This window comes from Pseudomonas kairouanensis, assembly GCF_004682055.1.
GTDB lineage: Bacteria > Pseudomonadota > Gammaproteobacteria > Pseudomonadales > Pseudomonadaceae > Aquipseudomonas > Aquipseudomonas kairouanensis.
The window spans coordinates 1-57,444 of the sequence record NZ_QUZU01000006.1; the positions used below are offsets into that span (position 1 = coordinate 1).

General features: G+C 60.7%; 49 protein-coding genes (1 of these 49 only partly in view). 26 read left to right on the plus strand and 23 right to left on the minus strand.

Going from position 1 to position 57,444, the window contains the following annotated elements; translation table 11 throughout:
• Window positions 1-413 (plus strand): HAD-IA family hydrolase (locus tag DYL59_RS07030; RefSeq protein WP_135288517.1); only part of this gene is annotated, 413 nt, incomplete at its 5' end.
• Between the two features lie 134 nt (window positions 414-547).
• Here the strand turns inward: DYL59_RS07030 and DYL59_RS07040 are convergent.
• Complete coding sequence (locus DYL59_RS07040) at window positions 548-1,294, minus strand: 3-oxoacyl-ACP reductase family protein (protein ID WP_135288519.1); 747 nt, start codon at window positions 1,292-1,294, stop codon at window positions 548-550.
• A gap of 126 nt (window positions 1,295-1,420) precedes the next feature.
• On the opposite strand from DYL59_RS07040, the gene DYL59_RS07045 reads away from it, so the two are divergent.
• Entirely contained in the window at window positions 1,421-2,344 is a 924-nt protein-coding gene (locus tag DYL59_RS07045; protein WP_135288520.1) for a LysR family transcriptional regulator, read from the plus strand.
• Between the two features lie 55 nt (window positions 2,345-2,399).
• Here DYL59_RS07045 and DYL59_RS07050 read toward each other — a convergent pair whose 3' ends face one another.
• The 3 genes from DYL59_RS07050 to DYL59_RS07060 all read right to left on the minus strand — a co-directional run bounded on the left by DYL59_RS07050 (window position 2,400) and on the right by DYL59_RS07060 (window position 5,878).
• A complete protein-coding gene (locus tag DYL59_RS07050) occupies window positions 2,400-3,128 on the minus strand; it encodes an aspartate/glutamate racemase family protein (protein WP_135288521.1) in 729 nt (242 codons plus the stop codon).
• 12 nt (window positions 3,129-3,140) lie between these two features.
• On the minus strand, window positions 3,141-4,661 hold the full coding sequence (locus DYL59_RS07055; RefSeq protein WP_135288522.1) for an NCS1 family nucleobase:cation symporter-1: 1,521 nt from the start codon (window positions 4,659-4,661) through the stop codon (window positions 3,141-3,143).
• Between the two features lie 482 nt (window positions 4,662-5,143).
• Window positions 5,144-5,878, minus strand: coding sequence for a phosphoadenylyl-sulfate reductase (locus tag DYL59_RS07060; protein ID WP_135288523.1), 735 nt, complete (start codon window positions 5,876-5,878; stop codon window positions 5,144-5,146).
• Window positions 5,879-6,031: 153 nt separating this feature from the next.
• On the opposite strand from DYL59_RS07060, the gene thrH reads away from it, so the two are divergent.
• On the plus strand, window positions 6,032-6,649 hold the full coding sequence (gene thrH / locus DYL59_RS07065) for a bifunctional phosphoserine phosphatase/homoserine phosphotransferase ThrH (protein ID WP_135288524.1): 618 nt from the start codon (window positions 6,032-6,034) through the stop codon (window positions 6,647-6,649).
• A gap of 123 nt (window positions 6,650-6,772) precedes the next feature.
• On the opposite strand, the gene pabB is transcribed toward thrH, so the two are convergent.
• The 4 genes from pabB to rloA form a co-directional block, all read right to left on the minus strand.
• A complete protein-coding gene (gene pabB, locus DYL59_RS07070) occupies window positions 6,773-8,116 on the minus strand; it encodes an aminodeoxychorismate synthase component I (protein ID WP_135288525.1) in 1,344 nt (447 codons plus the stop codon).
• Window positions 8,117-8,298: 182 nt separating this feature from the next.
• Entirely contained in the window at window positions 8,299-9,285 is a 987-nt protein-coding gene (locus DYL59_RS07075) for an alpha-L-glutamate ligase-like protein (protein ID WP_135288526.1), read from the minus strand.
• Window positions 9,285-10,817 carry an osmotic stress tolerance membrane protein RloB gene (gene rloB / locus DYL59_RS07080; RefSeq protein WP_135288527.1) on the minus strand — a complete coding sequence of 511 codons (1,533 nt, stop codon included), beginning with the start codon at window positions 10,815-10,817 and terminating at the stop codon, window positions 9,285-9,287. The genes DYL59_RS07075 and rloB overlap by 1 nt, the downstream gene beginning before the upstream one ends.
• A 5-nt stretch (window positions 10,818-10,822) precedes the next feature.
• On the minus strand, window positions 10,823-11,359 hold the full coding sequence (gene rloA, locus DYL59_RS07085) for a retropepsin-like aspartic peptidase RloA (protein ID WP_135288528.1): 537 nt from the start codon (window positions 11,357-11,359) through the stop codon (window positions 10,823-10,825).
• A gap of 272 nt (window positions 11,360-11,631) precedes the next feature.
• On the opposite strand from rloA, the gene DYL59_RS07090 reads away from it, so the two are divergent.
• From DYL59_RS07090 to prpD, 6 genes are all read left to right on the plus strand, one after another.
• Window positions 11,632-12,342, plus strand: coding sequence for a GntR family transcriptional regulator (locus tag DYL59_RS07090; RefSeq protein WP_135288529.1), 711 nt, complete (start codon window positions 11,632-11,634; stop codon window positions 12,340-12,342).
• Entirely contained in the window at window positions 12,339-13,232 is an 894-nt protein-coding gene (gene prpB, locus DYL59_RS07095; RefSeq protein ID WP_135288530.1) for a methylisocitrate lyase, read from the plus strand. The genes DYL59_RS07090 and prpB overlap by 4 nt, the downstream gene beginning before the upstream one ends.
• A gap of 40 nt (window positions 13,233-13,272) precedes the next feature.
• Window positions 13,273-14,400 (plus strand): bifunctional 2-methylcitrate synthase/citrate synthase, encoded by a 1,128-nt coding sequence (gene prpC, locus DYL59_RS07100; protein WP_135288531.1) that lies wholly within the window; start codon window positions 13,273-13,275, stop codon window positions 14,398-14,400.
• Between the two features lie 201 nt (window positions 14,401-14,601).
• Entirely contained in the window at window positions 14,602-17,196 is a 2,595-nt protein-coding gene (gene acnD / locus DYL59_RS07105) for a Fe/S-dependent 2-methylisocitrate dehydratase AcnD (protein ID WP_135288532.1), read from the plus strand.
• 11 nt (window positions 17,197-17,207) lie between these two features.
• Complete coding sequence (gene prpF, locus DYL59_RS07110) at window positions 17,208-18,398, plus strand: 2-methylaconitate cis-trans isomerase PrpF (RefSeq protein ID WP_135288533.1); 1,191 nt, start codon at window positions 17,208-17,210, stop codon at window positions 18,396-18,398.
• A gap of 200 nt (window positions 18,399-18,598) precedes the next feature.
• Window positions 18,599-20,083: a 2-methylcitrate dehydratase gene (gene prpD / locus DYL59_RS07115; protein WP_135288534.1), complete on the plus strand. Its 1,485-nt coding sequence runs from the start codon at window positions 18,599-18,601 to the stop codon at window positions 20,081-20,083.
• A 150-nt stretch (window positions 20,084-20,233) separates the two neighbouring features.
• Here the strand turns inward: prpD and DYL59_RS07120 are convergent, their stop codons facing one another.
• From DYL59_RS07120 to DYL59_RS07140, 5 genes are read right to left on the minus strand one after another with little or no spacing between them, the layout of a single operon-like run.
• Complete coding sequence (locus DYL59_RS07120) at window positions 20,234-20,962, minus strand: alanyl-tRNA editing protein (protein ID WP_135288535.1); 729 nt, start codon at window positions 20,960-20,962, stop codon at window positions 20,234-20,236.
• A 2-nt stretch (window positions 20,963-20,964) separates the two neighbouring features.
• On the minus strand, window positions 20,965-21,957 hold the full coding sequence (locus DYL59_RS07125) for a serine O-acetyltransferase (RefSeq protein ID WP_135288536.1): 993 nt from the start codon (window positions 21,955-21,957) through the stop codon (window positions 20,965-20,967).
• Window positions 21,958-21,994: 37 nt separating this feature from the next.
• Window positions 21,995-22,909: a PLP-dependent cysteine synthase family protein gene (locus tag DYL59_RS07130; RefSeq protein ID WP_135288537.1), complete on the minus strand. Its 915-nt coding sequence runs from the start codon at window positions 22,907-22,909 to the stop codon at window positions 21,995-21,997.
• A gap of 15 nt (window positions 22,910-22,924) precedes the next feature.
• Window positions 22,925-24,787 (minus strand): molybdopterin-synthase adenylyltransferase MoeB, encoded by a 1,863-nt coding sequence (gene moeB, locus DYL59_RS07135; RefSeq protein WP_135288538.1) that lies wholly within the window; start codon window positions 24,785-24,787, stop codon window positions 22,925-22,927.
• A gap of 23 nt (window positions 24,788-24,810) precedes the next feature.
• Complete coding sequence (locus DYL59_RS07140) at window positions 24,811-25,704, minus strand: DMT family transporter (protein WP_167496665.1); 894 nt, start codon at window positions 25,702-25,704, stop codon at window positions 24,811-24,813.
• Window positions 25,705-25,864: 160 nt separating this feature from the next.
• Here DYL59_RS07140 and DYL59_RS07145 point away from each other — a divergent pair, with 160 nt between their 5' ends.
• The gene (locus DYL59_RS07145) at window positions 25,865-27,289 is read left to right on the plus strand and encodes an aminotransferase-like domain-containing protein (RefSeq protein WP_135288540.1); all 1,425 of its coding nucleotides are present in this window, start codon (window positions 25,865-25,867) and stop codon (window positions 27,287-27,289) included.
• Between the two features lie 143 nt (window positions 27,290-27,432).
• Here DYL59_RS07145 and ppsR read toward each other — a convergent pair whose 3' ends face one another.
• Entirely contained in the window at window positions 27,433-28,251 is an 819-nt protein-coding gene (ppsR, locus tag DYL59_RS07150) for a posphoenolpyruvate synthetase regulatory kinase/phosphorylase PpsR (RefSeq protein ID WP_003193298.1), read from the minus strand.
• 178 nt (window positions 28,252-28,429) lie between these two features.
• Here ppsR and ppsA point away from each other — a divergent pair, with 178 nt between their 5' ends.
• The 8 genes from ppsA to DYL59_RS07190 all read left to right on the plus strand — a co-directional run bounded on the left by ppsA (window position 28,430) and on the right by DYL59_RS07190 (window position 36,520).
• Window positions 28,430-30,805, plus strand: a complete 2,376-nt coding sequence (gene ppsA, locus DYL59_RS07155; RefSeq protein WP_135288541.1) for a phosphoenolpyruvate synthase — start codon at window positions 28,430-28,432, stop codon at window positions 30,803-30,805.
• Window positions 30,806-30,911: 106 nt separating this feature from the next.
• Window positions 30,912-31,895, plus strand: a complete 984-nt coding sequence (locus DYL59_RS07160) for an alpha/beta fold hydrolase (RefSeq protein ID WP_135288542.1) — start codon at window positions 30,912-30,914, stop codon at window positions 31,893-31,895.
• Window positions 31,896-32,082: 187 nt separating this feature from the next.
• Window positions 32,083-32,574 (plus strand): ribonuclease E activity regulator RraA, encoded by a 492-nt coding sequence (gene rraA / locus DYL59_RS07165; RefSeq protein WP_032887592.1) that lies wholly within the window; start codon window positions 32,083-32,085, stop codon window positions 32,572-32,574.
• 25 nt (window positions 32,575-32,599) lie between these two features.
• Complete coding sequence (locus tag DYL59_RS07170; protein ID WP_135288543.1) at window positions 32,600-33,595, plus strand: zinc transporter ZntB; 996 nt, start codon at window positions 32,600-32,602, stop codon at window positions 33,593-33,595.
• An 86-nt stretch (window positions 33,596-33,681) separates the two neighbouring features.
• Window positions 33,682-33,927, plus strand: a complete 246-nt coding sequence (locus DYL59_RS07175) for a hypothetical protein (RefSeq protein ID WP_005790375.1) — start codon at window positions 33,682-33,684, stop codon at window positions 33,925-33,927.
• A 2-nt stretch (window positions 33,928-33,929) separates the two neighbouring features.
• Window positions 33,930-34,754: a mechanosensitive ion channel family protein gene (locus tag DYL59_RS07180; protein ID WP_003175519.1), complete on the plus strand. Its 825-nt coding sequence runs from the start codon at window positions 33,930-33,932 to the stop codon at window positions 34,752-34,754.
• Window positions 34,755-34,841: 87 nt separating this feature from the next.
• Window positions 34,842-35,432 (plus strand): RNA polymerase sigma factor SigX, encoded by a 591-nt coding sequence (gene sigX / locus DYL59_RS07185; protein WP_122485727.1) that lies wholly within the window; start codon window positions 34,842-34,844, stop codon window positions 35,430-35,432.
• A gap of 107 nt (window positions 35,433-35,539) precedes the next feature.
• On the plus strand, window positions 35,540-36,520 hold the full coding sequence (locus tag DYL59_RS07190; RefSeq protein ID WP_135288544.1) for an OmpA family protein: 981 nt from the start codon (window positions 35,540-35,542) through the stop codon (window positions 36,518-36,520).
• 60 nt (window positions 36,521-36,580) lie between these two features.
• Here the strand turns inward: DYL59_RS07190 and cobA are convergent, their stop codons facing one another.
• The 5 genes from cobA to DYL59_RS07215 all read right to left on the minus strand — a co-directional run bounded on the left by cobA (window position 36,581) and on the right by DYL59_RS07215 (window position 42,260).
• The gene (gene cobA, locus DYL59_RS07195) at window positions 36,581-37,324 is read right to left on the minus strand and encodes a uroporphyrinogen-III C-methyltransferase (protein ID WP_135288545.1); all 744 of its coding nucleotides are present in this window, start codon (window positions 37,322-37,324) and stop codon (window positions 36,581-36,583) included.
• A gap of 26 nt (window positions 37,325-37,350) precedes the next feature.
• Window positions 37,351-39,021, minus strand: coding sequence for a bifunctional protein-serine/threonine kinase/phosphatase (locus tag DYL59_RS07200; protein ID WP_135288546.1), 1,671 nt, complete (start codon window positions 39,019-39,021; stop codon window positions 37,351-37,353).
• On the minus strand, window positions 39,021-40,232 hold the full coding sequence (locus DYL59_RS07205; protein ID WP_135288547.1) for a nitrate/nitrite transporter: 1,212 nt from the start codon (window positions 40,230-40,232) through the stop codon (window positions 39,021-39,023). Before DYL59_RS07205 ends, DYL59_RS07200 begins: the two co-directional genes overlap by 1 nt.
• 212 nt (window positions 40,233-40,444) lie before the next feature.
• The gene (locus tag DYL59_RS07210; RefSeq protein WP_135288548.1) at window positions 40,445-41,020 is read right to left on the minus strand and encodes an ANTAR domain-containing response regulator; all 576 of its coding nucleotides are present in this window, start codon (window positions 41,018-41,020) and stop codon (window positions 40,445-40,447) included.
• Between the two features lie 13 nt (window positions 41,021-41,033).
• Window positions 41,034-42,260, minus strand: a complete 1,227-nt coding sequence (locus DYL59_RS07215) for a CmpA/NrtA family ABC transporter substrate-binding protein (RefSeq protein ID WP_135288549.1) — start codon at window positions 42,258-42,260, stop codon at window positions 41,034-41,036.
• Between the two features lie 273 nt (window positions 42,261-42,533).
• Between DYL59_RS07215 and sctC the strand changes: the two genes are divergently transcribed.
• From sctC to DYL59_RS07235, 4 genes are all read left to right on the plus strand, one after another.
• Window positions 42,534-43,952: a type III secretion system outer membrane ring subunit SctC gene (gene sctC, locus DYL59_RS07220; RefSeq protein ID WP_135288677.1), complete on the plus strand. Its 1,419-nt coding sequence runs from the start codon at window positions 42,534-42,536 to the stop codon at window positions 43,950-43,952.
• 227 nt (window positions 43,953-44,179) lie between these two features.
• Window positions 44,180-44,578 carry a winged helix-turn-helix domain-containing protein gene (locus DYL59_RS07225; RefSeq protein WP_135288550.1) on the plus strand — a complete coding sequence of 133 codons (399 nt, stop codon included), beginning with the start codon at window positions 44,180-44,182 and terminating at the stop codon, window positions 44,576-44,578.
• The gene (locus DYL59_RS07230; RefSeq protein WP_135288551.1) at window positions 44,571-45,032 is read left to right on the plus strand and encodes a transglycosylase SLT domain-containing protein; all 462 of its coding nucleotides are present in this window, start codon (window positions 44,571-44,573) and stop codon (window positions 45,030-45,032) included. Before DYL59_RS07225 ends, DYL59_RS07230 begins: the two co-directional genes overlap by 8 nt.
• A gap of 86 nt (window positions 45,033-45,118) precedes the next feature.
• Window positions 45,119-46,138, plus strand: a complete 1,020-nt coding sequence (locus DYL59_RS07235; protein ID WP_135288552.1) for a quinone-dependent dihydroorotate dehydrogenase — start codon at window positions 45,119-45,121, stop codon at window positions 46,136-46,138.
• Between the two features lie 150 nt (window positions 46,139-46,288).
• Here the strand turns inward: DYL59_RS07235 and rmf are convergent, their stop codons facing one another.
• On the minus strand, window positions 46,289-46,504 hold the full coding sequence (rmf, locus tag DYL59_RS07240) for a ribosome modulation factor (RefSeq protein ID WP_002553055.1): 216 nt from the start codon (window positions 46,502-46,504) through the stop codon (window positions 46,289-46,291).
• A gap of 532 nt (window positions 46,505-47,036) precedes the next feature.
• On the opposite strand from rmf, the gene rlmKL reads away from it, so the two are divergent.
• The gene (gene rlmKL / locus DYL59_RS07245) at window positions 47,037-49,301 is read left to right on the plus strand and encodes a bifunctional 23S rRNA (guanine(2069)-N(7))-methyltransferase RlmK/23S rRNA (guanine(2445)-N(2))-methyltransferase RlmL (protein WP_135288553.1); all 2,265 of its coding nucleotides are present in this window, start codon (window positions 47,037-47,039) and stop codon (window positions 49,299-49,301) included.
• A 205-nt stretch (window positions 49,302-49,506) separates the two neighbouring features.
• Window positions 49,507-51,906: a sensor domain-containing diguanylate cyclase gene (locus tag DYL59_RS07250; RefSeq protein ID WP_135288554.1), complete on the plus strand. Its 2,400-nt coding sequence runs from the start codon at window positions 49,507-49,509 to the stop codon at window positions 51,904-51,906.
• A gap of 124 nt (window positions 51,907-52,030) precedes the next feature.
• Here the strand turns inward: DYL59_RS07250 and dacB are convergent, their stop codons facing one another.
• A complete protein-coding gene (gene dacB, locus DYL59_RS07255; RefSeq protein WP_135288555.1) occupies window positions 52,031-53,491 on the minus strand; it encodes a D-alanyl-D-alanine carboxypeptidase/D-alanyl-D-alanine endopeptidase in 1,461 nt (486 codons plus the stop codon).
• Window positions 53,492-53,728: 237 nt separating this feature from the next.
• Here dacB and DYL59_RS07260 point away from each other — a divergent pair, with 237 nt between their 5' ends.
• Window positions 53,729-54,073, plus strand: coding sequence for a YggL family protein (locus DYL59_RS07260; RefSeq protein WP_017134776.1), 345 nt, complete (start codon window positions 53,729-53,731; stop codon window positions 54,071-54,073).
• Between the two features lie 36 nt (window positions 54,074-54,109).
• Here the strand turns inward: DYL59_RS07260 and DYL59_RS07265 are convergent, their stop codons facing one another.
• Window positions 54,110-55,300, minus strand: coding sequence for a benzoate/H(+) symporter BenE family transporter (locus DYL59_RS07265; RefSeq protein ID WP_135288556.1), 1,191 nt, complete (start codon window positions 55,298-55,300; stop codon window positions 54,110-54,112).
• Between the two features lie 318 nt (window positions 55,301-55,618).
• Between DYL59_RS07265 and DYL59_RS07270 the strand changes: the two genes are divergently transcribed.
• Window positions 55,619-56,383, plus strand: coding sequence for a GntR family transcriptional regulator (locus DYL59_RS07270; RefSeq protein WP_135288557.1), 765 nt, complete (start codon window positions 55,619-55,621; stop codon window positions 56,381-56,383).
• Between the two features lie 157 nt (window positions 56,384-56,540).
• Here the strand turns inward: DYL59_RS07270 and guaD are convergent, their stop codons facing one another.
• Window positions 56,541-57,444: the 3' portion of a guanine deaminase gene (gene guaD / locus DYL59_RS07275; RefSeq protein ID WP_135288558.1), read on the minus strand. 401 nt of this gene lie beyond the right edge of the window; only the last 904 of its 1,305 coding nucleotides appear in the window; its start codon lies off the right edge, out of view — the gene reads right to left on this strand; the stop codon is at window positions 56,541-56,543.

A 57,444-nucleotide genomic window follows, 5' to 3' on the forward strand; every position in this document is an offset into this window, starting at 1 on the left:
GGGGCATGCCCGGCGCCGAAGCCTTGGTGCGGCACTTGAAGGCGCACAATATCCCGATTGCTGTGGGCACCAGTTCGTCGCGCAATTCGTTTGGCCACAAGACCACCTTGCACCGCGAGTGGTTTGGCTTGTTCGACACCATCGTCACCGCTGACGACCCGGAAGTGGGCGCGGCCAAGCCTGCACCGGATATCTTCCTCACTGCTGCGCGCCGCCTGGGTGTGGCGCCTGAGGACTGCCTGGTGTTCGAGGATTCGCCGTTTGGTGTGACGGCGGCGAAGGCTGCCAACATGACGGCCATCGCTGTGCCTGATGAGGCCATGGCGGACAGCAAGTATCACCATGCTGACCAGATCATTCGCAAACTCGCAGAGTTTGATTTGGCGGCGTATGGCTTACCACCAATGCGCTGAATAAAACGCGGTAAAAAGTGTGGGAGCGGGCTTGCTCGCGAAAGCGGAGTGTCAGTCGACAGATTAATCGACTGATCCACTGCATTCGCGAGCAAGCCCGCTCCCACATTTGGTTTTGCAGTGTTCCTGGCAGCTTAGGCGCTGAAACCACCATCGATGGTCAAGCTCGCACCCGTGATGTAACCGGCCTCTGGGCCTGCAAGATAAGCCACGAAGCTGGCAATCTCTTCAACATGGCCATACCGGCCCACCGCCATCAACCCAATCAAGCTCTCGGCAAAATCACTGTTTGCCGGGTTCATATCGGTGTCCACCGGCCCAGGTTGCACATTGTTGATGGTGATGCCCTTAGGCCCCAGGTCGCGCGCCAAGCCTTTGGTCAAGCCCACCAGCGCTGCTTTGCTCATCGCATAGGGGCCGCCACCGCCAAAGGGCATGCGCTCGGCGTTGGTGCTGCCGATATTGATCACCCGGCCGCCGTCACCCATGTGCCTGGCCGCTTCCTGGGTGGCGATAAACACGCTGCGCACGTTGATTGCCAGGGTCTGGTCAAAGTCTTCCAGCTTGAAGTCTTCCAGCGGTGCGATGGCCAGTACACCGGCGTTGTTCACCAGGATGTCCAGGCGCCCAAAGGCTTCGACGGTGGCGTTGACGGCGTTGCGGATTGCTTCGGCACTGGCGCTGTCGGCGTGGATCGCCAGGGCCTTGCCGCCTTCGCTGATCACGCTGTTTTGCAGTTCTTCAGCCTTGGCGGCCGAACTCACGTAGGTAAAGGCAACTGCTGCACCCTGCGCGGCGAGGCGCTTGACGATGGCGGCGCCGATGCCGCGGGAACCGCCTTGAATCAAGGCGACTTTGCCGCTGAGGTTTTGTGTGGTCATGTCGATCTCCTAGCTGTTCAAGGCGGAATGCCTTGTTGTTGGAGCCGAGTATCGACCTCACCGACCCACCCCGGTAGACCGTGATTGCTATAGTCTGTGTAAACCAAAAGTTTAGAGTGGGGTGAGATGGAAAGCTTTGGCAGTATCGAATGCTTTGTGCGCAGCGCTGAGGGTGGCAGTTTTGCCGAGGCAGCGCGGCACTTGAGCCTCACCCCGGCAGCGGTCGGCAAGAGCGTCGCCAAGCTGGAGGCGCGCTTGGGGGTGCGCCTGTTCCAGCGCAGCACCCGGCGCCTTACCCTGACCGAAGCGGGCAAGCTGTTCCTCGACGAAGTCAGTGGCAGCCTCACCACCATCCAGAATGCCGTGGCCAACCTGGCCAGCGCCGAAGGGCGGCCGGTGGGCACGCTCAAGGTCAGCATGGGCACGGTGTTTGGCAATCGCTATGTGGTGCCGCTGTTGGGGGCGTTCATGCAACGTTTCCCGGATATCAGCCCGGACTGGCATTTTGATAACCGCCAGGTGGACTTGATCGGCCAGGGCTTTGATGCGGCCATCGGCGGTGGATTCGAGCTGCCTCAGGGCGTGGTGGCGCGCAAGCTCACGCCTGCACACCGCGTGTTGGTGGCCTCGCCGGATTACCTCGCGCGGTGCACGTCGGTGCGAACGCCCGAAGACCTGTCCCACTGCCACGGCATCCTTATCCGTTCGCCGCAGACCGGGCGTATCCGCTCATGGCAACTGACCAGCCGCGAACGTGAACACCGCCCATTGGTGCTCAAACCCAGCATGACCATGAGCGACTCCGAAGCCGCCTGCTGCGCCAGCGCCCAGGGTTTGGGGATTGCGTTGGTGAGCATGCCGATGGCCGTGCCGTTTCTGGACAGTGGCGCGGTGGTGCGGGTGTTGCCGGATTGGTATGTGGATGACGGCAACATTTCCATCTACTACGCCGAGCACAAATTGCTGCCGGGCAAGACGCGGGCGTTTGTGGATTTCATCATCGAGCAGTTTACCGAGCAGCGGTTAGGTCAGCGGTTCAGCGCAATCTAAAACTGTACACGGCTCAAAATGTGGGAGGGAGCAAGCCCCCTCCCACATTGGATCTTCAGCGGCCGAACTCGCCCGGCCAGCCAATCACCTTCTTCGGCCTCGGCGTCGCATAAGTCCTGATCTTCGACGTCGACAACCCCAACCGCACCAGCGACTCGGCAATCGTCACCGCCGCCGTTACCCCATCCACCACCGGTACACCGGTACGCTGGCGGATCTGCTCATCCAGCCCAGCCATGCCGCCGCAGCCAAGGCAGATCACCTCGGCCTTGTCTTCGCTGATCGCCAACTCGGCCTGACGTACGATGGCCTCCATGGCGGCCAGCGGGTCTTCTTCCAGCTCCAGCACCGCCATGCCGCTGGCCCGCACCGAGGCGCAACGCTGGTAGAGCCCGGCGAGTTTCAGGCGGTCTTCGATCAGCGGCACGGTACGGTCCAGGGTGGTCACCACCGAATAGGCGTGGCCCAGGAACATTGCAGTGCTGGCGGCGGCTTCGGTGATGTCCACCACTGGCACGTTCAACAACTCCTGCAAGCCTTCACGGCCATGTTCGCCATAGCCGGCCTGGATCACCGCATCGAATGGCTGGTCGTAGGCCATCACCCGGTCCATCACCGCTATAGCCGCCAGGTAGCTTTCAAAATTGCCCTCCACCGACTCCGCGCCGAAGTAAGGCGTGAGCCCGACAATCTCAGTACCCGGTGCCGCCACGGCTCGTGCCTGCTGGGCAATGGTGTCGGTGATGGATTCGGTGGTGTTGACGTTGACCACAAGGATACGCATGGGAGGTCCTTATTAATGACTGACGTTATCGACGGCAATGCTTTCGCCACTGACATCGGCGTAGAACGGCTGGCGCTTGGCGATCAGCAGGTACAGCAACCCTGCAATCCCGGCGCCAAACATCCAGGAAAACGGTGAGACGCTGGCAAAACCAGGCAGCAGGGCTAGCAGAATGGCGATGACCGCTGCAGGAATAAATGCCGCCACGGCGCGCAAATTCACCCCGCGGCTGTAGTAATAAGCCCCGTTCGGGTCTTCGCTATACAGCTGCAACACATCTACCCGGCTTTTACGGATCAACCAGTAATCGACCATGATCACCCCGTACAACGGCCCCAGCAGCGCGCCCAGGCCGGAGAGGAAGTACACGATCACCAGCGGGCTGTTGTAGAGGTTCCACGGCAGGATCAGCACCGCCACCATGGCGCTGATCAACCCGGCGCGACGGAAGTTCAGGTACTTGGGCGCCAGGTTGCTCAGCACAAACGCCGGTGCGACAAAGTTGGCCATGATGTTCACCGCCACGGTGACGATCAGGAACGCCAGGCAACCCAGCACCAGGAAGAAGGTATTCGGGATAGCGGCGATGATTTCGGTGGGGCTTTCGATCACTCGGCCATTGAGCTGGAACTGCCCGCCGCACAGCAGCACGGTGATGGCGGCAAACACCAGGATGTTCACTGGCAGGCCCCAGAAGTTACCCACCTGGATGGTCTTGCGGCACGGCGAGGAGCGGGCGAAATCGCAGAAGTTGAGGATCAGCGTGCCGTAGATCGCCAGCCACAACGCGCCACCGGCAAAGATATTGCGCCACATCTCGCCGCCGCTCAGCGGCTCGCGGATCGACCAGGCAATGTTGCCGCCGGTCTGGAAATACATCCAGCCGGCCAGCGAAGCCACCGTCAGCAGGATCACCGGCCCGGCGAAGCCTTCATAACGGCGCACCATCTCCATGCCGTAAGCCAGGATCACCAGTTGTACCAGCCAGATCGCCACGAAACAGGCCCAGCCCAGGGACGACAGGCCGAGGATCGAGTCGTGGTCGTATTCGGCAAAGCCTGGATGAATGGCCGTCAGCAACACGCGGAAAACCACCGAGGCCAGGTAGGTCTGAATACCAAACCAGGCGATCGCGATCACTGCACGGATCAACGCCGGAATCTGTGCGCCGTGGATACCAAAACTAATGCGGCTGATCACCGGGAACGGCACACCGGTTTTCTGGCCCATATAGCCCGACAGGTTCATGAAGAAGTACACCAGCGCCGCCCCGATGCCGAGGGACAACAGAATCTGCCAGCCGCCCAGGCCCAATGCATACAGGCCAATGGCGAAGGAATAGTTGGCGATGTTGTGCACGTCGTTGGTCCACAACGCAAAGATGCTGTAGCGGCCCCAGCGCCGACCTTCGACCTTGGTAGGCGCCAGGTCCTTGTTGTGCAGGCGCGGGCTTAGGACCAACGGGCCGGGGGCCGTGGTGTTCAGGGAGGAGGGCAGATCCAGTGCGATGTTATTCGAGAGGCTTGTACGCATTCCGGCAGGCTCCAGCTCATCAGCGAGCGAGCCGCAGATGGCAAAGTGTATGTAGGTTTTGTATTTATTGTATACAAAGCTCTTTTCACCTTAAGCCACATGCGTGCCAGTTTTCGATCTATGAAAGCCTTGGGTAATTTCGTTTTTATAGGTTGTTTTAGTAACTTGCTGAATTAGAAGAAATATAAATTGACCGTTTGAACAGGTATTTATTTTTCGGTGGGAACAAGGCGATTCGCGAAGGTGAAACAGAGGAGGGCAGAGGTGTTACGCAATGGTGCAAGCCAAGAGAAATTGCACACATAAATGGCACCGATGGTTACAGGTATGTGTACATATTGAATTGGCAATGCGAAACAAATGTGGGAGCGGGCTTGCTCGCGAAAGCTATGTGCCAGTGATGAATACATCAACTGATACACCGCTTTCGCGAGCAAGCCCGCTCCCACACAAACCGCGCCGACCTGTTTATCGCATCAGCTTCACGCCTTGCTGATGATATTCCCCGCATGCAGCCCGCATTCCTTCTGCGTGGCCTCTTCCCACCACCAGCGCCCCTCGCGCTCATGCTGGTTCGGCAGCACCGGGCGCGTGCACGGCTCGCAGCCAATGCTGATAAACCCGCGCTCATGCAGGCTGTTGTATGGCAGCTCCAACATGCGGATGTAGCCCCAGACTTCCTCGCTGGTCATCTGCGCCAGCGGGTTGAACTTGTAGAGCGTGCGCTCCGGCGTGGAGAACGCCGAATCGATCTCCAGCGCCGCCACCTGGCTGCGGGTGCCGGGGCTCTGGTCGCGGCGCTGGCCGGTGGCCCAGGCGCTCACGCCAGACAGCTTGCGGCGCAGCGGCTCGATCTTGCGCACGCCGCAGCATTCGCCATGGCCGTCCTTGTAGAAGCTGAACAGGCCCTTTTCCTTGACGAAGGGTTCCAGCTTGCTCTGGTCTGGCGAGATCAGTTCGATGTCGATGTTGTAGAACTCACGCACCTGCTCGATAAACCGGTAAGTCTCCGGGTGCAGGCGACCGGTGTCGAGGCTGAACACCTTGACGTTCTTGTTCAGCTTCCAGGCCATGTCCACCAGCACCACATCCTCGGCGCCGCTGAAGGAAATCCACAGGTCATCACCAAACTGGCTGAAAGCCAGCTTGAGAATGTCCTGGGCAGACTTGTTGGCATAGGTCGCGGCGAGTTCGGCGACGTCGAAAGCTTGGTTCATCAGGACGGTTCCTACAAGGTCAGTGGCGCTGAGCGCTCTATAGGGAAGCGATGGTATCAAAATCCGCTCTGCGTTGCGGCGGCGAGCTTGAATCGCTAGAGTTCGGCAGTCCTTTTGCTCGCTCAACCAACAACATCTAAATGGGAGTGTCTTGTGGAAATTGCCTGTCTCGACCTGGAAGGGGTACTGGTTCCGGAAATCTGGATCGCCTTCGCCGAAAAAACCGGTATTGAATCCCTGCGGGCCACCACGCGGGACATTCCCGACTACGACGTGCTGATGAAGCAACGCCTGCGCATCCTCGACGAACATGGGCTCAAGCTCGCCGACATCCAGGAAGTGATCGCTACCCTCAAGCCGCTGGACGGCGCCATCGAGTTCGTCAACTGGCTGCGCGAGCGCTTCCAGGTGGTGATCCTGTCCGACACCTTCTACGAATTTTCCCAGCCTTTGATGCGCCAACTCGGTTTCCCGACCTTGCTGTGCCACCGCCTGATCACCGACGAAACCGACCGGGTGGTGAGTTACCAACTGCGCCAGAAAGACCCCAAGCGCCAGTCGGTGCTGGCTTTCAAGAGTCTGTACTACCGCGTGATCGCAGCGGGCGATTCCTACAACGACACCACCATGCTGGGCGAAGCCGACCGTGGGATTTTGTTCCATGCGCCAGAGAATGTGATCCGCGAGTTCCCGCAGTTCCCGGCGGTGCATACGTTTGAGGATTTGAAGCAGGAATTTATCAAGGCATCGAATCGGCAGTTGAGCCTGTAGGTTATGCGGCGTGGCTGATGGCCTTATCGGGGGCAAGCCCCCTCTCACATTTGACCGAGTACATCCTTTGGAATGCGATCGAGTGTGGGAGGGGGCTTGCTCCCGATGAGGCCAGCCCAGTCACTACAAACCTTCCAGTGTCTGCAACAACACCCGCACCTTCGTCAGCGACTCCTGATACTCCGCCTCCCACTCAGAGTCCGCGACAATCCCGCCGCCGCCCCAGCAGCACACTTGCCCGTCTTTAACCAACAAGCTGCGGATGGCGATGGAGCTGTCCATCTCGCCGCGCACGTCCAGGTACACCAGTGAGCCGCAATAGAGCCCGCGTCGAGTCGGCTCCAACTCATCGATGATCTGCATCGCGCGGATCTTCGGCGCGCCGGTGATGGAGCCGCCGGGGAAGCTGCCGGCGATCAGGTCGAGGGCGTCTTTGTCGTCGGCCAATGTGCCGATGACGCTGCTCACCAGGTGGTGCACGTTGGGGTAGCTTTCCAGGCTGAACAGCTCTGGCACGCTCACCGAGCCGGTGCGGCAGGTGCGACCGAGGTCGTTGCGCAACAGGTCGACGATCATCAGGTTTTCGGCGCGGTCCTTCGGGCTGGCCAGCAGTTCGGCGGCGTTGGCGGCGTCTTCCTCGGGCGTTAAGCCTCGGGGGCGGGTGCCTTTGATCGGGCGGGTTTCGACTTGTCGCTCGCTGATGCGCACGAAGCGCTCTGGCGACAGGCTCAACACTGCGCCGTCATCCGGCAGGCTCTGGAACCCGGAGAACGGAGTAGGGCAAGCCTCGCGCAAGGCGCAATAAGCCGCCCACGGATCACCGCTGCACGGCGCACGAAAGCGTTGGGCAAAGTTGACCTGGTAACAGTCGCCGGCCTGGATGTAGTCCTGGATGCGCACAATGGCCTGGCGATAAGCCTCGGCGGTGAGGTCCGGGGCCATGGGGCCTTGGAGTTTGAAGGTAGCCGGGGTATCGAGGGTCTGTGCGCTGAACAACCCAATCAGGCGTTGGCGCTCGCTATCGACACATGCCGGATGGAAGACAAGCTGGCTGGTCTGCGCCTGGTGATCGCTGATCAGCGCCCAGGCGTATAGCCCAAAGCGTGCATCCGGCAGGTGCAGGTCGTCGGTGGCCAAGGTGGGCATCTGCTCCAGATGGCGGCCGAAGTCGTAGCTCAAATAGCCGATCAAACCGCCGGCAAAGGGCAGTTCGTACCCGGCGGGTAAATTCGCCTCACCCAGTTGCGTGAGGTTTTGCCGAAGACGTTGCAGGAAATCGCTGCCGCTTTCGTTGGGCGATACGGTCAAGGTTTCCACAGGCCATGCGCTGAGCAGGTCGTAACGCCCGCGCTCGGCAGCGGGCCGGCCGCTGTCCAGCAGCACAGAGCCTGGTGCATGGCGAATGGCCGCAAAATACTCGGCGGGGTTGGCTCGATAGGGCAGTGGGTGTACGGAGCAGGTCGACATGCGTGGGATGGATCAGCCGTTGGCTTGGGGGAGGAGATTGTAGTCTGCCGAAGGGTTTGGTCCTAGAGCGCGGTTTCAAATGTGGGAGGGGGCTTGCCCCCGATAACGGTGTGTCAGCGAGCATATTTGTTACTGAACTACCGCTATCGGGGGCAAGCCCCCTCCCACATTGGATTGGGTGTTTAGCCTTCAACCGGCGGAATATGCCCAAACATTTGCTGCACGAACTTCACCCGTTCTTCCGGGGTTTCCGTCACGCCAGCGGCCTTCAATTCTTCCAGGCGCGCTTCCACCGCATGGGTGCGCAAGGTCAGCCCGCAATCATTGGCAATCTGGATATTCAGCCCCGGTCGCGCATTCAGCTCCAGGATCAGCGGGCCTTTCTCCTGGTCCAGCACCATGTCCACGCCGATATAACCCAGCCCACACAACTCATAGCAACCTGCCGCGAGTTTCATGAAGCCGTCCCAGTTGGGCAGTTGTACGCCATCCACCGCGTTGGTGGTATCAGGGTGCTTGGTGATGATGTTGTTCAGCCAGGTGCCCCGCAGCGTCAGGCCGGTGGCCAGGTCTACGCCCACGCCAATGGCGCCCTGGTGGAGGTTGGCCTTGCCGCCGGACTGGCGCGTCGGCAAGCGCAGCATGGCCATCACCGGGTAGCCCATCAGCACGATGATGCGGATATCCGGCACGCCTTCGTAGCTGATGCTCTTGAAGATCTGGTCGGGCACCACGCGGTATTCGATCAGCGCGCGGTCGCGGTGGCCGCCCAGGGAATACAGGCCGGTGAGGATGCTGGAGATCTGATGCTCGATCTCTTCATGGCTGATGATCTTGCCGGACACCGTGCGATAGCGCCCTTCAAACCGGTCTGCCACCACCAGGATGCCGTCACCGCCGGCGCCCTGGGCGGGTTTGATCACGAAGTCGCTGCGCCCGCCAATGATCTCGTCGAGCTTGTCGATTTCCTTTTCGGTGGAGATCACCCCGTACATTTCTGGCACATGGATACCAGCGGCGATGGCCCGTTCCTTGGTGATGATCTTGTCATCCACGATCGGGTACAGGCTGCGCTTGTTGTACTTGAGCACGTAGTCGGCGTTACGCCGGTTGATGCCCATGATTCCCCGCGCTTCCAGGGCCTTCCAGGTCTTCCAGAAACCGAACATTACTTATCAGCCTTCAAGAACGCCTTGAAACGCACCAGTTCCGTCAGGCGGTAGCCGCGATAACGTCCCATGGCCAGCATGAAGCCCACCAGGATCAGCAGGATCGCCGGGAAGGTGAACACGAAGTACACCAACTCCGGCACGCTCATGATCAGGTGCGCCAGGGACGCGGCGAACAGCGTACCAATCGCCACTTTCAGCGCATGGTTGGCGCCGCGTTCTTCCCAAGTGATCGACAGGCGTTCGATGGTCATGGTCAAAATCACCATCGGGAACAGCGCCACCGACAAGCCGCGCTCCAGGCCCAGCTTATGGCTGAACAGGCTGATGGCCGCGATCAGCACCACCACGAATGTGAGCACCACCGACAGCCTTGGCAGCATCTGCAGCTTCAAATGTTCCAGGTATGAGCGCAACGACAGCCCCAACGCCGTAATAATCGTAAACAACACAATCCCAAAGCCCAGCTGCGTCTCGCGGAATGCCAGGGCAATCAGCACCGGGGTGAACGTGCCCAGCGTTTGCAGGCCGATCAGGTTGCGCAGGATCAGAATCACCAGCACGCCAATCGGGATCATCACCATGATCATGAAGGTCTGCTGGGTTTGCAGCGGCAGGCCGTACAGCGAGTATTCGAGGAAGTTGGCGTCGGTGTTCTCGTCCGTCAGCTTGGCCAGGCGAATCGCGTTCATTTCGCTGTTGTTCAGGCTGAACGTCACCATGGCTTTCTTGCCGCCATCGACGGTGATCAGGTTTTCATCACCGGTCCACCACAGCAGGCGGTCGGAAGGCAGGCCTTGTTCGCCGGTTTCCGGGTTGAAGTACAGCCAGTCATTGCCGTTGAAGCTGCGCAGCCACAGTTCCGGGGTTTGCGGCTGGTCGGCCACCAGGCGGATGGTGTGGACTTTTTCCACCGGTACGTGGGCGATGGACAGCAGCAATTCGACGATCTTGGCCTTGTGCGGCGTGGACGGGTCGCCCGCCAGCAGCAGCTTCACATTGTCGTCGTTGAGGTTGTTGGTGCGCTTGATGGCTTCGGTGATAAAGGTCTCGACGTCGGCCGAGTGCTGGCGGATCGGCGCCAGCAGGGCTTCGGCGGCGATTTTCTCGGGGCCTTCCACGGCGATGCTGTCGCGGAACGTCGGGCCTTTGACCTTGACCTTTTCGCCGCTGTAGCGCTTGGTCAGCACCAGGCGGTAATACAGGGTCTGGTTGCCCTTGGCGCGGCGTGCCGACCAGGTGACCTTGCGGTTGCCATCGGTGCGGTTGACGCTCACCCCGTAGTTGTTCGAGATAAAACTCTCATTGAGGCTCACGAAGTCGCGGCTCAGCGGCGGCACGAACATCTGGATCTTCACCGGGTCCTTGGGGTTGGCGACGAACTCGACCTTGGCGTCGATGTTCCACAAGTCGTCGGTGGCGTCCTCGGTGACGGGGATCCCCAGCACGAAAATCTGATAGGCGGTGACCGAAATACCCAGCACCACCAGGATGGCGATCAGGATTTTCAGGTGCAGGGTAAGAGAGCGCATTCGGTTTACTCGGCGGTATGAGCGTCGGCGGCGCAGGCAGGTTTGCCTGCTGCATATTTAAGACTGGGGTCGACCAGCGCATCAAAGCGTTTGAGCGCTTCGGAGCCGATCAGCAGCGGATATTGGAATGCGCTGCGGTCAGTCAAGTTCACTTCGATGCTGCGTAGAGCAGTGCCCATGCAGATATCCAGCGCAATCACTGGGCGGGCGGTGTAGTTCTTGTCCTCATCGGGGTCGTAGTCACCGGCGCGGCGCTTGATCTTGCTGACGCGGGCCAGCGGGCGTTCGATGGGGTGGGAATGGGCGGTGTCGATGGCCAGGTAGAAGCGCACCCAGGATTCGCCATTGCGCTTGAAGCGCTTGATATCGCGGGCACTGAGGGAGGCGGTCTTGGCGCCGGTGTCCAGTTTGGCGGCGACTTCCAGGTCGATGCCGGCCAGTTGGGCGTATTCATTGAGGCCGTACACGGTCTTCTCGGCGGCAACGCCAAGGCCTGGTGTCAGCAGCAGGCAGAACAATAGAAGGAAGGGCTTGAGTCTCATAAATCCTGAGGCTATGCAGTGCGATGTGTGGTTCAAGGCGACTGGCATTACTGCGCAAACTCCCTCGTACGCCGTTTCATCCAGTGATGTCAGGCAAAAGCGGCGGGCATTCTAACATGATGCTTTTCTGGCGCCAGCGCTGGCAGGCGGCCATGCCCTTGAAGGGTGCAGAAGTGGTTATTAGACGATTGTCGACAATGTTCATTTATTCTTTGACTAACAGGGGCTGATTGGCTAGTTTTTGCCACATTGATTTTAAAGGTGTCGACAATATGCTGGATCAATCGGAAGCCGTGGTGGCGATGTCGGACGAATCCCAGACAATGTCGGAGAACGTCTTCCGTCGTATCCAGGCCGCCATCGTCAAGGGTGAGATCGCCCCCGGCAGCAAAATCTCCGAGCCGGAACTGGCCCGCACCTACGGCATCAGCCGTGGCCCGCTGCGTGAAGCCATCCACCGCCTGGAAGGCCAGCGCCTGCTGGTACGGGTTCCCCATGTGGGCGCACGGGTGGTGTCGTTGAGCCACGCCGAACTGATCGAGCTTTACGAAATTCGCGAGTCCCTCGAAGGCATGGCTTGCCGCCTCGCGGCCGAGCGTATGACCGATGTTGAAATCGAAGAGCTGCGCCAGGTGCTCCACACCCACGAGCGTGACGAAGCCTTCCAGGCGGGCCTTGGCTATTACCAGCAAGAAGGCGACTTCGATTTTCATTACCGGATAATTCAAGGCGCCGGCAACCGCACCCTCACGCAAATGCTCTGCGGCGAGCTGTACCAGTTGGTGCGCATGTACCGCATCCAGTTCTCCGCCACCCCCAATCGTCCACGCCAGGCCTTCGCCGAGCATCACCGCATTCTTGATGCGATTGCCGACCGCGACGGTGAGTTGGCCGAACTGCTGATGCGCCGCCACATCGGCGCGTCCAAACGCAACATTGCCCGTCATTTCCCAGGCGGTGCTACTGATAGAGGTGAGTCATGAGTTCGAACAATAAAAGCACACCCGGCCAGCGTTTCCGTGACGCGGTCGCCAGTGAACATCCCCTGCAGGTGGTCGGCGCGATCAACGCCAACCATGCGTTGCTGGCCAAGCGTGCCGGTTTCAAGGCGATCTACCTGTCGGGTGGCGGTGTTGCCGCCGGCTCCCTCGGCCTGCCGGACCTGGGCATCACCGGCCTGGATGACGTGCTCACCGACGTGCGCCGCATCACCGACGTGTGCGACCTGCCGCTGCTGGTGGACGTGGACACCGGCTTCGGCTCCTCGGCGTTCAACGTGGCGCGCACCGTCAAGTCGATGATCAAGTTCGGCGCTGCCGCCATCCATATCGAAGACCAGGTGGGCGCCAAGCGCTGCGGCCATCGCCCAAACAAAGAAATCGTGTCCCAGCAGGAGATGGTCGACCGCATCAAAGCCGCCGTGGATGCGCGCACCGATGACAGCTTCGTGATCATGGCGCGCACCGATGCCCTGGCCGTGGAAGGTTTGGAGTCGGCCCTGGAACGTGCCGCCGCCTGCATCGAAGCTGGCGCTGACATGGTGTTCCCGGAAGCCATCACGGAACTGGAGATGTACAAGCTGTTTGCGTCCAAGGTAAAGGCGCCGATCCTGGCCAATATCACCGAGTTCGGCGCCACGCCGCTGTACACCACCGAACAACTGAAATCGGCGGATGTTTCCATCGTGCTGTACCCGCTCTCGGCGTTCCGCGCGATGAACAAGGCGGCCGAAAACGTCTACACCGCGATCCGTCGCGACGGCACCCAGCAGAACGTGATCGACACCATGCAAACCCGTATGGAGCTTTACGATCGCATCGACTACCACACCTTCGAGCAAAAGCTCGACGCGCTGTTCGCAGCCAAGAAGTAAAGAACAGCCTCCCTAATAAATTCAAGATTGGAGAACCGACATGGCTGAAGCAAAAGTACTGAGTGGTGCCGGCCTGCGTGGCCAGGTGGCCGGGCAGACGGCATTGTCCACCGTGGGCCAGGCCGGAGCCGGCCTGACCTATCGCGGCTATGACGTGCGCGAACTGGCCGCCGATGCGCAGTTCGAGGAGGTTGCCTACCTGCTGCTGTACGGCGAATTGCCGACCCAGGCCGAACTGGCCGACTACAGCGCCAAGCTGGCCAAGCTGCGCGACCTGCCCCAGGCCTTGAAGGAAGTGCTGGAACGCATCCCCGCCGACGCCCACCCGATGGACGTGATGCGCACCGGGTGTTCGTTCCTGGGCAATATCGAGCCGGAGAAAGACTTCAGCGCGCAGCGCGACGTCACCGACCGCCTGCTGGCCGCGTTCCCGGCGATCATGTGTTACTGGTACCGCTTCAGCCATGATGGCAAACGCATCGACTGCGTGACCGACGAGCCAACCCTCGGCGGCCACTTCCTGCACCTGCTGCACGGCAAGACGCCGAGCGAGTTGCACGTCAAGGTCATGAACGTGTCGCTGATCCTCTACGCGGAGCACGAGTTCAACGCCTCCACCTTCACTGCCCGTGTGTGCGCCTCGACCCTGTCCGACCTGTATTCCTGCGTCACCGCGGCCATCGGCTCCCTGCGCGGCCCGTTGCATGGCGGCGCCAACGAAGCGGCAATGGAAATGATCGAGCGTTTTTCGTCGGCTCAAGAGGCGGTCGAAGGCACCCTGGGCATGCTGGCGCGCAAGGACAAGATCATGGGCTTTGGCCACGCGATCTACAAAGACAGCGACCCGCGCAATGAAGTGATCAAGGGCTGGTCGAAAAAACTCGCCGACGAAGTGGGCGACAAGGTGTTGTTCCCGGTTTCCGAAGCCATCGACAAAACCATGTGGGAACAGAAAAAGCTGTTTCCCAACGCCGACTTCTACCATGCCTCGGCGTACCACTTCATGGGCATCCCGACCAAGCTGTTCACCCCGATCTTCGTGTGTTCGCGGCTGACTGGCTGGGCCGCGCATGTATTCGAGCAACGTGCCAACAACCGCATCATCCGTCCAAGCGCCGAGTACACCGGCGTTGAGCAGCGCAAGTTCGTGGCAATCGAACGTCGCTGAGTAAGAAGACCGACGATCCTGAAGTGGAAGCCGGATCAAAGTGTGGGAGGGGGCTTGCTCCCGATGGCAGTGTGTCAGTTGACACATGTTTCAACTGAACCACCGCTATCGGGAGCAAGCCCCCTCCCACACTTGGATCGCATTTCAATTCTGGATTGGCGCTGGTCTTCCTTTTGCAACTACCGTGACCGAGTCCTGACGATGAACACTGAATTTCGCAAACCGCTCCCCGGCAGCCGCCTGGATTTCTTCGACGCCCGTGCGGCTGTCGAGGCGATCACCCCCGGCGCCTACGCCACCTTGCCTTACACCTCCCGCGTCCTGGCCGAGAACCTGGTACGCCGTTGCGACCCGGCCACCCTCAACGCGTCCCTGAGCCAGCTGATCGAACGCAAGCGCGACCTCGACTTCCCCTGGTTCCCGGCCCGCGTGGTGTGCCATGACATCCTCGGCCAGACCGCCCTGGTGGACCTGGCCGGTCTGCGCGATGCCATCGCCCTGCAAGGTGGTGACCCGGCACAGGTCAACCCGGTGGTGCCGACCCAACTGATCGTCGACCACTCCCTGGCGGTGGAAGCCGGGGGTTTCGACCCGCAGGCGTTCGAGAAGAACCGCGCCATCGAAGACCGTCGCAACGAAGACCGTTTTCACTTTATCGAGTGGACCAAAAAAGCCTTCAAGAACGTCGACGTGATCCCGCCGGGCAACGGCATCATGCATCAGATCAACCTGGAGAAAATGTCCCCGGTGATCCAGGTGCGCGACGGCGTGGCCTTCCCGGATACCTGCGTCGGCACCGACAGCCACACGCCCCATGTGGATGCCCTGGGCGTGATCGCCATCGGCGTCGGCGGCCTGGAAGCCGAAAGCGTGATGCTTGGCCGCGCCTCGTGGATGCGCCTGCCGGAAAGCGTCGGCGTAGAGCTCACGGGCAAGCTGCAACCAGGCATCACTGCCACCGATATGGTGTTGGCGCTGACCGAGTTCCTGCGCAAGCAAAAAGTGGTCGGCGCCTGGCTGGAGTTCTTCGGCGAAGGCGCATCGGCACTGACCCTCGGCGACCGCGCGACCATCTCCAACATGGCCCCGGAATACGGTGCCACGGCGGCGATGTTCTACATCGACCAGCAAACCATCGCCTACCTCAAACTCACCGGCCGTGAAGACGAGCAAGTCACCCTGGTGGAGCAATACGCTCGCCACACCGGCCTGTGGGCAGACGACCTTAAAGGCGCGCAATACGAGCGTGGCCTTACGTTTGACCTGTCCAGCGTGGTGCGCAACATGGCAGGCCCCAGCAACCCGCACGCCCGCGTGGCCACCAGCGACCTGGCGGCCAAAGGCATCAGCGGCCAGTGGGAAGAAGTGCCCGGCCAAATGCCCGACGGCGCCGTGATCATCGCCGCCATCACCAGTTGCACCAACACCAGCAACCCGCGCAACGTGATTGCCGCAGGTCTGCTGGCGCGCAATGCGAACAAGCTGGGGCTGACTCGCAAACCCTGGGTCAAATCCTCATTGGCGCCGGGTTCGAAAACCGTGGCCATGTACCTGGAAGAAGCTGGCCTGGGCCATGAGTTGGAGCAACTCGGCTTCGGCGTGGTGGCCTTTGCCTGCACCACCTGCAATGGCATGTCTGGCGCACTCGACCCGGTGATCCAGCAGGAAATCATCGACCGCGACCTGTACGCCACTGCCGTGCTCTCGGGCAACCGCAACTTCGACGGGCGTATCCACCCGTACGCCAAGCAAGCGTTCCTCGCCTCGCCGCCGCTGGTGGTGGCCTACGCCATTGCCGGCACCATCCGTTTCGATATCGAAAAGGACGTGCTGGGCCTGGACGCCAGCGGCAAGGAAATCCGCCTGCAGGACATCTGGCCGAGCGACGAAGAGATCGACGCCGTGGTCAAGGCAGCGGTGAAGCCCGAGCAATTTCGCAAGGTCTACATCCCGATGTTCGCCATCCACGAAGACACCGGCCCGAAAGTTGCGCCACTGTATGACTGGCGCCCGCAAAGCACCTACATCCGCCGCCCGCCTTACTGGGAAGGCGCGCTGGCCGGGGCCCGTCCGCTCAAGGGCATGCGCCCCCTGGCAGTGCTGCCGGACAACATCACCACCGACCACCTGTCGCCGTCCAACGCCATCATGCTCGACAGCGCCGCTGGCGAATACCTGGCAAAAATGGGCCTGCCGGAAGTCGACTTCAACTCCTATGCCACCCACCGGGGCGACCACCTGACCGCGCAACGCGCCACCTTCGCCAACCCGAAACTGTTCAACGAAATGGTGCTGGAAGACGGCAAGGTCAAGCAGGGCTCCCTGGCGCGCATCGAGCCGGAAGGCCAGGTCACGCGGATGTGGGAAGCCATTGAGACGTACATGGAGCGCAAGCAGCCGCTGATCATCATCGCCGGTGCCGATTACGGCCAGGGTTCGTCCCGCGACTGGGCGGCCAAGGGCGTGCGCCTGGCGGGTGTGGAAGCGATTGCCGCCGAAGGCTTCGAGCGCATCCACCGCACCAATTTAGTGGGCATGGGCGTGTTGCCGTTGGAGTTCCTGCCGGGCACCGATCGCCATACCTTGAAGATCGACGGCAGCGAAACCTATGACGTGGTCGGCGCGCGCACCCCGCGTGCGCAACTGACCTTGGTGATCAACCGCAAGAATGGCGAACGTGTCGAAGTGCCGGTGACCTGCCGCCTGGACACCGCCGAAGAAGTCTCGATCTACGAAGCCGGTGGCGTGTTGCAGCGTTTCGCCCAGGACTTCCTGGAATCGGCGGCGACGGCCTGAAGAGGATAACCATGGCACACGTAGCGCAAATCAAGATCCCCGCCACCTATATGCGTGGCGGCACCAGCAAGGGCGTGTTTTTCAGCCTCACGGACCTGCCCGAATCGGCGCAGGTACCGGGCGCTGCACGCGATGCCTTACTGCTGCGGGTGATCGGCAGCCCCGACCCCTATGACAAGCAGATCGACGGCATGGGCGGCGCCACCTCCAGCACCAGCAAGACGGTGATCTTGGCCAAGAGTACCCGCGCTGATCATGACGTGGACTACCTGTTCGGCCAGGTCTCCATCGACAAGCCGTTCGTGGATTGGAGCGGCAACTGCGGCAACCTGTCGGCGGCAGTGGGGTCGTTTGCCGTGAGCGCTGGCTTGGTCGACCCGGCCCGCGTGCCCCACAACGGTGTGGCCGTGGTGCGTGTCTGGCAGGCCAATATCGGCAAGACCATCATCGCCCATGTGCCGATCACTGACGGCGCGGTGCAGGAAACCGGTGACTTCGAACTGGACGGCGTCACCTTCCCGGCCGCCGAAGTGCAGTTGGAATTCATGGACCCGGCGGCAGAAGAAGAGGGCGGCGGCGGCTCGATGTTCCCCACCGGCAACCTGGTGGACGACCTGGAAGTACCCGGCGTTGGCACCTTCAAGGCCACGCTGATCAATGCCGGTATCCCGACCATCTTCATCAACGCCCAAGACCTGGGCTACACCGGCACCGAACTGCAAGGCGCGATCAATAGCGACCCGAAAGCCCTGGCAATGTTTGAAACCGTACGGGCCTACGGCGCGCTGCGCATGGGCCTGATCAAACACCTGGACGAAGCCGCCCAGCGCCAGCACACGCCCAAGGTGGCGTTTGTGGCCAAGCCAGCGGACTACGTGGCCTCCAGCGGCAAGGCGATCAAGGCCGGTGATGTGGACCTGCTGGTACGCGCGCTGTCCATGGGCAAGTTGCACCACGCCATGATGGGCACGGCGGCGGTGGCCATTGGCACGGCGGCGGCGATTTCCGGGACCCTGGTCAACCTGGCGGCCGGTGGTGTGGAGCGCAATGCGGTGCGCTTTGGCCATCCGTCCGGTACGTTGCGCGTGGGGGCTGAGGCGAGCCAAGTGAACGGCGAATGGGTGGTGAAGAAGGCCATCATGAGCCGTAGTGCGCGGGTGTTGATGGAAGGTTTTGTGCGCGTCCCTGGCGACTCATTTTAGCGACATGCACCGGCCCAATGTGGGAGCGGGCTTGCTCGCGAATACGGTGGATCAGTCAACACATCTGTGGCTGACACGCCGCATTCGCGAGCAAGCCCGCTCCCACAAGGGGTCATCTATTCCAAGGCAGGCATCCAAGATCTGCATTTTGACAACCGTGACCCTGAGGACTATCCCAACCCATTTTTTGGAGCACTGCCATGAGCGCCAACGTCGACCAGAACAACCGCCCCGACTACGACCAGGTGTTGCAGGACATCGCCGATTACGTCCTCAATTACCGCATCGACTCTCAGGACGCACTGGACACCGCCCGCAACTGCCTGATGGACACCTTGGGCTGCGGCCTGCTGGCCTTGCGTTTCCCCGAGTGCACCAAGCACCTGGGGCCTATCGTGGAAGGGACGGTGGTGCCGTTCGGCGCCCGTGTACCGGGCACTTCGTTGCGCCTGGACCCGGTCAAAGCCGCCTGGGATATCGGCTGTATCGTGCGCTGGCTCGACTACAACGACACCTGGCTCGCCGCCGAATGGGGCCACCCCTCGGACAACCTCGGCGGCATCCTGGCCGTGGCCGATCACCTGTCGCAAAAGCGCGTGGCCAATGGCGATGCGCCGCTGACCGTGCGTGCAGTGCTGGAAGCCATGATCATGGCCCACGAGATCCAGGGCGTGATTGCCCTGGAAAACGCCTTCAACCGTGTCGGCCTCGACCATGTGTTGCTGGTGAAAGTCGCCTCCACCGCGGTGACCGCCAAGCTGATGGGCGCCAACCGTGAGCAACTGTTGGCGGCGTTGTCCCATGCCTTTGTGGATGGACAGGCGCTGCGCACCTATCGCCATGCGCCCAATGCCGGTTCGCGAAAGTCGTGGGCGGCCGGGGATGCATCGAGCCGTGGCGTGCGCCTGGCCGATATCGCGCTGCGCGGGGAAATGGGGATTCCAGGTGTACTAAGCGCACCGCAGTGGGGGTTCTATGACGTGCTGTTCAGTCATACCAACAAGGACCTGGCGCTCAAGCCCGAAGACAAACGCAGCTTCAGCCTGTCCCAACCCTATGGCACCTACGTGATGGAAAACGTGCTGTTCAAGATCAGCTTCCCCGCCGAGTTCCATGCACAAACCGCCTGTGAAGCGGCGGTGACCTTGCACCCTCAGGTGAAGGATCGCCTGCATGACATCGAGCGTATCGTCATCACCACCCATGAATCGGCGATTCGTATCATTTCCAAGGTCGGCCAATTGGCCAACGCCGCCGACCGCGACCACTGCCTGCAATATATGACCGCCGTGCCGTTGGCATTTGGCAACCTGGTGGCCGAGCACTACGAGGATGAGTTCCACGCGGCGCACCCGGTCATCGATCAGTTGCGCGACAAGATGGTGATCGTCGAAGACTCCCGTTACAGCCGCGAATACCTGGAAGCCGACAAACGCTCCATCGCCAACGCCGTGCAAGTGTTCTTCAAGGATGGCTCCAGCACCGAGCAAGTGGCGGTGGAATACCCCATTGGCCATCGCCGTCGCCGGGCGGACGGCATCCCGTTGCTGGAAGACAAGTTCAAGGCCAACCTGGCCACGCGGTTTACCGCACAGCGCAGTGGCGAGATTTTTGCGTTGTGCAAGGATCAGGCGAAGCTTGAGGCCACACCGGTCAACCGGTTCGTGGACCTGTTCGTAATCTGACCAACAGTGCATGTTGATCTGTGGGAACCCGATCAATGTGGGAGCGGGCTTGCTCGCGAAGGCGGTGTGCCAGTCACCTAAAATGTAGCTGGCACACCGCATTCGCGAGCAAGCCCGCTCCCACATGTGGACCGTGTACGGTTTCAGAATCTATTCAAACCGCAAGATTACCCGGCGGTTGTGCTTGCTCTTCTTCTCGATCTTCTCGCAAAACACCCGGCCGATTTCCTCGGTGTTGATCACATGGGTGCCCCCACACGGCTGGATATCGATACCGGAAATTTCAATGACCCTTACCGAGCCCTGAACCACCGGCGGCGCGACGGCCTGGGTGCGGGTGATCTGCAACAGCGTGGAGTACTCCGAGGCGGGCATGGACAGGGTTTTTACCGGGTGGCCCTGCTCGATCAAGACGTTGAGGTCGCGGGTGATGCTGTCCTTGTCGAGGGTCATCTCTGGCAGGTCGAAATCCAGGCGACCTTTATCAGCGCTGATGCTGCAACCGGTCACAGGGGCGTCGATGATCGAGCACAACAAGTGCAGGCAGGTGTGCATCTTCATGTGCTGGTAACGCCGGTCCCAGTCGATGCCAGCTTCCACCTGCGCGCCCGCGACCAACTGCGAAGGCCATTGCTCTACCTGATGCCAGATGATCGAGCGCAGCACCGGGTCGCGCACCGTGCCGGTAACCTCGATCCGCGTGCCGTCCTCGAACGTGAAGTGCCCGGTGTCGCCTGGCTGCCCACCGCCTGTGGGGTAGAACAAGGTGTGCTCCAGGGCGACGCCGTGTTCACTGACGGCAATCACCCGTGCGCTGAAGGCGCTCTGGTAGGGCGCGCTGTCGTACAGCGCGAGTGTTTCCATGGTGTGCACAGACATGTTCAACCTCCGACGATCAGTGGGCTGGCTTGCAACAGGGATCGCACCATTGCACTCAAGCCAGGGGGAGAGAGCAGGGTGACCTCGAATTCCGGGCCGCAGACTTTCAGGTTCAGTGGCAGGCGCGGCGAAGGGCTACCCGACTCCACGCGGTGCAGGCGAAATTGCAGGTGATGGCGCTCCTTGACCGTGGGTTCCAGCATCAGCCCCGGCAAGGGGTGGAAGTCGGCGTCCAGTACCGTGATCTTGTGGCTGGCGTTGATTTCGCCAACCACATGCAAGCGCTCATCCAGGGCAAAGGCACCCAGGTAGTTGCTGTGATCCGATTCATCGTTCTTTTGCAATTGAACCTGGTTGACCACCTTGACCTTGGTGCCGGCCGGCACGTCCTGGGTGATCACGCAGGAGGGGCTGATAAACACGTTGTCGCCGATCTGCACATACCCCAGCACCCGCGCGCCGGAGCCGACCTCGACGTTATTGCCCAGGCGCGGGTGGCGCTTGCCGTCGGGGTTGTTGGCAATGCCACGGGCGCCCAGGGTGACGCCGCAGAGGATGTAGCAGTCGTTGCCGATCTCGCAGGTTTCGCCGATCACCGTGCCGTAGCCGTGGTCCAGCACAAAGCGCCGGCCAATGCGCGCCGCCGGGTGGATCTCGGCCCCGGAGAGGATCTTGCCCTGGTTGCTCAACTTGAGGGCGATGCGCGAAAACACACCATTGGGCTTGTCGGGGAAATGCCACACCCGGTGCGCCAGACGGTAATACAACACCGCCTTGAACGAGGCATAGGACTCCAGGATCAGCTCGCCCCGCCCACGGGACGCCGGGTCGCGGTAGGCGTAGGCGATCAGGTCCTCGGCCACCGCCTGGGCGGCGTTCTGGACCAGCGGTGCGAGGTGCGGCTCCAAGTGCTTGATCTGTGCGGGCGTGAGGGTCTTGATGAGGTGGGTGAGCAACTCATCGTGCAGCTGTTGCATGTCGATAAAGCCGCCCATGGAGGCACCCCCGCATTCTGGTTGGTTGGCAAACCGGTTATTCGAAACTGGGCAGGTAGCTGTCGGCATTGTCGTAGACCAGGGTCAATACCACCGTTTCGGGCGGCAATTCGGGGGCGAGCTGGGCGATGGCCACCATGTTGGCGGCGGAGGACAGGCCCAGGCTGATGGCGTCGGTGCGCATGATGCGTTTCATCATGTCGATGCAGGCCTGGCGCGAGACTTTGAGCATGCCGTCGATCACCTCCAGGTTGAGGATGCTGGGGATCAGGCCGATCGACAGGCCCTGGATATGATGCGGCGCGTGCTGGTTTTTGAGCAGGTCGCATTCCTCAGGCTCCACGCCCATGACACGCACCGCCGGCCAAGCGGCTTTGAGGGTTTCGCCGACGCCGGTGATATGCCCGCCGGTGCCGATGCCGCTGACAAAATAGTCCACGCGCCGGTCGCCAAAGCTGCGCAGGATTTCCTGCGCGGTGGTGTCGCGATGGGTCTGTGGGTTGGCGCCGTTGCGCTGCTGGTTGAGCATCACGTAGCTGGGGTTTTCCAGCTGCAGTTCCATGCACTTTTCGCCGTGGGAATTGTTGCCACGGCGGCTGTCCGACAGCACCACCCTGGCGCCGTACAGGCGCAGCAGCTTCTGTTTTTCGGGGCTGTAGTTGTCGGGGATCACCAGCACCACCTTGTAACCCAGCACGTTGCCTGCCATCACCAGGCCGATGCCGGTATTGCCACCACTGGGCTCGATGATGGTTTGCCCGGCGTCGCGGATCAGCACGCCACGGCGCTCGGCGTCGAGGATCATGCCCAGGGCGATGCGCGCCTTGTGGCTGCCACCGGGGTTGAGGGATTCGAGCTTGGCGTAGACCTCGATGCCGAGGTCTTCGGAAAACTGCGCCAGGCGCACAATGGGGGTGTGGCCGATGGCATCGAGAATAGAGTTGTGCAACATCTGTCAGCTCCCGGCTCAGTACAGCGGCATGTCGGGTTCGACGTCGCGAACCCAATGTTTCATGCCACCCTGCAGGACTTTGGTATTGGCGAACCCGGCCGCCAACAGCGTGCTGGCGGCCTGCTCGGCGCGGGTGCCGGCGTAGCAGATCAGGTAGTGGGTATTGTCGCGGCTGAGGTTGCCCAGTTGCCCGTCCAGTTCGGCCAGGGGGATGTGCACCACGCCTGGCAACTTGCACACCTCCAGTTCACTGGCGTCGCGCACGTCCAGCAGTACATCGGCGCTGCGCGGGTGATCGAGCAACTGCTTGAGTACGCGGGGCTTGATGTAGCGCTCTTCGGCCAGGGACGGTTGGCTCGGAACGCCATCGGCGCAGGCCGTCGGGGCGAGGGTGTCACCGCGACGCAGTGCCGAGCAGCAGGGGCAATCGGCGCGGCGCTTGAAGCGGATTTCGCTGAATTTCATGGCCAGTGCATCGAAGCGCATCAAGCGTCCGGACAAGGGCTCACCAATACCAATCAGCAATTTGATCGCCTCGGTGGCCTGGATCATCCCGACCACGCCGGGCAGCACGCCGATGACGCCACCGGCACTGCAATTGGGGGCCAATTCAGCCGGCGGCGCCTTGGGGAACAGGCAGCGGTAGCACGGCCCACCTTGGTAGTTGAGCACGCTGATCTGCCCGTCGAAGCGGTAGATGGCGCCGTACACCAGGGGTTTGCCGAGCTGGACGCAGGCGTCGTTGACCAGGTAGCGGGTGTCGAAATTATCGGTGCCGTCGATCACCAGGTCATAGGCGCCCACCAGCTCCAGGGCGTTGTCGGCGTCAAGGGCGGTGTCGTGGGCATTGATCTGGATATGCCGATTAAGGTCCTGCAGGCGCTGCCTGGCGGATTCGACCTTGGGCATGCCCAGCGTGCTGTTGCCGTGGACGATCTGGCGTTGCAGGTTGCTGCTTTCCACTACGTCGAAATCCACCAGGCCCAGGGTGCCGATGCCGGCCGCCGCCAGGTACAGGCTGATGGGCGAGCCCAGGCCGCCGGTGCCGATGATCAGCACCTTGGCTTTCTTGAGGTTCAACTGGCCTTCGCGACCGACGCCGGGCAGGGTGATGTGGCGCACGTAGCGCTGGACTTCTTCATTGCTCAGGGTGTCGACATCCATGCCGCCTGAAGTGGCGAGCAGCACTTCAATAGTGGCGTGTTCAGGCAGCACGTCGTCCGCTTCGATAAGCGCTTGCTCGGCGGTAAACAGGAAGTGCTCCTTGAGCTGGTTATTGGTCTCGTGAAACAGGTGCGGGCGCAGCTGCGGGTGGCTGTCGCAGAGGTTTTCAATGACTTCGCGCAATGTCGATCCGGTGCCCGTGAGGGTCGATTCCGGCAGCTTGGCCACGCGAACCAGAATGTCGGGGAAAGAGACAGCGTTCATGGACAACTCCGTGTGCAGGTCGTTGAAAGGGTTGAGGGCGAACTGCTTGCCGTCCCAGGCAAACAGCTTGGAGCCCAGGGCGTGGCCCTGGCGAACGTCGACCACCAGGTAGCTGACGGGGTAGATCGGCTCGCCCATGTACAGCGCCTTGTCCTGGTCTTCCTGGCTGAAATAGGCACCCACATCCGGGTGAGAGTGGTAGATCACCACCACCGGGTTGTCGCTGCGAAACGCTTTGTTCATCAGCAGGGTGTCGGCCACCGAGAAGGTGTAGCCGTTGGCCGCACTGCGGGGGTACGCCTGCGGGTTCTTGCGGTGCAGCTCATTCTGGATATTGCTGCCCAGGTACACGCTGCCGTCGGCGAAGACAAAACCGCAACACTCCTCGGGGTAGCTGCGGCTGGCGTGGGCGTAGATGCGTTCCAGGGCTTGGGGGTGGAGGACGTCCATGTTTCTCTCCCGTTGATGGAGGGTCAATTTTTCTTGGCCAGGAGTTTTTCAACGGGCAACTTGGTGATCGCAAAGCCGGCCAGCAGGATGGCCGAGTACAGCATCAGGTCGCGGGAAATCGCTACGCCTTCGTACCAGGCGCCGATGATCACGGCGAACACCGGAAAAATGATGAACACGAACGACAGGATGATCGGGCTCAATCGCTTGAGCAGCATGAAGTACACGATGAACCCGCCCACCGAGGCCACCAGCCCCAGGTAGAACAGCGCGCCCCAGGACCGCAGGGTGATGGCGTCGAAGGTCGGGGTTTCAAACCACAGGCCGGCGACGAACAGCATCAGCCCGGCAATGCCGATGGGCAGGGTGTTGTAGGTGATCACGCTGATGGCGCTGCCTTTCTGCTTGGTAATCACGTAGCACAGGGCATGCATGATCGCGGCTGTGAGGATGGCCAGTACCCCGAAGAATTCGGCGTGATCCAGGTGCAGGCCCTGGCTTTTGATGATCATGTAGAGGCTGCCGAAACCGATGCCGATGCCGACCACCTGGGAGAAATAAATGCGCTCGCGCAGGAACAGCGCGGAAAAAATCAGGATAAACACCGGCATGCAACTGAACAGCAGGGCGGTAAGGCCGGAGGAGACGTGCATCTCGCCGTAGTTGAGCAAGTAATAGGGAACGCTGAAGTAGGACAGGGTCACGAATACGAAGAACCAACGGCTCTCACGGGGAAACAGGATGGGCTCGCGGCGCACCAGGGCAAAACACAAAAATAGCGGGAAGGCGATCAGAAAGCGCAGGCCGGCGGAGGTCAGCGGTGGCACGCTCTCGACGGCGATCTTGATCCCCAGCCAGGTGGTGCCCCAACTCAGGCACACGATCAGGAACATCACACTGGTGACCAGGCCTGCCAGCCACTGTCTTTGGGTTTTTGTTTTGGCTGTGTTTTCGAGAACGGCGGACATTGGCATCGTTTATTGCTTCCCTGAGCCGAAATTGAACTCTATATTGAGCTTGTAATTAGTTGTAAAAATCGGCGATTGAACCCGTAAAAGCACACTATTAGGGCAAAAGATGGCTGTCAAAACAAATATTGACATGGTGTCAATTATGCGTGAGGGGTTGTCCAGCGGGCAGGGCGTGAAGTACAAGCGCCTGTCCGATGTCATGGAACGGGGCATCCTTGAAGGCTTGATTGAACCGGGAAGAAAACTACCGCCCCATCGGGTGCTTTCCGACAATCTTGGCGTCACCATTGGCACCATCAGTCGGGCCTACGGCGAGTTGGAGCGCCTGGGGTTGGTAGTGGCGCGGGTGGGGGACGGAACGTTCGTGCGCAAGCGTGGGATGGAGCGCCAGCGCGACGAAGGCTTTCGCAACTTCAGCGAGGAGCCGCGCCAGTACTTCGACATGAGCCGCAACATGCACATTCCGGGGCAGGAAACCACGTTCCTGGCCCAAAGCCTCCAAACCTTGTCCACCAACGCCAAGTTCCTCCAGGACATCAGCGCCTACACCCCGGACGCCGGCCTGCCGCGTTATCGCGAGGCGGGTGCGCAGTGGCTGGTTCAACGCGATTTTCATCCTATTCCTGAGCAGGTCATCTGCGTCAATGGCGGCCAGCATGGCCTGCTCTGCGCGATGATGGCGTTGTTGCGGGCGGGCGACACGGTGGTGACCGAGCAACTGACGTATCCGGGGTTGATCACCGCCGCGCGGATGCTCGGCATCCGGCTGATCGGCCTGCCAATGGATGAAGAGGGCGTGCTGCCCGGTGCGCTGGATGAAGTCTGTCGTAATCACCGGGTTTCAGCGTTGTACTGCACGCCGACCATCCAGAACCCGACGACAGCGGTGTTATCGATCCCGCGCCGCGAAGCCCTGGCCAAAGTCTGCCGCGAACACAATCTGCTGATTCTTGAGGACGAAGCCCACGGTGTGCTGGTGGAAGACCGGCCGCCGCCCCTCAGCTATTTCGCTCCCGAGCGTACGATCTTGATCAGCAGCCTGAGCAAGGCGGTGTCGGCCGGGTTGCGTGTGGGCTATGTGCATGCGCCGCCGGCGCTGGTCAGCCGCATCTCGGCGGCGTTGCGCTCAACCTGCTGGATGGCCACCCCGGTGACATTGGAACTGGCTACGCAGTGGATTGAAAATGGCACCGCCGAGTATCTGCTGCGCCAGCAAATCAACGAGATCAGCCGGCGCAAAGCCCTGGTGTGTGACTTGCTCGACGGCCTGGAGTACCGCACCCACCTCAACAGCCCGCATTTCTGGATCGAGGTACCGGAGCCATGGCGTGCGTCGGAAATCGAGGCGGAGCTCAAGCAGAACAATTACCTGATCGCCACGGCCGAGGCGTTTGCCGTGGGGCAGACGGCGGTGCCGCAGTTTATTCGGGCGAGCATCTGTAATACGTCGGGGGATGATCAGTTGCTGCTGGCGGGGTTTGATGCGTTGGCTACTGCGCTGGGGCAGGGTGGGGGCAGATTTCATCTTTAGGCAGGGATAACCACTGAACCAAATGTGGCAGCGGGCTTGCTCGCGAATACGGTGTATCAGCCAATGAATCTATTGACTGGCGCATCGCATTCGCGAGCAAGCCCGCTCCCACATTGGACTGCGGCGCTGTCGGGCAACCAGCCTTACTTGAACCTGCGCTCCACCCCTTTCTCCACCAAAATCTTCGCCGAGATCTCTTCCACCGAAAAATGCGTGGAATTGATATGCGCAATATTCTCGCGACGGAACAGATTTTCTACTTCGCGCACTTCGAACTCGCACTGGGCATAGCTGGAATACCGGCTGTTGGGCTTGCGCTCGTTGCGGATCGCCGTGAGCCGGTCCGGGTCGATGGTCAGGCCGAACAGCTTGTGGGAATGGGCACGCAAGGCGGCCGGCAGCGTCAGGTGTTCCATGTCGTCTTCGGTCAGCGGGTAGTTGGCTGCGCGAATACCGAATTGCATGGCCATGTACAGACAGGTCGGGGTCTTGCCGCAGCGGGATACGCCCACCAGGATCAGGTCGGCCTTGTCGTAGTAGTGGGTGCGGGCGCCGTCGTCATTGTCGAGGGCGAAGTTCACCGCCTCGATCCGCTCCATATAGTTGGAGTTGTGGCCAATGGAATGGGACTTTCCTACGGAGTATGAGGAGTGTTCGCTCAGCTCCTGCTCCAGCGGCGCCAGGAAGGTGGAGAAAATGTCGATCATGAAACCATTCGAAGTTGCGAGGATCTCACGGATGTCTTGATTGACGATGGTGTCGAAAATGATCGGCCGAAAGCCGTCTTTTTCAGCCGCCAGATTGATTTGTTGTACCATGGCCCGCGCTTTATCCACGCTGTCGATATAGGGCCGCGTGAATTTGGCGAAGGTAATGTTTTCGAACTGCGCGAGCAGGCTTTGACCCAGTGTTTCGGCTGTGATGCCGGTGCCGTCGGAGATAAAGAAAGCAGATCGTTTCATTTGAGCCCTGGGCCTTAAGCTGATGGCGAATCTTGGATATGATAGGCGCGATTTTGCCGTCCCGCAGTGGGCCGCATTCTCACTTATTTTCCAGGTCCAGGCCACAAGCGCTGGCGTTTGCTCCTACTGAGCAGCCGGCGTCCTGAGCTTTTCCAACACAGTTAGTGGAGAGATCACCTTGGTAGAGTACGTAGTTTCCCTCGATAAGCTCGGCGTCCATGATGTAGAGCACGTAGGGGGCAAGAACGCATCCCTCGGCGAGATGATCAGTAATCTTGCAGGCGCTGGTGTGTCGGTGCCCGGTGGTTTCGCCACCACGGCCCAGGCCTACCGCGATTTCCTCGAACTGAGCGGCCTCAATGCTCAGATCCACGCCGCGCTGGACGCACTGGACGTCGATGACGTCAACGCCCTGGCCAAGACCGGTGCCCAGATCCGCCAATGGATCATGGAAGCCGAGTTCCCCGAGAAGCTCAACGAAGAAATCCGCACCGCCTTCGCCACCCTGTCGGCCGGCAACCCGGACGTCGCGGTTGCGGTACGCTCCTCGGCCACCGCCGAAGACTTGCCGGATGCCTCCTTCGCCGGCCAGCAAGAGACCTTCCTGAACATCCGTGGCGTGGAAAACGTGATCCGCGCCGCCAAGGAAGTGTTCGCTTCGCTGTTCAACGACCGCGCCATTTCCTACCGCGTACACCAGGGTTTCGACCACAAGCTGGTAGCCCTGTCTGCCGGTGTGCAGCGCATGGTGCGCTCGGAAACCGGTACCGCCGGCGTGATGTTCACCCTCGATACCGAATCGGGCTTCCGTGACGTGGTGTTCATCACCGGCGCCTACGGCCTGGGCGAAACCGTCGTACAAGGCGCGGTCAACCCCGACGAATTCTACGTCCACAAGGGCACCCTCGAAGCGGGTCGCCCGGCCATCCTGCGCCGTAACCTGGGCAGCAAGGCCATCAAGATGATCTACGGCGACGAGGCCAAGGCCGGTCGTTCGGTAAAAACCGTTGATGTCGACAAGGCCGAGCGTGCGCGTTTCTGCCTGACCGACGCCGAAGTCAGCGAACTGGCCAAGCAAGCGATGATCATCGAAAAGCACTACAAGTGCCCGATGGACATCGAGTGGGCCAAGGACGGTGACGACGGCAAGCTGTACATCGTGCAGGCCCGCCCGGAAACCGTGAAGAGCCGCACTTCGGCCAACGTCATGGAACGCTACCTGCTGAAAGAAACCGGCACTGTGCTGGTGGAAGGCCGCGCCATCGGCCAGCGCATCGGCGCCGGCAAGGTTCGCATCATCAAAGATGTGTCCGAGATGGACAAGGTCCAGCCAGGCGACGTACTGGTCTCCGACATGACCGACCCGGACTGGGAACCGGTGATGAAGCGCGCCAGCGCCATCGTGACCAACCGCGGCGGGCGTACCTGCCACGCGGCGATCATCGCCCGTGAGCTGGGGATTCCAGCCGTCGTGGGCTGCGGCAACGCCACCCAACTGTTGAAAGATGGCCAGGGCGTGACTGTGTCCTGTGCCGAAGGCGATACCGGCTTCATCTTTGAAGGTGAACTGGGCTTTGACATCAAGCAAAACTCCATCGACGCCATGCCGGACCTGCCGTTCAAGATCATGATGAACGTCGGCAACCCGGACCGCGCCTTCGACTTCGCGCAGTTGCCGAACGCCGGCGTGGGCCTGGCCCGCCTGGAGTTCATCATCAACCGCATGATCGGCGTGCACCCCAAGGCGCTGTTGAACTACGACGGCCTGCCGCTGGACATTAAAGAGAGCGTCGACAAGCGCATCGCCGGTTACAACGACCCGGTGGGCTTCTACGTCGAGAAGCTGGTGGAAGGCATCAGCACCCTGGCAGCAGCCTTCTATCCGAAAAAGGTCATCGTGCGTCTGTCGGACTTCAAGTCCAACGAATACGCCAACCTGATCGGCGGCAAGCTCTACGAGCCCGAAGAAGAAAACCCGATGCTGGGCTTCCGTGGCGCCTCGCGTTACATCAGCGAAGCGTTCCGTGATTGCTTCGAACTCGAATGCCGCGCCCTCAAGCGCGTACGCAACGAGATGGGCCTGGATAACGTCGAAATCATGGTGCCGTTCGTGCGCACCCTGGGCGAGGCGAGCCAGGTGATCGACCTGCTGGCGGAAAACGGCCTGTCCCGTGGCGAAAACGGCCTGCGCGTGATCATGATGTGCGAATTGCCGTCCAACGCCATCCTGGCTGAAGAGTTCCTGGAGTTCTTCGACGGTTTCTCCATCGGTTCCAACGACCTGACCCAGCTCACCCTGGGCCTGGACCGCGACTCCGGGATCATCGCCCACCTGTTCGACGAGCGGAACCCTGCGGTCAAGAAGCTGCTGTCCAACGCCATCCAGGCCTGTAACAAGGCCGGCAAGTACATCGGCATCTGCGGCCAAGGCCCTTCCGACCACCCTGACCTGGCCCGTTGGCTGATGGAGCAGGGCATCGAAAGCGTCTCGCTGAACCCCGACTCCGTGCTGGAGACCTGGTTCTTCCTGGCGGAAGGCCAAGCATCGGCTTAAGGTCGCTACGTCAAAAGTGCCGGTCACCCGTCGAGGGTGGCCGGCATTCTTATCTGTACCGGGCGGCAATCCCTGCGGACGTCGCCCTTTTTTGTGCAAGAGCATTATGCAAAGCAGCAGCAACCTGTTTCCCGTCGCCTTGATCAGCGCTGAGCGTCGAGGCGACCTGAGTGAAGATGTGTACCGGCTCAAGCCCGGTAACAGCCCCGACGGCACCGTCGAGTTGGCTGTTACTCGCTTGGGCTTGGCCGATGCCCCGCAAAACCGGGGCATCCCGGTTATTTTGTTGCATGGCAGTTTTTCCAATCGACGCTTCTGGTACTCGCCCAAGGGCATCGGCCTGGGTGCCTACCTGGCGCGCCAGGGGTTCGATGTATGGATCCCGGAGATGCGTGGCCATGGCCTGTCCAAGCGCAATCAGGACTATGCCCGCAACCGCGTGGCCGACTATGCGCGTTACGATTTGCCGGCAATTGGCGCATTTGTGCGTGAGCAAAGTGGGCAAATCCCCCATTGGATCGGCCATTCCCTGGGCGGCATCAGCCTGGCTGCGGCCCTGGGTGGGCAGCATCTGGGGGCGCCGGCAGTGGCTTCAGTGGCCCTGTTTGGCTGTCAGGTCAGCCGCACTCACTGGCCGTTGAAACTGCCGCCGGTGGAGTGGACGGGGCGCTTGCTGTTGAAACGTTTCGGCGAGGTTTCCGGCTCACGCTTCAAGCGTGGTCCTGAGGACGAGCCGGCAGGCGTGCTGATCGAAGCCATGCGCTGGAACGGCCTGTTTGGCCGCTTCGGTGAAGGTAAAAATGATTGGTGGAAAGGCTTGGCGGATGTCGATGTACCGCTGTTGGCGGTGAGCGCTGCGGGGGACCATCAAGACCCGGACTGGGCCTGTCGCAAGCTGTTCGAACAAGTGGGCTCGGAGCATCGCCAGTACCTATGCCTGGGGCGCCAGCAAGGCTTCAGCAGCGATTACGGGCACGTGGAAATGCTGGTCAGCAAACCCGCCCAGGCCGAAGTGTGGCCACTGGTGGAGCGATGGTTGAAGGGCCCGCTCACAGCGTTGTTTGAAGCGCCAGCGTTGGCAACGGTTTGATGGAGCGCTCTGCCAAGGGCGTTTCGCTCCCGTCGGGTTGGGGCTAAGATATGACGCGCTGAACGCTTCTGGTCATATTCAGTCGCGCAGCGGCTATTGCGTTGCGGCGAAACGAGTGGGATGTTGCCCACCTGTTTCGACCGGTACTTCCTTGAAAGACACTTCTTTGGCAGAAAGGAATTTTTCGATGAACCATTACGTGACCCCCGACCTGTGCGACGCCTACCCGGACCTGGTGCAGGTCGTCGAGCCGATGTTCAGCAACTTCGGCGGCCGAGATTCCTTTGGTGGCGAAATTGTCACCATCAAGTGCTTCGAGGATAACTCGCTGGTCAAGGAACAAGCCGACCAGCCGGGCGCCGGCAAGGTGCTGGTGGTCGACGGTGGTGGTTCCCTGCGCCGCGCGCTGCTGGGCGACATGATCGCCGAGAAAGCCGCGAAAAACGGTTGGGAAGGGCTGGTGATCTACGGTTGCATCCGTGATGTCGATGTCATTGCCCAGACCGACCTGGGGGTGCAGGCCCTGGCCAGCCACCCGATGAAGACCGACAAACGCGGCATCGGTGATCTGAACGTGGTGGTCACCTTTGCCGGCGTGACGTTCCGTCCGGGTGAATACATCTATGCCGACAACAACGGCGTGATCGTGTCACCCAGCCCGCTGAAAATGCCTGAATAAACCGCAATAACCGATAGGGGTGAGGATGTTCGAGGAAGAAAACGCGCAATGGGGGCTGGTGCATGCCCTGGTGCTGGACGGTAAAGGCGGTGCGCGTTCGATAGCCCGGACTGAGCTCGACGACTTGCAATTGCAGCCGCAGGAAAGCCTGTGGCTGCATTGGGATCGCAGCCATCCGCAAACCCAGACCTGGTTGCGCAAGTCCAGTGGCCTGAGCGAGTTCGCCTGTGACCTGCTGCTGGAGGAAAACACCCGCCCGCGCCTGTTGCCGCTGCCTGAGTCCGAGTTGTTGCTGTTCCTGCGTGGGGTCAACCTCAATCCAGGCGCCGAACCGGAAGACATGGTGTCGGTACGCATTTTCGCTGCCGCCAACCGGGTGATTTCCCTGCGCTTGCGCCCGCTGCGTGCCACCGATGAACTGCTGGTGCAATTGGCGGATGGCAAAGGGCCGAAAACCGCGTCGGAACTTATCCTTTATATGGCGCAGTACCTGACCAATAAGGTGCAGGACCTGGTCACCGATCTGTCTGAAATCGTCGATACCGAAGAAGAAAAGCTCGATGCCGACGAACGGTATACCCCGGAGCATGGCAGCGTTCTGCAGATCCGTCGGCGAGCGGCGGGGCTCAAGCGATTCCTGGCGCCGCAACGGGATATTTTTGCCCAACTGACGCGGATCAAATTGCCGTGGTTCTGCGATGACGATGCCGACTATTGGAACGAATTGAATAACAGCCTGACCCGTTACCTGGAAGAGCTCGAATTGACCCGGGAGCGCGTGGGGCTTGTGCTTGAGGCCGAAGACCGGCGCTTGAGCGTACGCATGAACCGCACCATGTACCGCTTCGGGATCATCACCGGGATCTTCCTGCCAATGAGCTTTCTGACCGGCTTGTTGGGTATAAACGTGGGCGGAATTCCGTTCTCCGCCAGCCCCTACGGATTCATGATTGCCTGCCTGATGATGGTGGCGGTTGCGCTGGGACAATGGTGGCTATTTCGACGATTACGCTGGGTTTGACCTGAATATGACCTGAACGTAGGAAGGGTCCTATGTGACCCCAAGAATTTAACCCTCGTCTTTTAAAACACTTGCGAGAGGTCTTTATGCACGATCCGTTCGAACAGTCTTTGCGTGACATGCTCAATGCTTCGCCCTCCAACCGGGATGACGATGCCTGCCTGGGCCGCGTGTTGAAAACCGCCAACCGCCAGGTAGGGGCGGGCGATCTGTTCGGTCTGCTCGGGCGCTGGTTGCCGGCGTTGATGATGGCCCTGAACAACGGTTCGGCCCATGTCTCCCCGGTTTCCCGTCGTAAACCTCTTGCTCGCACTGCTGATAAGGCTGATTGAATATGGAACTTGATCTCTGGACCCAGAGCCTGGTCACCGCGATGACCGCATTGTGGACCAAGGTGGCGAACTTCATTCCCAACCTGTTTGGTGCCCTGGTGCTGGTGTTGCTGGGTTTTGTCGTGGCCAAGCTGCTCGACACCCTGCTGTCCAAGTTGCTTGCAAAACTGGGCCTTGACCGCCTGATGGCCGGTACTGGCCTGACCAAGCTGTTGGGACGCGCCGGGCTGCAGGTGCCGATCTCCACGCTTATCGGCAAGATCGTCTATTGGTTTGTTTTGCTGATTTTTCTGGTTTCTGCGGCTCAATCCCTTGGACTTGAGCGAGTTTCAGCTACGCTCGACATGCTGGCGCTGTATTTGCCGAAAGTTTTCGGCGGCGCGCTGGTACTGCTGGTAGGCGTCTTGTTGGCGCAACTGGCCAATGGGCTGGTGCGCGGTGCCGCTGAAGGCGTGGGGCTGGACTATGCCGCCGGCCTTGGGCGAATTGCCCAGGGGTTGGTGATCATCATCAGTATTTCGGTCGCGATCAGCCAGTTGGAGGTCAAGACTGACCTGCTCAACCATGTGATTGTGATCGTTTTGATTACCGTTGGTCTGGCCGTTGCGCTGGCCATGGGGTTGGGGAGCCGGGAAATTGCCGGTCAGATTCTTGCGGGAATCTATGTGCGTGAGTTGTATCAGGTTGGGCAACAGGTGCGTGTAGGCGAGGTCGAAGGGCAGATCGAGGAGATCGGCACGGTCAAGACGACGGTGCTGACCGATGATGGCGACCTCGTGTCGTTGTCCAATCGGATACTCCTGGAGCAGCAGGTCAGTAGCCGCTAATCCGGCAAACCCTGCTAATGTACGCCGCCGCAAACCCGGCTGACCGGGCTGTGGCGGACATTGACCTGACTGTCGGCACGACTTGTTTTGAATAAAGCCCAAACGCTGTCCACGCGCTATGACCCCCGTGAGCTCTCTGATGAGGAGTTGGTCGCGCGCTCGCACACGGAGCTGTTTCACGTAACACGCGCGTACGAAGAATTGATGCGCAGATATCAACGCACTTTGTTCAACGTTTGTTCAAGGTATTTAGGGAACGATAGAGATGCGGATGATGTCTGTCAGGAAGTGATGCTCAAGGTGCTGTACGGCCTGAAGAACTTCGAGGGTAAATCGAAGTTCAAGACATGGCTATATAGCATCACGTACAACGAGTGCATCACGCAGTATCGAAAAGAACGGCGCAAGCGTCGCTTGATGGACGCGTTGAGTCTTGACCCCCTTGAGGAGGCGTCTGAAGAAAAGACGCCGGCACCCGAGGAGAAGGGCGGACTTGATCGCTGGTTGGTGTATGTGAACCCGATTGACCGGGAAATTCTGGTGCTACGTTTTGTCGCAGAGCTGGAATTTCAGGAAATCGCCGACATCATGCACATGGGTTTGAGTGCTACAAAAATGCGTTACAAACGTGCTCTAGATAAATTACGTGAGAAATTTGCGGGCGAGACTGAAACTTAGTGCGTGGCAAATATCTCTTACGTGTAGGCAAGTTCTGTTAGACTTGTCGCCGAGTTGTCCCCCGGTTTGTGGGACTGCTTTACAATCACCAGATGGGGATTTAACGGATGAAACTGAAAAACACCTTGGGCTTGGCCATTGGTTCTCTTATTGCCGCTACTTCTTTCGGCGTTCTGGCACAAGGCCAAGGCGCAGTTGAAGGCGAGCTGTTCTACAAGAAGCAGTACAACGATAGCGTCAAGCACATCGAAGACGGCTTCAACCCAGGCGCTCGCATTGGTTACTTCCTGACCGACGACCTGTCGCTGAACCTGTCCTACGACAAAACCAACCACACCCGTTCGAACGACGGTACTGGTAACCAGAAGATCAAAGGTGACACTGGCAGCCTGACTGCTCAGTACCACTTCGGTCAGGCTGGCGTTGACAGCCTGCGTCCATACGTAGAAGGCGGTTTCGGTCACCAGAGCCGCACCAACGTGCAGGCTGACGGCCACAGCGGTCGCGATCAGACCACTCAAGCCATCGTAGGTACCGGTGTTAAGTACTACTTCACCAACAACCTGTACGCTCGTGCCGGTGTTGAAGCTGACTACGGTCTGGACAACGGCAAGTGGGACTACTCCGCACTGGTCGGCCTGGGTGTGAACTTCGGCGGTAACGCTGGCGCAGTAGCTCCAGCTCCTACTCCAGCACCAGCTCCAGAGCCAACTCCAGAGCCAGAAGCTCCAGTTGCTCAGGTAGTTCGTGTTGAGCTGGACGTTAAGTTCGACTTCGACAAGTCCGTTGTTAAGCCTAACAGCTACGGCGACGTGAAAAACCTGGCCGACTTCATGGCTCAGTACCCAGCTACCAACGTAGAAGTTGCTGGTCACACTGACTCCGTAGGTCCAGACGCTTACAACCAGAAGCTGTCCCAGCGTCGTGCTGACGCTGTTAAGCAAGTCCTGGTTAAAGACGGCGTTCAGCCTAGCCGCATCACCGCGGTAGGTTACGGCGAATCCCGCCCAGTTGCTGACAACGCAACTGAAGCTGGCCGTGCTGTTAACCGTCGCGTAGAAGCGTCGGTTGAAGCTCAAGCTCAGTAATTACTGAGTGCTAGAAAAAAGCCCGGCTTAGGCCGGGCTTTTTTTCGCCCGCCATTTGCCTCAGGCGCTGGCTGCCGTTGCGAGGCATGCCGCTTGCCCGGCATCGGCAACACGGCCGATCACCAGGATTGCCGGGCTCTTCAATGCAAATGCCTGGGCATCTTCGTACATCCGCGACAGCTCACTGCGACATTCCCGTTGCTGGGGCAGCGATGCGTTTTCGATCATCGCCACCGGCATATCCGCCGCCATCCCACCCTCCAGCAGTTGCTGGCGAATGTCCTCCAGCTTCGCCACACCCATGTACACCACCAATGTCGTTCCGCCCTCTGCCAATGCGCGCCAATTGAGGCTGCTGTCGTCCTGAGTGTGCGCCGTGACCAGCGTTACACCCCGGCTCACCCCGCGCAGCGTCAGCGGCACTGCGCAATTGGTCGCGCCCGCTAGCCCGGCGGTGATCCCGTTGACCAGTTCCACCTCGATACCCCGTTCACGCAGCCACATGGCCTCCTCACCACCGCGCCCGAAAATGCACGGGTCGCCGCCTTTGAGCCTCACCACGCACTTGCCTTGGCGGGCATAACGCAGCATCAGGCGGTGAATAAACGCCTGTGGCGTGGAACGGCAGCCGCCGCGTTTGCCGACCGTGATCACCCGTGCATTGGCGCAATGTTCCAGTACCGCAGGGTTGACCAGGTCATCAATGAGCACCACATCGGCTTCACTCAAGGCCCGTACAGCCTTGAGGGTCAACAACTCCGGATCGCCGGGGCCAGCGCCCACCAGCCAGACTTTTGCGTTCATAGGTTTTTCCTCGTCCAGGGATGACGTCAGCTGTGAAAAAGTGAGTACAGCAACACCAGATTGATCAGCATCGAGACCAGGGCCAGCGTGCGCCAGACCTTCAACGGCTCGCGTTCCAGTAAAGGCCTTGGGCGAATGCTCAGCGCCTGCCGGTCTGCCTGCTCCAGTACCAGCAGCCATTCTTCGGCCGTTTCATAACGTTGCGCCGGTTGCGCGGCCACTGCTCGCTCAAGGCACTGGGGCAGCCAGTCCGGCAAATCGGGGCGATAACGGCTGGCGCTGACCGGCTGGGTGAACCTGGGGCGTTGGAATGCTTCGATTTCACCGTAGGGGTAATGCCCGGTCAGCAGGTAATAGAGGGTGACGCCTACGCTGTATAAATCTTGCTGGGCCGTAGGATGTTCACCATTGAATGCCTCGGGCGCGATAAAGCTCGGCGTGCCCGGCAGCACATGGGCATGATCTTCCGAAAGCCCAGGGCAGTAGGCCAGGCCAAAATCCAGCACGCGCAGTTCGCCATCGTCTCCCAGCAGCAGGTTTTCGGGCTTGATATCGCGGTGCAGGATCTGTCTTCGATGCAGTAAACCCACTGCCCGAAGCAGGCGCTCTGCAATGGATTGCCATTGCGCCAGGGGCAGCGGGCCGTGACGTTGAAGCAGTTCGGCAAGGGTTTGCCCAGGGTATTCACGCATCACGTAATACAGATGCTGGCGCCCGCTGGCGGCGTGGACTTCTGGAAAGGCACGCCCGGCAACCCTGCGCAAAAACCATTCCTCCGAGAGCAAGGCCTGGCCTGCGTCGGTGTCGTCGTCGCGGCTCAACGGCAGGGTTTTGAGCAGCCAGGGTTGTTGCTGGGCATCGCGTACCCGGTACAGCAACGACTGACGGCTGTGGGCCAGCACAGCGTCCACCTGCCAACCTTCAAAGTGTTGTCCGACTTTCAAGGCGGGTGGCAATGGCCATTGCTGCAATTGCACCAGGGCATCGCCAAGGGTGGCCGCGCCGAGGCTATCGACGCGCACCAGCAAGGCGCTGGCATTGTCCTGGCTGCCCGCCAGGTGCGCTGCGTTCACCAGCGTGGTGACTGCCAGGTCCAGGTTTGCTTGTTCACGCAGGATCGCGCTGATGCTGTGATCCCCCAGCGTTGCCCATACGCCATCACTGAGCAGCAGGAAGCACTCGCCGGCGCGCAGCTGGCCATCCAGGAAATCCACCACCAGGTGTTGATCCAGCCCGAGGGCCCGCTTGAGCACATGCTGCATGCCCGGCTGTTCCCAAACATGATCTTCAGTGATGCGCTGCAACTCGCCGTCCAGCCACCGGTATGCACGGCAATCGCCGACATGGGCCAAGGTGAAACGCTGGCCGCGAAACACGAGGGCGCTGAGGGTGGTGAGCAACGGCTGACCGCCTCCATTGGCCTGCAGCCAGCGATTCTGCGCCAGCAGCAAGCGCTCCAGCGCCTGGGCCACGCTCCAGGTCTGAGGTGTGGCGTAGTAGTCCAGCGCCAGGGCTTGCAAGGTCGAGCGCGCCGCCAGGCCACCGTCGGCGCACTGGCTCACGCCATCGGCCATGGCGCACAGGTAGCCTTTGCTGGCGGCCAGTTCGGCCACGGGCGTGACCACCCGCAGCGCGTCCTGGTTTTCTGCCCGCGGGCCGATGGTGCTGGCGTGGGCGACGCTCAGTTGCAGGCTCATCAGACCCGCGCAGCCGTCACGGCAGCCGAGCCCCAGGTGGTTCTCCAGCGGCGCTTCACGCCGTGCAGGCCAAACCAGGCGAGTACACCCAGGCTGGCGAACAACCACAGGGCCATCTGGTAACTGCCGGTGCTTTGCTTGATCGCGCCCATGCCCGCCGCCAAGGCGAAACCGCCGATACCACCGGCCATGCCGATCAGGCCGGTCATCACGCCGATCTCACGACGGAATCGTTGCGGCACCAGTTGGAACACCGCGCCATTGCCTGCGCCCAGACCGAGCATGGTGCAGACGAAAAGCGCCAGTGCCGCGTAGGAACTTGGCAGGTTGAAACCCACCGCCGCGATGCAGATCGCCGCCACGCTGTACATGCCCAGCAAGGTACGAATCCCGCCGAAGCGATCCGCCAGGGCGCCACCCAATGGGCGCATCAAGCTGCCACCGAACACGCAGGCGGCGGTGTAGTAACCGGCGGCCACCGGGCTCAGGCCATATTGGTCGTTGAAATAGCCGGGCAGGGCGCTGGCCAGGCCGATAAAGCCGCCGAAGGTCACACTGTAGAAGAACATGAACCACCAACTGTCGCGGTCGCCCAGGGCCTTGAAGTAGTCGGCCATGGATTTGGCTTTTGGCCGTTCAGGGGCATTGCGCGCCAGCCAGGCAAACACGATCAGGGTGAGGATCAACGGAATCAGCGCAAAGCCGAACACGTTGCTCCAGCCGAATGCCGCCGCCAGGACCGGTGCCAGCAACGCGGCGAACACCGTGCCCGAGTTGCCTGCGCCCGCGATGCCCATTGCCTTGCCTTGATGCTCAGCGGGGTACCACTGGGATGCCAGGGGCAGGGCGACCGCAAACGATGCGCCGGCCATCCCCAGGAACACACCCAGCAGCAGGGCCTGCTCGTAACTGTGGATGCCCAGTTTCCACGCGCCGAACAATGCACAGATCACAATCACCTGGCCGATCAGGCCAGCCGTCTTGGGCGACAGCTTGTCGGCCAGCATGCCCATCAAAAATCGCAGGACCGCGCCGGCCAGGATCGGCGTTGCCACCATCAAACCGCGCTGCTGGGTGGTCAGGTGCAGGTCGGCGGCAATTTGTATGGCCAGCGGGCCCAGCAGGTACCAGACCATGAAGCTCAGGTCGAAATACAGGAACGCGGCAAACAGGGTCGGGGTGTGCCCGGATTTCCAGAAGCTTGATTTCATCACGCACCTCAACGGTTGGGAGTCTTGTAAGAAGGCCTGGTGATGGAGCCGCCGCTGATGGCCGCCCCACCGGCCCCGAGCGATCAGGGCCAAAACGAAAAAACGCCGCCACCGGGTTCGCGTGGGCAAACCGGGTGTGCGACGTCTTTGTCGTGGAAGGGGCAACCGCCGTTGGTTACCTGTGACTATCCCTTAGCAAGAGCTGCGCCAAATCAGCCAAGCAGCTCGCTCATGGCGATGATCTGCTCAGCCACCTGGATCAGTTTCTGCTGGCGGCTCATGGCCTGGCGGCGCATCAGGGTGTAGGCCTCTTCTTCATTGCAGTGCTTCATTTTCATCAACATGCCCTTGGCCAGTTCGATACGCTTGCGCTCGGCCAACTGCTGGTCGCGTGCGTGCAGCTGCGCGCGCAAGGCCTGGTCACTTTCGAAACGCGCCATGGCAACGTCGAGGATCGGTTGCAGACGCTGGGCCTGTATGCCTTCGACGATATAGGCGCTGACGCCGGACTTGATGGCCTGGCGCATCACATCCGGGTCGTGCTCATCGGTAAACATCACGATCGGCCGAGGCTGGTCGCGGCTTACCAGCACCACCTGCTCCATCACATCCCGACCCGGTGACTCGGTATCGATCAGAATCACATCCGGGCGCACCGTTTCGACGCGTGCCGGCAGGTCGATGATCAGGCCAGACTCATCGATCACCTCGAAACCGGCTTCGATCAGCGCCGTTCGGAGGCGACCGACCTTGCGCGGGGTATCGTTGATCAACAGGATTCGCAGCATAGGTGGGCTCCTGTCAGCGCAAGGCTTGGCGGCTGGCGTGATCGACCATGGCATGCAGGCGGAAGCTGCGGGCGTAGCCGACAGGGTCCGAGCCGTCCCAGACCTTGCCGTCGATCAGTTGGCTACTGCGCATGTCCCGGACATTGGCGGCAACGCCCGTTGCTTCGGCCGCCTGGCGGTACAGCGCCAGTTGCTGCACTTGGCGGGCGACGCCCAGGTAATCAGGGTCTTCGCGCAGCAGGCCCCAGCGACGGAACTGGGTCATGAACCACATGCCATCGGACAAGTAGGGCAGGTTCACCTCGCCATCGGCAAAGAACCGCAGGGCATGTGGGTCTTGCCAGTGGTTGCCCAGGCCGTCGTCATAAGCGCCCAGCAGGCGCGGTTCAATGCAGTCGAGCGGGGCGTCGAGGTAGTCGCGGCCACTGAGCAGTTGGGCGGTGGAGCGGCGGTTTTCGGTGCTTGCTTCTATAAAGCGACTGGCCTCCAGGATCGCCATTACCAGCACACGCGCGGTGTTGGGGTATTGGTCGACAAAGGCCTGGGTGCAGCCGAGTACTTTTTCGGGATGATTCGGCCAGATCGCCTGGGTGGTGGCCAGGGTAAAGCCCTGGTTTTGTTTTACGGCGCTGGCGCACCACGGCTCGCCGACGCAAAAGCCATCGATGCGCCCGGCTTGCAGGTGCGCGACCATTTGCGGTGGCGGTACCACTACGCTGTCCACGTCCTGCAACGGGTGAATGCCCTGGCTCGCCAACCAGTAGTAGAGCCACATGGCGTGGGTGCCGGTAGGAAAGGTCTGGGCGAAGGTCAGTTTTGTGCTGCTTTGGTGCACGCGCCGGTCCAATGCTTCAGGAGTGATCACCCCTTGCTGTTGCAGGCCGTGGGACAAGTTGATGCTTTGGCCATTCTGGTTCAGCCCCATCAGTACCGCCATGTCGGTGGGGGCCACGCCGCCGATGCCCAGGTGCACGGCATAGATCAGCCCGTACAGGCTATGGGCGGCGTCCAGTTCTCCGCTGACCAGCTTGTCCCGCAGATTGGCCCATGAGGACTGGCGCTTGAGGTTCAAGGTCAGGCCGTAGGGTTGGGCGAAGCCTTGGGTGGCGGCCACCACAAGCGAGGCGCAATCGCTCAAGGCCATGAAGCCCAGGTCGAGGCTGCTTTTCTCCGGGGCATCACTGCCGTTGACCCACGCCAGTGGGTCGTTCATCGGGCTGTTGCCTGCCGAATCGTTCATCAACACCTACCTTCTCTTTCAAAAAAAAGCGCCGCTCCCTCAGATGGCGATGTAGGCCATTGCGGGTAACGACGCCTTTGTCCGTAAGCCCGCGCCGTCGTTGGTGCGTGCTCTAGTAGGGAGTTCATAGCAAGGCACATGCCATGGGTAGAAGGGCGGGGAGTGCCGTCAGCTTTCCATCAAGATTGAAACGGGGCGGCCTTTCAGTATGGCCGCTTCTTAACGCCAGGCCGCCCAGGAAACCCCACGGTGTACGCTGTCTCTCCCTTCACGATGCTTCGCTGCTGGCTGCTGCTTATCGTGCTGCTGCTGGGAAGCACGCCTGCCTGGGGCGAGGTCTATCAGGCGCAGGACGAAAGTTTGCATACCGTATTCACTGCGCTGTCGGTGCCCCTCGGGTTGCCCATCGTGGTCAGTCGCCAGGTGGCTCTCAAGCGTTTCAGTGGTGAGCTGGACCTTGATGCGCCGCAACGCGCCCTGGACGCGCTTGTTTCGCAGCAGGGCCTGATTGGGCACAACAATGGGCAGGCGCTTTTTCTCTACGACGCCAGCGAGGCCAAAAGTTCGGCAGTGGCCCTGCGGCATATTTCCGTCGACAGGTTTCGTGGCCTCATGCGCCGCTCCGGGCTCGATGAATCGCCCTATCCCCTGCGCCCGGCCAGCGCGCGGACGTTTTACGTGTCTGGCCCTGCGAGTTATGTCGACCAGGTACTGCGCCTGGCCCAATTGATGGACCGGCAGAGGGCCGCGCTGCGCGTGGGTAGCCAGTCGTTTGGCGTGGTGCAGGTGCTCAACACCCATGTGGCGGACCGTCAGTACGCCATGGGCGATGGCCCCGTCACCGTACCGGGGATGGCCTCGATGATCACGACCCTACTGGCCGGTGAGCACCAGGGACCGTTGGCCGACAGCAATCTTTCAGTCATTGCCTACCCCGACACCAACAGCCTGCTGATCAAAGGCCAGCCCGAGCAGGTAAAGATCATCGAGCAGTTGGTGGCGGAGTTGGACATGCCCAAGCGACCGATCGAGGTGGCGTTGTGGTTGGTAGATGTGGACCGTCGCGAATTGAAGACGCTGGGGCTTGAGTGGGACAGCGACGCCTCGACCACCCGAATCATGGAACCCTTGGAGGATGATCGCCTGATGGCGCAGATCGCCACGCTGGAGCGTCGGCGGCGGGCGAGGGTGGTCACGCTGCCGGTGATCCTCACTCAGGAGAATGTGCCAGCGGTGTTCCAGGACAATCACACCTTTTATCTGCCGGGCCCCGGAGAAGACCCCGTCGACTGGACGCCCGTGCGTTACGGCGCCCAGGTCAGCGTATTGCCGCGATTTGCACAGGCGCACCAGGTCGAGATGCTCCTGAAAGTCGAGGATGGCCGTCAGGTGACTGAGGCGGGGCAACGTGCAGAGCCGACTGTGGTAGGGCGCGTTGGGATGAGTGGCGTCGTGCGTGTGCCGCAGGGCAAGCGTTTGTGGGTGGGGGCGTTTCGACAAGAGACCCGCCTGGGGCGCAGTGCAGCGCCGGGTGGCTCGGCACGGGTTCGTCTGTTTGTGATTCAAGCCCGCGCCGTGGGTGAAGAGCTGAAAACGACGGCTGGAACCATCGGCCCGCCGCCTCTGACCGCACCCCAGTACGAGCGTGTACAGCGTGCGTTTGTCCGGCCTGGGCGCGATGTTTTTCCGTAGATAAGGAGGTTCGCTTAGGCGTTGAGTTTTACGAGGTTTATTCGGAGTGGGTGTCGGGCCGGTGTGGATAGAGAAATATCTTACGGATGAGCTTCGCAAGGCACTGGAATGTATGGGTTTTTTCCTAGGGTTGGGGGCGGCGCAGGTTTTTATAGTCCAGGCATTGGTCTGCGGGCCAGCAACGCAACGAAGGTTTTGAATGTGGGAAGTTGGATGCAGAGGTGTTTATGGCCGTCGCAAATGATCAGGGAATGACCACGTCCCTGGTCTTCTCCCATTGGACCCTGCATGCAGATGGTCGCCTGACCGGTGACGGCACTGATGTGCAGTTGCCACCCAAGGAGTGGCAGGTGCTGCGGCTGCTGCTGGTCTCCGGTGGTGCGCTGATGACCAAGGACCGGTTGTTGGAGATGGCCTGGCCCCAGGGGGAGGTGGCTGAAGAATCATTGACCCGTTGTATCTATTCGTTGCGTAAACATCTGAGGGCTGACAAAGGGTTCATCAAGACCATCTACGGGCGTGGGTACCGGTTTACCTGTGCGGTGAGGGCCGAATGGCAAGGGGTGGGGCGTATCGACCCAGTAGGACAGGTGTGTTTTGCCTGCGGTCAGGTCCGCCATGTTTAGGTTTTTGTCCGTGTGGCTGTTACTGGGCGGGCTGACGAGCGTAACCCCGGCCTTTGCCTACTGCTGGGGAGAGGTAGCCAGCCGATATGACATTGAGCCTGAGTTGTTGCAGGCGATTGCCGCTGTGGAGTCCGGGTATCGTGCCGATGCGATGAACCATGCCAACCGCAATGGCACCTGGGACATAGGGCTGATGCAGATCAACAGTATCCACCTGCCTCGTTTACTCAAGCTGGGCATTACCGAGGAGCGGTTATTGGCTGAGCCTTGCTTGTCTGTGGAGGTGGGGGCTTCGATTCTGGCCGGTTTCATCCAGCGCTTCGGTTACAACTGGACGGCGGTGGGCGCCTATAACGCGGGGCCGGGGGCAGGGCCCGAACGGGAGGCGTTGCGCATGCGGTATGCCCAGAAGATATGGGCGCGCTATGAGGCGTTGGTGTCGCTTCGCTACTGATGATTGGACGGCACGCCTCGCACGCAACCGGCTACCCCGGCTATAATCGCCGCCACCTTCCGCCGCCACCCGAGTCTAGCCCGCCCATGTATACCCTGGCCCGCCAGCTGTTGTTCAAACTCTCCCCGGAAACCTCCCACGATCTGTCCCTGGACCTGATCGGTGCCGGTGGCCGCCTGGGGCTCAATGGCCTGGTTTGCAAGGCGCCGGCGAAAATGCCGGTGTCGGTGATGGGGCTGGAGTTCCCCAACCCGGTCGGGTTGGCGGCTGGCCTGGACAAGAACGGCGCGGCCATCGATGGCTTTGCACAACTGGGTTTCGGGTTTGTCGAAATCGGCACCGTGACCCCGCGTCCACAGCCGGGCAACCCCAAGCCGCGTATCTTCCGCCTGCCGGAAGCCGAGGCGATCATCAACCGCATGGGCTTTAACAACCTGGGCGTCGATCACTTGCTGTCGCGGGTTCAAGCAGCCAAGTACAAGGGCATCCTGGGCATCAATATCGGCAAGAACTTCGATACCCCTGTCGAGCGTGCGGTGGATGACTACCTGATCTGCCTGGATAAGGTCTACGCCCACGCCAGCTATGTGACCGTCAACGTCAGTTCGCCCAATACCCCGGGCCTGCGCAGCCTGCAATTCGGTGACTCCCTCAAGCAACTGCTCGAAGCCTTGCGCCAGCGCCAGGAAGACCTGGCCGTGCGCCATGGCAAGCGCGTGCCGCTGGCGATCAAGATTGCCCCGGACATGAGCGATGAAGAAACCGTGCTCGTGGCCCAGGCCCTGGTGGACTCGGGCATGGACGCGGTGATCGCCACCAACACCACCCTTAGCCGTGTGGGCGTCGAAGGCCTGGCTCACGGCGACGAAGCCGGCGGTCTGTCGGGGGCTCCGGTGCGCGAGCAGAGCACCCATATCGTCAAGGTGCTGGCCGCCGAGCTGGCGGGGCGTTTGCCGATCATTGCCGCAGGCGGCATCACCGAAGGCAAGCACGCCGCCGAGAAGATCGCCGCGGGTGCCAGCCTGGTGCAGTTGTATTCCGGTTTTATCTACAAGGGCCCGGCGTTGATTCGCCAGTCGGTGGATGCAATCGCAGCATTGCGCTGATGCTTTAAGGTGGGAGGGGGCAAGCCCCCTCCCATATTAAAAAGGGCTCCATTAAGGAGCCCCCTGGGCCGAAGCCCGCCGCCCGGATGGGACGTGCGTGGTTAAGTCGTTAACGCTTCAACAGTGTAATGTCGGAATTGAGTGCCCTGATTAGCCGACGGCGTGAAGTTCGTTGAGTCTGTGGATTCCCGCAGTGCCAGTCATACCGTCCCAGTTGTCGCCGCGTCCTTCTCGCCAGCCGTTGATCCAGGCTTGGCGTACCGACGGTAGAGTAAATGGGCAAAGCTCACGGGATTTGCCATGAACGCCATATTGATATCCGCGTAAAAATGCTCTTTCCAACGGATCACGCTTAAGTCTTCTCATAGGGTGTTTCCCTCACTTGTTGACTGTCTTGATATCCTTCGACCTCGTCTGAGGTCGGGCAGAGTTTTTCTGCCGTTGGTGGGCTCGCTGCCGGCGTGGCGAGCCGATGTGTCGGCGTCGTTACGGCGCCAACCTGTGATGAGTTCTAACCAATAGGTCACATGGATTCAATGATCGTTTTGTCATAAGCACGTAACGATAACGATGCTATAGCCATAAGCTGGGATGGCTTTTCGCCCCATTTATTGGGCAAAGCCAGCTATGATGCACCCTGCGCAGAGGATGTGTTTAATCCTTAAGTGAGAATGTCCGTCCGTTGTAGTCGGTTACTATTCGACGAAGGGTCGGAATATTTCTTTTTGTTGCACCAGTTTATTCATCTGCCCCGTCAATCAAGGCCTCAAGGCCCGGCAGGCGGGGTGGGACGGCACATTCGTGCCACGCGAGCACTCTTCAAGAAAAGTGCTTGATTGAAAACCGAGCCGGCGATGCGTCGCCCGTTCATTTATTGCTGAAAAGCCTGGAATGCCCCATGTCGGACCGTTTTGAACTCTTCCTCACTTGCCCCAAGGGCCTCGAAGGCCTGCTGATCGAGGAAGCCGTCGGGCTTGGCCTTGAGGAAGCCCGCGAGCACACCTCGGCCGTGCGCGGCATGGCCGACATGGAAACCGCCTACCGCCTGTGCCTCTGGTCGCGCCTGGCCAACCGCGTGTTGTTGGTGCTCAAGCGCTTCCCGATGAAGGACGCCGAAGACCTCTACCACGGCGTGCTGGATATCGAATGGGCCGATCATATGGTCCCGGACGGCACCCTCGCGGTGGAGTTCAGCGGTCACGGCTCGGGCATCGACAACACCCACTTCGGCGCGCTGAAGGTCAAGGATGCGATTGTCGACAAGCTGCGCACCCCGACCGGCGAACGCCCGTCCATCGACAAGATCAACCCGGACCTGCGTATTCACCTGCGCCTGGACCGTGGCGAAGCCATCCTGTCCCTCGACCTGTCCGGCCATAGCCTGCACCAACGCGGCTATCGCCTGCAGCAGGGCGCTGCCCCGTTGAAGGAAAACCTGGCCGCCGCGATCCTGATCCGCGCCGGCTGGCCGCGCATTGCGGCCGAAGGCGGCGCGCTGACCGACCCGATGTGCGGTGTGGGTACCTTCCTGGTGGAAGGCGCGATGATCGCCGCCGACATGGCCCCCAACCTGAACCGCGAATTGTGGGGGTTTACCACCTGGCTGGGTCACGTCCCGGCGCTGTGGAAGAAACTTCACGCCGAAGCGTCGGAACGCGCCGCCATCGGCATGAACAAACCGCCGTTGTGGGTGCGTGGCTATGAAGCTGACCCGCGTCTGATCCAACCTGCGCGCAACAACATCGAACGCGCAGGCCTGAGCCACTGGATCAAGGTGTACCAGGGCGAAGTCGGCACCTTCGAGCCGCGCCCGGACCAGAACCAGAAAGGCCTGGTCATCTGTAACCCGCCGTACGGCGAGCGCTTGGGTGACGAAGCCAGCCTGTTGTACCTCTACCAGAACCTCGGCGAGCGTCTGCGCCAGGCCTGCATGGGTTGGGAAGCGGCGGTGTTCACCGGCGCACCGGACTTGGGCAAGCGCATGGGTATCCGCAGCCACAAGCAGTACTCGTTCTGGAACGGCGCATTGCCGTGCAAATTGCTGCTGATCAAGGTCAACCCGGACCAGTTCGTTACCGGCGAGCGCCGCACGCCCGAGCAGCGCCAGGCCGAACGTGAGCAAGCCGCTTACGATCAAGCCCCGGCCGAGCCGCAAGAGCGCCAGTACAACAAGAACGGCAACCCAATCAAGCCAGCCCCGGCTCCGGTGGTTGAACAGGCGCGCCTCAGCGAAGGCGGGCAGATGTTCGCCAACCGTCTGCAAAAGAACCTCAAGCTGCTGGGCAAGTGGGCCAAGCGTGAAGGCGTGGATTGCTACCGTGTGTATGACGCCGATATGCCGGAATACTCCATGGCCATCGACCTGTACCACGATTGGGTCCACGTCCAGGAATACGCCGCGCCCAAGTCCATCGACCCCGAAAAAGCTTCTGCACGCATGTTCGATGCATTGGCTGCGATTCCCCAGGCGCTGAACATCGACAAGAGCCGCGTGGTGGTCAAGCGTCGCGAGCGTCAGAGCGGCACCAAGCAGTACGAGCGCCAGAGCGCCCAGGGCAAGTTCACCGAGGTCAGCGAAGGTGGCGTAAAGCTGCTGGTCAACCTCACCGACTACCTGGACACCGGCCTGTTCCTCGACCACCGCCCGATGCGCATGCGCATCCAGAAAGAAGCCGCCGGCAAGCGTTTCCTCAACCTGTACTGCTACACCGCCACCGCGAGTGTGCACGCAGCCAAGGGCGGCGCGCGCAGCACCACCAGCGTTGACCTGTCCAAGACGTATCTGGACTGGGCGCGTCGCAACTTCTCGCTCAACGGTTTCTCCGACAAGAACCGCCTGGAGCAAGGGGATGTGATGGCGTGGCTGGAGGCCAGCCGCGATGAGTTCGACCTGATCTTCATCGACCCGCCGACCTTCTCCAACTCCAAGCGCATGGAAGGCATCTTCGACGTGCAGCGTGACCATGTGCAGTTGCTGGACCTGGCCATGGCGCGCCTGGCACCAGGCGGCGTGCTGTACTTCTCCAACAACTTCCGCAAGTTCGCGCTGGAGGACAACCTCAGCGAACGTTATGTGGTCGAGGAGATCAGCGACAAAACCATCGACCCGGATTTTGCGCGCAACGCCAAGATCCACCGGGCGTGGAAAATCACCGCGCGCTGATTGCCCCCCTCTGGAGGAGCGAGCTTGCTCGCGAAAAACTCAAGGTCGCCGCGTTTATTCTGAATAAACGTGTAGATCTCAGGTTCTTCGCGAGCAAGCTCGCTCCTGCAGGTGTTTTGCGCTGGTCAAACACTGGGCCTATCGCTATAACTTAAAGCCTAGCCAAAGTGACACCCCCCGCACGCTGGCGTTGTGAGTGTTGCCTATGCCGTTGCAAGCTGTTCGCCCGAAAATCCTAGGCTTTATCAGTGAGCAGGCGTCGGCTTGGCTGGTGGCGTTGGTGGTGGTGTTGGCAGGGTGTGCGCTCACGGTGATCATCGCCTGGGCGTCGTCCGATCTTTATGAGCAACAGGTGCGCCAGCGTTTTCAGTTGCTGGTCAATGAGCGCTATACCCGCCTGCAGGAACGCTTCGAGGACCAGGAACAGCGCCTGAACAGCCTGCGACGTTTCTTCGTCAATTCCGATGACGTTTCCCGCGAAGAATTCGACGGTTTTGCCCAACCCTTGTTACTGCGCACCCGTGCCTATTCCTGGGCGCCCCGGGTATTTCGCGAGCAGCGCAGCCAGTTCGAACAGCAAATGTCCCACCAACGCGGCGCGCCTTTTATCATTCGTGAATTGAACGCAGCCGGCGAACTGGCGCCCGCATCCGAGCGTGATGAGTACGTGCCGGTGCTCTACAGTCAGACCCAAAGCCTGCTGGGCGCGCCCCTGGGCTTTGATCTGCTGGCCCAGCCGCTGCGGCGCGTAACCCTGGAGCGGGCGCAAAAGACCGGCAAGCTGGCGGTGTCGCAACCCATGCAGTTGGTGGGGGTAGAGCCGGCCTACGCCACCGGGGTGTTGTTGGTGGCACCGGTGAGCAACCTGCCCGCTGCCGGGCAGTCCCAGAATGAGCCCTATGGTTATGTCATGGCGGTGATCAGCATGCGCCAGCTGGTGGCCGATGGTTTGCCCAAGCCGGATCGGGACAACCTGGTGATGCAGATCGTCGACACCTCCGACCTGCAAAAACGCGTGCTCTACGAGTCCAGCAATAGCGTGGGCGACAGCGACCTGTCTGCCGCACGGCGGCTAAGCCTGGGCGATCACGTGTATACCCTGAGCCTGCGCCCCAGCCAGGTGTTTGATCAGGTCAACCGTTCTTCCCTGTCCACCATCCTGACCATGGGCGGTTTGCTCAGCCTGTTGCTCAGCGCCTTGCTCTATGTGTTGGTGAGCCAGCGCCAGCGCGCGCTGAAACTGGTGGAGCAGCGCACCGTGCAGTTGCGCCTGCGCGAGCAGGAGTTGCGTGGTGCCCATGGCCAACTGCGCAGCGTTTTGAACGCCGCTACCCAGGTCGCAATCATTGCCACCGACCTGCGCGGTGTCATCAATACCTTCAACGCCGGTGCCGAACAGATGCTCGGCTTCAAGGCCGAGCAAGTCGTGGGCAAGGTGACGTTGGAAAGCCTGCACCTTTCGACGGAGCTCGAAGCTCGCTCTGCCAGCCTGAGCGTGACCCTGGGCAAGCGTATCCCGGCAAGTCAGGCGATGCTGGTGGAAAGCCCGGACACCCTGCACGAGGCCCGCGAATGGAGCTTGATCCGCCAGGACGGCAGCCAATTGACCGTGAATATGCTCGCCACCGTGCTGTTGGATGACCATGGCTTGTGGATTGGCCACTTGGCGATTTACCTGGATATCACCGAACAGAAGCGTGCCTATGAAGCGCTGGCCGCACGGGATCGCTTGTTGAAAAAGCTCAGTGCCCATGTGCCCGGCGGGATCTTCCAGTTCACCCTGGAGCCCCACGACAACTGGCGTTTTATCTACGCCAGTGACGGCATCCGTGACATCTACGAAATAGAGCCGGGCGTGCTGCAACAGGATGCCAAGAAGGTCTTCGAGCGCATCCACCCGCTGGATGTGGAGCGCGTGCGTGCCTCGATTCGCTTGTCGGCGTTGCAGTTGAGCCATTGGCGCGAAGAGTACCGGGTGCAATTGCCCCAAAGAGGCCTGCGCTGGATCCGGGGCGAGGCCACCCCGGAAGAATTATCTGGCGGCGGTACGTTATGGCATGGCTACGTGTCGGATATTTCCGATCTCAAACGGGTGGAAGAAGAGCTGCGTGCGCTGTCCATCACCGACTCCCTGACGGGCATTCACAACCGCCGTTATTTCCAGGATCGCCTCAAGGCTGAAATGGTGCGGCTCAACCGCACGTCGGGGGCGTTGTCGCTGATCATGCTGGATATCGACCACTTCAAGCGCATCAACGACCAGCACGGGCACGGGGTAGGCGACAGCGTGCTGCAGGAACTGTGCAAGCGCATCAGCCAGCGTGTGCGCCGCACCGATGTATTCTGCCGCCTCGGTGGCGAGGAATTCATGGTGCTGTGCCCCAACACCGATGGCGAACAGGCCTATAGCCTGGCGATGGAGTTGTGGCAGTCGCTGCGTGAGGTGCCGATGGAGCCGGTGGGTATTGTGACCGCGAGCTTTGGCGTGGCCAGTTGGCGCATCGACGAAGGCATTGACGGGCTGCTGCTGCGCGCTGACTCGGCGGTGTATGTGGCCAAGCAGGCGGGCAGGGATCGGGTAGAAGCAGAGCGAGTGCGGGCTTGAAGGCCGACGCAGGGCCCATGTGGGAGCGGGCTTGCTCGCGAAAGCGTTGGATCAGTCAGTACATCTGTTGCTGATACACCGTCTTCGCGAGCAAGCCCGCTCCCACAGGGTAGTGCGGCGCTCTCTATAGCACAGGCGCAGCCTGCGCGATTTTCGGCTGGCGATACAGGTCCAGCAACACCTGATCCAGCACCGACGAAGCGCCCCATGGCTTCGGATCATTCAGAATCGCTACCACCGCCCAGGTATTGCCGTTGTTATCGCGGCTGAACCCGGCGATGGCGCGCACGGTGTTCAAGGTGCCGGTCTTGACGTGGGCTTCACCGCGCATGGCGGTGGTCTTAAGGCGTTTGCGCATGGTGCCGTCGGTGCCGGCAATGGGCATCGAGCTGATGTACTCGGCCGCGTAGGGGCTTTTCCAGGCAGCTTGCAGCATTGCCGCCATTTCACGCGCGCTGACCCGTTCGGCGCGGGACAGGCCGGAGCCGTTTTCCATCACCAGGTGCGGCGCGGTAATGCCTTTCTTCGCCAGCCACTGGCGCACGACCCGTTGTGCGGCCTTGGCGTCGTCACCGTCGGCATCGTTGCGAAACTGCGCGCCCAGGCTCAGGAACAACTGCTGGGCCATGGTGTTGTTACTGTATTTGTTGATGTCGCGGATGATTTCCGCCAGGTCCGGCGAGAACGCCCGTGCCAGCACCTTGGCATCCTTGGGCACAGGTGCCTGGATGTCGCGGCCCTGGATGGTGCCGCCCAGTTCCTGCCAGATCGCGCGCACGGCACCGGCGGTGTAGGTGGCGTGGTCCAGCAGCGAGAGATAAGTCTGCGAGCTGCAGCCCTCGGCCAACTGGCCACTGACGGTCACGGTCACGCTGCCATCGGCGGCGGTGACTGGGTTGTAGCGTACGTCCCCGGTGCACTGCTTGGCGTTGGAGACCTTGACCTGGTTGTCGATGCGGATACTGGCAATCGGTGGCTCCACCGACACCAGCACCCGGCCGGAATCGTTGCGGGTCACGAAGCGCAGGGCCTTGAGGTTGACCAGCAGAGCATCGGGCTTGACCAGGAACGGCTTGTTCTCATCGTTGCCGTCGTCATTGAACTCGGGCAATTGCGGCGGAATGAAGAAACCACGGTCCAGTACCAGATCGCCGGTGACTTGCTGCACGCCGTTGGCACGCAGGTCACGCATCAGCAGCCAGAGTTTTTCCATGTTCAGCTTGGGGTCGCCGCCGCCCTTGAGGTACAGGTTGCCGTGCAGCACGCCTCCGCTGAGGGTGCCGTCGGTATAGAACTCGGTTTTCCACTGGTGGTTGGGGCCGAGCATTTCCAGGGCCGCGTAGGTGGTGACCAGCTTCATGGTGGACGCCGGGTTTACTGACACATCGGCGTTGAAGACGGTAGGCGTGCCGGGGCCATTGAGGGGGATCATCACCAGGGACAGGGCGGTGTTTTGCAGTTTGGCTTTGGAAAGGGCCTGCTGGACATTGGGCGGCAGGCTGTTGTTGACGGGGGCAGCGGTAGCATTGAAGGCCAGCGGAAGAAGAAAACCGGCGAGGAGTAATGGACGCAAAGATTTGATCATAAGGAATAAGACCCTACTGCTGAGGAGGGTGGAAAAAGGCGAGGGGTATGTAAGAAAATCCCTCATTGGTCATGAAAGTGTCGGCATTATGCCCCAAGGTGGGGCCACTTGTAGCTGAACGATAGCTGGAAATCGGCGTTTTTTTACAGGCATTTCGCCGCCCGTCCCAGAGAGTCGGGCAATCACCGCCTTAAACTGCTAAAGTGCCGCCCGTTATTACTTAAGAGGATTGTTCCAATGGCGACTAACCGTTCCCAGCGTCTGCGCAAAAAACTGTGCGTTGATGAATTTCAAGAGCTGGGTTTCGAACTGAACCTGGACTTCAAAGAAGACCTGAGTGAAGAGGCGACCGACGCTTTCCTCGAAGCATTCATCAAAGAAGCCATGGAAGCCAACGGTCTTGGCTATGTTGGCGGCGATGACTTCGGTCTGGTTTGCCTGCAAAAGCGTGGCTCGGTCAACGAAGAACAGCGTGCCGCTGTTGAAAGCTGGCTCAAAGGCCGCAGCGAACTGAAAAGCGCTGAAGTCAGCCCGCTGCTGGACGTGTGGTATCCGGAAAAGCCGATCAACGCGGCTAAGTGATACTGAAAAAACGGCGACCTTAGGGTCGCCGTTTTTTTATGCCTTGCGCCAATTCAGAATCAGCAGCGTCAACACCCCCGCCACAATCCCCCAGAACGCTGACCCGATGGAAAACAGCGTCAAGCCCGACGCGGTGACCATAAAGGTGATCAGCGCCGCTTCCCGTTCCTTCGGCTCATTCATGGCGATGCTCAAGCCATTGATGATCGAGCCAAACAGCGCCAATGCCGCAATCGACAGCACCAGTTCCTTGGGCAAGGCGGCGAACAATGCCGCCAGCGTGGCGCCAAACACCCCGGCAATCCCGTAGAACACCCCGCACCACACGGCGGCCGTGTAACGCTTGTTGCGGTCTTCATGGGCGTGTGGGCCTGTGCAGATCGCTGCGCTGATCGCCGCCAGGTTGATGCCGTGGGAGCCGAAGGGCGACAGCACCAGCGAGGCCAGGCCCGTGGCGGTGATCAGCGGCGAGGCGGGCACGTTGTAGCCGTCGGCGCGCAGCACCGCAACGCCGGGCATGTTTTGCGAGGTCATGGCCACCACGAACAGCGGGATGCCGATGCTGATGGTCGCCGCCAGGGAGAAGTGCGGGGTGGTCCACACGGGTGTGGCCACTTCCAGGTGGAATCCGCTGAAATCCAGCAGCCCCATCAGCCCTGACAAGGCCGTGCCGATCACCAATGCGGCCAGCACCGCATAGCGTGGCGACAGGCGCTTGATGATCAGGTAAGTGAAAAACATCCCCAGCACCAGGCCGGTGCGATGTTGGGCCGCGACGAAGATCTCGCTGCCGATCTTGAACAGAATCCCCGCCAGCAATGCCGCTGCCAGTGACGCCGGGATGCGCTTGACCAATTTCTCGAAGCTGCCGGTCAGCCCGCAGATCGTCACCAGCACCGCGCAGGTGATGTAGGCGCCGATGGCTTCACCGTAACTCACGCCGCCCAGGCTGGTGATCAGCAATGCCGCTCCGGGGGTGGACCAGGCAATGGTGATCGGCGTGCGATAGCGCAGGGACAGGCCGATGCTGCACACCGCCATGCCGATGGAAATCGCCCAGATCCAGGAGGAAATCTGCGCCGTGGTCAAACCGGCGGCTTGCCCGGCCTGGAACATCAGCACCAGGGAGCTGGTGTAGCCGGTCATCATGGCGATAAAACCGGCGACAATAGCCGATGGTGAGGTGTCGGCCAGCGGGCGCAGGGGCGCTTGGGTGGCGTCGGTCATGAAGGGTGTTCCTTGCCTTAAGTTGTAGGAGCGGGCTTGCTCGCGAAAACCGTCAACGATCACGCGTAGAGTCTGGGTGAACGTGGTGCTCTGGAGAGCTTCGCGAGCAAGCTCGCTCCTACAGTGGGAAATCGTGGATTCAAGCCTAAACTCAAACGTAACCACTCATTGCGATACAGCCGAAGCCGCAAACAGCCGTACAGTGTGTTGGCGCAATCGGTTGTGTACAATGTGCGCTGTTTTTAGGTGATACTTGCCAGCAACCCGTTGTTGCCGTATTACCGTTATTTCGCCGCCGTTCTCCAAACCCGAGTGCCCATGAACGAACAGTTGCAACCTCTCAAGAAAACCCCGCGAGCTGGCAAGGCCGGTCGCAGCGGCACCCAGGACGATATCGTCTATGCGCATATCTTCGAGGCCATCCTCGAACAACGCCTGGCACCCGGTACCAAATTGAGCGAAGAGGCACTGGGCGAAATTTTTGGCGTGAGCCGCACCATCATTCGTCGCGCCCTGTCGCGCCTGGCCCATGAAGGCGTGGTGCTGCTGCGGCCCAATCGCGGCGCCGTGGTGGCCAGCCCGAGTGTCGAGGAAGCCCGCCAGGTGTTCATGGCGCGGCGCCTGGTGGAACGGGCGATCACTGAGTTGGCGGTGCAGCACGCCACGGCCGAGCAACTGGCCGAATTGCGCCAGATGGTCAACGACGAACGCGACAGCTTCTCCCGTGGCGACCGGGGTGCCGGTATCCGCCTCTCCGGCGAATTCCACCTCAAGCTGGCCGAGGCGGCGAAGAACGCGCCGCTGATCAGCTTCCAGCGCAGCCTGGTGTCCCAGACCTCATTGATCATCGCCCAGTACGAAAGCGGCAACCGCTCGCATTGCTCGTACGACGAACACACCCAGTTGATCGACGCGATCGAAGCGCGGGACGCGGTGTTGGCGGTGGATTTGATGATGCATCACATGGATCACATCGACAGCAAGCTCAACCTCGATGAGGAGAGTGCTTCGGATGATTTGCATGCGGTGTTTTCGCATTTGCTGCAAACCAAGAAGCCGGGGCGTTCGTCGATCAAACTCTGATCGTCCTGACTCACCTGGGACAAAAAATGTGGGAGGGGCGGTGCGACGATTCGACTTGCTCGCGAAAGCAGTGGATCAGTCAACACATCTATCGACTGATACTCCGCTTTCGCGAGCAAGCCCGCTCCCACATTTGTTTTGGGGTGTGTCTGAAAAATCAGCGCTGATGGACTAGCGCCCCCGCCGCATAAGTCTGCAACACCGTCCGGTCATCCCCCAGCGTCATCAACACAAACAACGTCTCGGCAATGTTATTGGCCTGCTTCAAGCGATAGCTCAGCAGCGGCGTAGCGTTGTAATCCAGCACCAAAAAGTCCGCATCCGTACCCGGCTGCAACGTACCGATCTTGTCTTCCAACCGCAGCGCCCGCGCACCGCCCAATGTGGCTAGATACAGCGATTTGAACGGGCTCAGCCGCGCGCCCTGCAACTGCATCACCTTGTAGGCTTCGTTCAGGGTTTGCAGCAGCGAGAAACTGGTGCCGCCGCCCACGTCCGTACCCAGTCCCACATTCAGTTTGTGTTTCTCGGCCATCGGCAGGTTGAACAAACCACTGCCGAGGAAGAAGTTCGACGTCGGGCAGAACGCCACCGCCGAGCCGGTTTCCGCCAATCGTGCGCACTCGTCATCACACAGGTGCACGCCATGGGCAAACACCGAGCGCTCGCCCAGCAGCTTGTAATGGTCGTACACGTCCAGGTAACCCGTTCGCTCAGGGAACAGCTCTTTTACCCACTCCACTTCCTGCTTGTTCTCGCTGATGTGGGTCTGCATGTACAGGTCCGGGTATTCCCCCAGCAGTTGCCCGGCCAGTGCCAACTGTTCCGGCGTGCTGGTGGGGGCAAAGCGTGGCGTAACCGCGTAATGCAGGCGGCCTTTGCCGTGCCAGCGCTCGATCAGCGCCTTGCTCTCTTGGTAGCCGGTTTCGGCGGTGTCGGTGAGGTAGTCGGGCGCGTTGCGGTCCATCATCACCTTGCCGGCGATCATGCGCAGGTCGAGTTTCTCGGCGGCCTCGAAGAATGAATTCACCGATTGCGGGTGCACGCTGCCGAACACCAGC

What these genes read in the sequence shown, in the direction of transcription:
- DYL59_RS07230 (WP_135288551.1), top strand. Translation starts at nt 44,571, where the DNA reads ATGTTTAGGTTTTTGTCCGTGTGGCTGTTACTGGGCGGGCTGACGAGC.
- DYL59_RS07215 (WP_135288549.1), bottom strand. Translation starts at nt 42,260, where the DNA reads ATGAACGATTCGGCAGGCAACAGCCCGATGAACGACCCACTGGCGTGG.
- dacB (WP_135288555.1), bottom strand. Translation starts at nt 53,491, where the DNA reads ATGATCAAATCTTTGCGTCCATTACTCCTCGCCGGTTTTCTTCTTCCG.
- rlmKL (WP_135288553.1), top strand. Translation starts at nt 47,037, where the DNA reads ATGTCGGACCGTTTTGAACTCTTCCTCACTTGCCCCAAGGGCCTCGAA.
- DYL59_RS07200 (WP_135288546.1), bottom strand. Translation starts at nt 39,021, where the DNA reads ATGAGCCTGCAACTGAGCGTCGCCCACGCCAGCACCATCGGCCCGCGG.
- DYL59_RS07145 (WP_135288540.1), top strand. Translation starts at nt 25,865, where the DNA reads ATGGCTGTCAAAACAAATATTGACATGGTGTCAATTATGCGTGAGGGG.
- DYL59_RS07210 (WP_135288548.1), bottom strand. Translation starts at nt 41,020, where the DNA reads ATGCTGCGAATCCTGTTGATCAACGATACCCCGCGCAAGGTCGGTCGC.
- prpD (WP_135288534.1), top strand. Translation starts at nt 18,599, where the DNA reads ATGAGCGCCAACGTCGACCAGAACAACCGCCCCGACTACGACCAGGTG.
- DYL59_RS07090 (WP_135288529.1), top strand. Translation starts at nt 11,632, where the DNA reads ATGCTGGATCAATCGGAAGCCGTGGTGGCGATGTCGGACGAATCCCAG.
- DYL59_RS07235 (WP_135288552.1), top strand. Translation starts at nt 45,119, where the DNA reads ATGTATACCCTGGCCCGCCAGCTGTTGTTCAAACTCTCCCCGGAAACC.
- prpB (WP_135288530.1), top strand. Translation starts at nt 12,339, where the DNA reads ATGAGTTCGAACAATAAAAGCACACCCGGCCAGCGTTTCCGTGACGCG.
- DYL59_RS07190 (WP_135288544.1), top strand. Translation starts at nt 35,540, where the DNA reads ATGAAACTGAAAAACACCTTGGGCTTGGCCATTGGTTCTCTTATTGCC.
- DYL59_RS07225 (WP_135288550.1), top strand. Translation starts at nt 44,180, where the DNA reads ATGGCCGTCGCAAATGATCAGGGAATGACCACGTCCCTGGTCTTCTCC.
- DYL59_RS07060 (WP_135288523.1), bottom strand. Translation starts at nt 5,878, where the DNA reads ATGAACCAAGCTTTCGACGTCGCCGAACTCGCCGCGACCTATGCCAAC.
- DYL59_RS07170 (WP_135288543.1), top strand. Translation starts at nt 32,600, where the DNA reads ATGTTCGAGGAAGAAAACGCGCAATGGGGGCTGGTGCATGCCCTGGTG.
- DYL59_RS07180 (WP_003175519.1), top strand. Translation starts at nt 33,930, where the DNA reads ATGGAACTTGATCTCTGGACCCAGAGCCTGGTCACCGCGATGACCGCA.
- DYL59_RS07130 (WP_135288537.1), bottom strand. Translation starts at nt 22,909, where the DNA reads ATGTTGCACAACTCTATTCTCGATGCCATCGGCCACACCCCCATTGTG.
- rraA (WP_032887592.1), top strand. Translation starts at nt 32,083, where the DNA reads ATGAACCATTACGTGACCCCCGACCTGTGCGACGCCTACCCGGACCTG.
- DYL59_RS07125 (WP_135288536.1), bottom strand. Translation starts at nt 21,957, where the DNA reads ATGGGCGGCTTTATCGACATGCAACAGCTGCACGATGAGTTGCTCACC.
- acnD (WP_135288532.1), top strand. Translation starts at nt 14,602, where the DNA reads ATGAACACTGAATTTCGCAAACCGCTCCCCGGCAGCCGCCTGGATTTC.
- rloA (WP_135288528.1), bottom strand. Translation starts at nt 11,359, where the DNA reads ATGAGACTCAAGCCCTTCCTTCTATTGTTCTGCCTGCTGCTGACACCA.
- DYL59_RS07050 (WP_135288521.1), bottom strand. Translation starts at nt 3,128, where the DNA reads ATGCGTATCCTTGTGGTCAACGTCAACACCACCGAATCCATCACCGAC.
- pabB (WP_135288525.1), bottom strand. Translation starts at nt 8,116, where the DNA reads ATGTCGACCTGCTCCGTACACCCACTGCCCTATCGAGCCAACCCCGCC.
- rmf (WP_002553055.1), bottom strand. Translation starts at nt 46,504, where the DNA reads ATGAGAAGACTTAAGCGTGATCCGTTGGAAAGAGCATTTTTACGCGGA.
- DYL59_RS07205 (WP_135288547.1), bottom strand. Translation starts at nt 40,232, where the DNA reads ATGAAATCAAGCTTCTGGAAATCCGGGCACACCCCGACCCTGTTTGCC.
- DYL59_RS07270 (WP_135288557.1), top strand. Translation starts at nt 55,619, where the DNA reads ATGAACGAACAGTTGCAACCTCTCAAGAAAACCCCGCGAGCTGGCAAG.
- DYL59_RS07040 (WP_135288519.1), bottom strand. Translation starts at nt 1,294, where the DNA reads ATGACCACACAAAACCTCAGCGGCAAAGTCGCCTTGATTCAAGGCGGT.
- DYL59_RS07160 (WP_135288542.1), top strand. Translation starts at nt 30,912, where the DNA reads ATGCAAAGCAGCAGCAACCTGTTTCCCGTCGCCTTGATCAGCGCTGAG.
- cobA (WP_135288545.1), bottom strand. Translation starts at nt 37,324, where the DNA reads ATGAACGCAAAAGTCTGGCTGGTGGGCGCTGGCCCCGGCGATCCGGAG.
- DYL59_RS07260 (WP_017134776.1), top strand. Translation starts at nt 53,729, where the DNA reads ATGGCGACTAACCGTTCCCAGCGTCTGCGCAAAAAACTGTGCGTTGAT.
- rloB (WP_135288527.1), bottom strand. Translation starts at nt 10,817, where the DNA reads ATGCGCTCTCTTACCCTGCACCTGAAAATCCTGATCGCCATCCTGGTG.
- DYL59_RS07075 (WP_135288526.1), bottom strand. Translation starts at nt 9,285, where the DNA reads ATGTTCGGTTTCTGGAAGACCTGGAAGGCCCTGGAAGCGCGGGGAATC.
- prpC (WP_135288531.1), top strand. Translation starts at nt 13,273, where the DNA reads ATGGCTGAAGCAAAAGTACTGAGTGGTGCCGGCCTGCGTGGCCAGGTG.
- prpF (WP_135288533.1), top strand. Translation starts at nt 17,208, where the DNA reads ATGGCACACGTAGCGCAAATCAAGATCCCCGCCACCTATATGCGTGGC.
- DYL59_RS07175 (WP_005790375.1), top strand. Translation starts at nt 33,682, where the DNA reads ATGCACGATCCGTTCGAACAGTCTTTGCGTGACATGCTCAATGCTTCG.
- DYL59_RS07265 (WP_135288556.1), bottom strand. Translation starts at nt 55,300, where the DNA reads ATGACCGACGCCACCCAAGCGCCCCTGCGCCCGCTGGCCGACACCTCA.
- DYL59_RS07250 (WP_135288554.1), top strand. Translation starts at nt 49,507, where the DNA reads ATGCCGTTGCAAGCTGTTCGCCCGAAAATCCTAGGCTTTATCAGTGAG.
- DYL59_RS07055 (WP_135288522.1), bottom strand. Translation starts at nt 4,661, where the DNA reads ATGCGTACAAGCCTCTCGAATAACATCGCACTGGATCTGCCCTCCTCC.
- DYL59_RS07045 (WP_135288520.1), top strand. Translation starts at nt 1,421, where the DNA reads ATGGAAAGCTTTGGCAGTATCGAATGCTTTGTGCGCAGCGCTGAGGGT.
- DYL59_RS07120 (WP_135288535.1), bottom strand. Translation starts at nt 20,962, where the DNA reads ATGTCTGTGCACACCATGGAAACACTCGCGCTGTACGACAGCGCGCCC.
- moeB (WP_135288538.1), bottom strand. Translation starts at nt 24,787, where the DNA reads ATGGACGTCCTCCACCCCCAAGCCCTGGAACGCATCTACGCCCACGCC.
- sctC (WP_135288677.1), top strand. Translation starts at nt 42,534, where the DNA reads ATGCTTCGCTGCTGGCTGCTGCTTATCGTGCTGCTGCTGGGAAGCACG.
- ppsR (WP_003193298.1), bottom strand. Translation starts at nt 28,251, where the DNA reads ATGAAACGATCTGCTTTCTTTATCTCCGACGGCACCGGCATCACAGCC.